The organism is Shewanella sp. SW1 (assembly GCF_025653545.1).
In the GTDB taxonomy this organism is placed as follows: Bacteria; Pseudomonadota; Gammaproteobacteria; order Enterobacterales; family Shewanellaceae; genus Shewanella; species Shewanella oncorhynchi.
In genome coordinates this window covers 57,672-113,040 of record NZ_JAKKSG010000006.1, presented here as the reverse complement: position 1 = coordinate 113,040, position 55,369 = coordinate 57,672, and the positions used below count along the sequence as shown (strand labels likewise).

Here is a 55,369-nt window from a genome sequence, read left to right as displayed (position 1 = left end):
CCGTTAAGGTATTCATCTATTATCCTCTGTCCTCTAAGATGGCAGTGCCTTCCATACGACGAATAGTACAATCTAAGGTCATATCTTGGGCGAGCTGATAGATACTCTGTTCGAGCTTTTCTAGTTCAACTTTTTCAGGAATATTAATGGTTAGCGACACATTTTGTGTTTGTTCACCACCGGGGAGTTCCTCAGAGAATGAACGTACTGCGGCAAGATCTAATGACCTGTCAGCAAGGAACTGGGTAATACGTTTAATGGTGCCGCGTTGGTCTTTACCCGTAAAGCGTACTTCTAGGCGAGAAAGGTAGTTTTGTGGTGTGTGTTTAGAGGTGCGTTTCATCACCGTCAGCAGTTCTAACTCAACGCTGAGACTGGGGAACATACTTTCAATTTTCGTTATTGATGCCCACGAGCCAGACAACATCATAATCAGGGTAAATTCGTTACCAAATAATGCCATACGGCTGTCGACGATATCGCAGTCACAGTCACTGGCAAGTCGAGCTAGTTTACTTACAAGTCCAGGACGGTCGAGACCCATCGCTGTTACGACCAGGAAATTGGTCATGAATTTTCCTCACTTTTTCGATATCATAGAGCGAAAACTCAGGGTTAAAGCTGAGTTTTTGTGCGGGATGTAATGCTACCATAACTAATTCAATTTGAGAGCCCCGTTAATGCTTGTCATTAGTGGTTGGCATCAGTACCATAGCGAATCCTGAAATCTTGGGGAAAGTCAGATGATAAACGGAAGCATCGTAGCCTTAATCACGCCAATGAACAGTGATGGCTCAGTAGATTTTGCAAGTCTTGAAAGGTTAGTCGAATTCCATATTGACCAAGGCACAGATGCCATTGTGGCCGTTGGTACTACTGGCGAGTCAGCGACTCTGCCTATGCCTGAGCATGTAGCGGTCGTTTCACAAACCGTTAAATTTGCTGCGGGACGTGTTCCTGTCATTGGTGGCAATGGCGCCAATGCCACATCTGAAGCCGTTGAGCTCACCAAGTCCTTATCTAAGGTGGGTGTTGCCGCTATGCTTGGTGTAACGCCATATTATAATAAGCCAACGCCTAAGGGATTGATTGCGCATTATAAAGCCGTGGCCGCTAGCACAGATATTCCACAAATTCTTTATAATGTTCCAGGCCGTACTGCCGTTGATATGCTGCCAGAAACTGTTGCCGAGCTTGTTAGCGTAAGCAACATTATTGGTGTAAAAGAGGCGACCGGTGACTTATCCCGTGTAAAAAGTCTGCGCGAACTGTGCGGCGACGATTTCCTCTTGTATAGCGGTGATGATGCCACTGCCAGAGAGTTTTTACTCTTAGGTGGAAATGGCGTAATTTCTGTGGCTAACAACATAGTACCAAAGGCTTTTAAAGCTATGTGTGATGCGGCGCTCGCTGGCAATGCCGAGTTGGCTCAGAGCATAGATACCCCGCTGCGCGGTTTGTATAGCACACTGTTTTGTGAAGCCAACCCTATCCCAGTAAAATGGGCTGCCCATCGTATGGGTTTGATTAAATGTGGCCATATTCGTTTACCTTTGACTGAACTTTCTGAGCAATGTCATGGTCTGTTGATAGAAGCAATGACTCGTGCCCAGATAGAGGTTAAATAATTAATGTTAAAGAAAGTCACTCCACTGATCTTAGTTGCTGCAGTTGCAGCCTGTAGTTCGCCACTTGATCGCCGCCAAGCGAACGGTAACGACGACTATGTTCAGGCCGAGCAAGCGCCTTTGCTTAAGATCCCCGCGGGATTAAAAACGCCACCCTACAATAAAGAATTCGATGTACCAGCACTGGGTTCTAAAGTGAATGCTTCGCTGTATGGCAAAAACTTAGATATCCGTCCGCCACTGCAAGTACTGCCAATGGCGGAAGGTACTCATGTGGAAGAGGGCAGTGACAACATTAAAATCGTAGTTGAATCCATAGACAATGCTGTGGATTTGAAACAAGAAATCTTCACAAACTTAGATGGTTTCTTTGCTCAAAAAGGTATTGCTGTTCGTAGCCGTGATTTTGACAAAGGCAACGTAGAAACCGATTGGATTGAAAGCCGTGAAGTGATTGAATCGAGCATGTGGGGTGCGGATAAAGTTTATCTGTTGCGCCAACGCTATCGTTTTGATGTGGAAACACGTCCACATGGTCGCACTGCCAATATCGTTATTCACTTAGTTGAACACGAAGAGTTCTACGACGATAAAGCGCAACAAGTTTTATTAAGCGGTGAAGATAAGCAAAGATACACTATTGATATGCTGAACAGCGCCATTGCGTATATCAGCGTTAAGCGCGACCAAGCGATCCAATCGAATCGTTTGAAGCAAACCTTAGGTATTAATGTTGATCTCGTGACGCCTGAAGAAGGTAAGGCTTACTGGTCTGCTAAAGCCTCTTACAAGCAAGTGTGGGATCGTCTACGCATAGTGCTACCAGAAATGGGCTTTGAAATTGCCGATATGGATAGTGCTAAAGGATTGTACTTTATCAAGTTTGACGATAACTCTGGTTTCTGGAGTTCATTGTGGGGCGAAGATAAGTTAGCACTGAAAGAAGGTAGCTACCGTTTACTGCTTGAAGATGGTGATACTCCAGAGGAAACGAAAATCTTCCTTCGCGATGGCGAAGATCAGCCATTAAGCGATGAAGTGGTTAGCAATGTGTACCAGTCACTGTCAAACCTGATGAAAGAAGAACGTCAAATACGTTAATTTCAGCAGTTGACTAGAAAAGGGCGAATTATCGCCCTTTTTTATTGGCTGCGATTTGAGTTTTAAGCTGGGAGTTGTCGATTATCTAGGCGATCTGTGTTTCAGGATTTAATTATCTATATACCAATTTTTTTCAAATGGTTTTAGTGATAAATGTTGATTTAGTGGTAATAAGTAAAATTAATCACTTAACAACCTTGTTATCGTACTGCATTCTGGCAACTCAGCCATTGATATCGCCAAAGACACTTAATCATACATATTTTGCGCTATCAGCGTAATTTGTAAGAAAAAGTAAAACGTATTGATGCGATGATGTGAGTGAGTAAACTAGCCGTCATTAATGCGAGTCATTCCTTGGAAGCCCGATGAAAAAAATTATTTTAATAATCGCCATATTGGCCGCGGCATGGTTTGGATACCAAGCCATGCAACCGCAAGAGATTGCTGCAGCACAGATTAAACTCATACCTAATGTAGTGATTGCCACTGCCGCTATGGCGCCCATTCGCGATGAAGTTGAAGCTATTGGTAGCAATAAAGCCGCAGAATCTGTAACGATAACGCCTAAAGTTACCGACATGGTGATAGCGTTTAAATTTGACGACGGCGATATCGTTAAAAAGGGCGAGTTATTAGTCCAACTGCAAAATGCTGAGCAGATCGCTAAGGTTAAAGCCGCGCAAGTCAAAGTCAGTGATAATCAACGTGAATTAGCTCGGATCAGTTCGTTGGTGACTAGCCGCACTGTGGCCGAGTTAGAACGCGATAGATTACAAACCCTTATTGATACCACTCGTGCAGAGCTCGAACAGGCGCAATCATCACTCAATGATCGCAGTATTTTGGCGCCTTTTAATGGCCGTTTAGGCTTACGTCAAATCAGTGTGGGCAGCTTAGTGTCGCCCGGCACTGTAATTACGACATTGGATGATATTTCTACCATTAAGCTCGATTTTTCAGTGCCAGAGCGCTTTATTCAAGATTTAGAGCCAGGTAAAAAGGTGGAAGCCAAAGCGGTCGCTTTCCCTGATGTGACTTTCAAAGGTGTGGTGACATCGATTGATAGCCGCGTGAATCCAACCACACGCACAGTGATCGTTCGCGCCGAAATCCCCAATCCTGAGCTGCGTTTATTACCGGGCATGTTGATGAAGGTCAAACTCATCAAGCGTAGCCGCGAGGCCTTGATGTTGCCTGAATCTGCCATTATCCCGATCCAAAATAGCCATTATGTTTACAGCGTCAATGCTGACAAGGTGATTGAACGTAAACAAGTCACTATTGGGATTCGCACCCGTGGCTGGGTGGAGATCTTAGATGGTTTAGCCTTGGGCGAAAACGTAGTGATCCGCGGCTTACTGAAAGTTCATCCTGGGGATAAAGTGCAAACTGAGTTCGCGGAAAAGTTTAGTTATCTTGCCGATACGAACGCGGAGCCAAGTGTATGATCCTTACTGATCTCTCGGTCAAACGTCCCGTATTTGCCTCAGTGATCAGCTTGTTGCTGGTCGCTTTCGGGCTTGTCTCCTTTGATAAATTACCCCTGCGCGAATACCCGAATATAGATCCGCCAGTGGTATCTATCGACACGAATTACCGCGGTGCCAGTGCTGCCGTGGTGGAAAGCCGCATTACCCAATTGATTGAAGACAGGATCAGTGGCGTCGAAGGCATTCGTCACGTGAGTTCATCGAGCAGTGATGGCCGCTCATCGGTTACCTTAGAGTTTGATATTAGTCGTAATATTGAAGATGCAGCTAACGATGTGCGCGATAGGATCTCAGGTTTACTCGACAATTTACCCGATGAAGCAGATCCCCCTGAAGTACAAAAGGCCAATGGCAGTGATGAAGTGATCATGTGGCTCAATCTCGTGTCGGATCAAATGACGACCCTAGAATTGACCGATTACACCAACCGCTATTTGTCGGACCGCTTTTCGGTGGTCGATGGTGTGGCGCGGATGCGTATTGGTGGTGGTAAGGTTTACGCCATGCGCGTTTGGCTTGACAGACAAGCCTTGGCTTCTCGCAGTTTAACGGTTGCCGATGTTGAGGCCGCGCTCAGAGCTGAGAACGTCGAGTTACCTGCAGGTTCGATAGAGTCGAAGGAGCGGCACTTTACGGTGAGGCTCGAGCGGGGTTATCGCACTGCCGAAGATTTCGCAAACTTAGTGATCACCCAAGGGGAAGACGGTTATTTAGTCAAACTGAGCGATGTCGCACGGGTGGAAATTGGCTCTGATGAAGAGCGGATTATGTTCCGTGGCAACAAAGAGGCAATGATAGGTTTAGGCGTGTCTAAACAATCAACCGCCAATACGTTGGAAGTGGCGCGCGCAGTGAACGCGCTGGTTGACAAGATCAACCCGACCTTGCCAGCGGGGATGTCGATTAAACGCAGCTACGATAGCTCAGTGTTTATCGAAGCCTCGATTAAAGAAGTGTATCAAACCCTGTTCACAGCGATGATTTTAGTGATTATCGTGATTTATCTGTTCCTTGGCAGTGTGCGTGCTATGTTGATCCCCGCGATCACTGTGCCAGTGTCTCTGCTCGGCACTTTTATTGTGCTGTATGCACTAGGTTATACCATTAACCTCTTGACCTTATTGGCAATGATCCTCGCCATTGGTATGGTGGTGGACGATGCGATTGTGATGCTGGAAAACATCCATAGACGTATCGAAGAAGGAGATTCACCACTCAAAGCTGCTTTTCTCGGTGCGCGTGAAGTGGCTTTTGCTGTTATCGCGACCACACTCGTGTTGGTCGCGGTATTTATGCCAATCACTTTCCTTGAGGGTGATTTAGGTAAATTATTTAAAGAGTTTGCCGTGACCATGAGTGCGGCGGTGCTGTTCTCTAGCCTAGTGGCGCTCACACTCACGCCCATGATGTGCTCTAAGTTGCTTAAGCCGAGCTCGCAGGATTCTTGGTTGGTACGTAAGGTCGACGGCATAATGACAAAAGTGTCAAATCGGTATCAATTGTCCTTAAAATCCGCCATGGCCCACCCGATATTGGTGTCGATTCTGGTGTTAGTCGCATTAGGCTCTAGTGTCTATTTAGTCCAAAAAGTACCGCAAGAATTTGCGCCACAGGAAGACCGTGGTTCGTTATTCTTGATGGTCAACGGGCCACAGGGCGCGAGTTACGAATACATAGAATCCTATATGAATGAAGTGGAAAACCGCTTGATGCCATTGGTCGAAACGGGTGATATCAAACGTCTGCTCATTCGTGCCCCCCGTGGCTTTGGCCGCGCGGCGGATTTCTCTAACGGTATGGCAATCATAGTACTGGAAGATTGGGGCAAACGTCGTCCAGTAAAGGAAGTTATCGTCGACATTAATAAGCGTCTTGCCAATCTCGCCGGGGTGCAAGCGTTCCCTGTAATGCGCCAAGCCTTTGGTCGCGGCGTAGGTAAACCTGTGCAATTTGTGATTGGTGGACCTAGCTACGAAGATCTTGCCCGCTGGCGCGATATCATGATGCAAAAGGCGGCACAGAATCCCAAATTATTGGGATTAGATCACGATTATAAAGAGACTAAGCCTCAACTTCGTGTCGTCATCGACAGAGACAGAGCGGCGAGCCTTGGAGTGTCGATTTCAAATATTGGCCGTACGTTGGAATCCATGTTGGGCTCACGCTTAGTGACGACGTTTATGCGTGACGGTGAAGAATACGATGTGATCGTTGAAGGCGAGCGCGATAATCAAAATACGGCGGCGGATCTGCAAAATATCTATGTTCGATCCGAGCGCAGTCAGGAGCTTATTCCGCTGTCTAACTTAGTGACTGTGGAGGAGTTTGCCGACGCCAGTTCGCTGAACCGTTACAACCGTATGCGCGCGATCACCATAGAAGCCAGTTTGGAAGATGGTTATAGTCTAGGTGAAGCCCTTGATTATATGAATCAATTGGCGCGTACCTATTTACCAGCGGAAGCGGTGATTAGCTACAAGGGCCAATCCCTCGATTATCAAGAGTCGGGTAGCTCTATGTACTTCGTATTCATACTCGCACTGGGGATTGTATTCCTCGTGCTCGCGGCGCAGTTTGAGAGTTATATCCACCCTGTGGTGATCATGCTTACTGTGCCGTTGGCTACCGTCGGCGCTTTAATTGGTTTGTGGCTTACGGGGCAGAGTCTTAATATTTACAGTCAGATAGGCATTATTATGCTGGTCGGGTTAGCCGCGAAAAATGGCATCTTGATTGTCGAGTTTGCTAACCAATTGCGGGATAAAGGCGTTGATTTTGATAAGGCCATTATCCAAGCGTCAGCGCAGCGGTTACGACCTATCTTAATGACAGGGATCACCACTGCTGCTGGCGCCGTGCCATTGGTATTGGCTGTAGGCGCGGGTGCTGAAACTCGTTTTGTGATTGGTGTGGTTGTGCTATCGGGGATTTTACTGGCAACCCTATTCACTATCTTCGTGATCCCAGCCGCTTATGGACTCTTTGCCCGCAACAGCGGATCGCCCGAAGCTATCGCCCAACAGTTAGAAAAAGAATTAGCCCAAGACTAACGCCTCGTGCAGGTTGATGTTGAAAGCATACATATAGGCGCTTGGTATTCATCAAGCGCCTTATTTTTCGCCATTCGAACCTCGTTTTAGCCCTTGCCCTTGAAAAGCAAATTTGGAGCCCCATTTAGTAAACACTAAGCGTTACTTTTACCAAATTACGTAACAAATAAAGGAAAATTTCATGTCACAACAAGAAACTCATGGTTTTCAAACAGAAGTCAAACAGCTGTTGCATTTGATGATCCATTCTTTGTATTCCAACAAAGAAATTTTCTTGCGTGAACTGGTCTCCAACGCTGCGGATGCGGCGGACAAGCTGCGTTATCTGGCGTTGACCAATGACGCACTCTATGAAGGCGACGGTGAACTGCGAGTCCGTATCAGTGCCGATAAAGAAAAAGGCACTGTGACCATCGAAGACAACGGCGTGGGTATGACCCGCGACGGCGTGATTGAGCATTTAGGCACAATCGCAAAATCAGGCACCGCTGATTTCTTTAAGAATCTATCGGGCGAATCTTCAAAGGATTCACAGTTAATCGGTCAGTTCGGTGTCGGTTTCTATTCAGCCTTTATCGTGGCGAAGAAAGTCACTGTTCGCACTCGTGCTGCCGGTCATAAGGCCGATGAAGCCGTATTGTGGGAATCAGAAGGCGAGGGTAACTTCACCGTTGATACCATCACTAAGGCGAGCCGTGGTACTGAAATTACGCTGCACCTGCGTGACGAAGAAAAAGAATTTGCCGATGATTGGCGTCTGCGTTCGATCATCACTAAATACTCAGATCATATCTCTGTGCCAGTTGAAATGTGGCAAGAAGGCTCGCCAGAGCGTGATGGTCCTGATGGCGAAAAAATTCCTGCGACCGAAGGTCAATGGAAAGTCATGAACAAAGCCACGGCTTTGTGGATGCGCAATAAAACTGACATCAGTGACGAAGAGTATCAAGAGTTTTACAAACACATTTCCCACGATTACACCGACGCACTACTGTGGAGTCATAATCGGGTAGAAGGTAAGCAAGAATACACTAACCTATTGTATATTCCTGCAAAAGCGCCTTGGGATATGTGGAATCGCGACCGTAAGCACGGCCTAAAACTGTTTGTGCAACGTGTGTTCATCATGGATGACGCTGAGCAATTTATGCCATCTTATCTGCGCTTCGTGCAGGGCTTAATTGACTCAAACGATCTGCCGCTGAACGTATCTCGCGAAATTCTGCAGGATAACCACGTGACCAAAGCGATGCGTACAGGTATCACCAAACGTGTGCTTGGCATGCTGGAAAAACTGGCGAAAGACGATGCGGAAAAATATCAACAGTTCTGGGCTGAATTTGGTCAAGTGCTGAAAGAAGGACCTGCGGAAGATTTCGCCAACCGTGAACGTATCGCGGGCTTATTGCGTTTTGCCTCGACCCACACAGGCAGTGCTGCGCCGACTGTGTCACTCGATGACTACATCAGCCGCATGAAAGAAGGTCAAACTAAGATTTATTACATTGTTGCCGATAGCCATGAAGCCGCCGCTAACAGCCCACATTTAGAGTTGCTACGTAAGAAAGGCATTGAAGTCTTACTGATGTCAGAGCGTATCGACGAGTGGCTAATCAACCACTTAACTGAGTACAAAGAGAAACAACTGCACTCAGTGACCCGTGGTGATTTAGAACTTGGCGAGCTGGAAGATGCATCTGAAAAAGAAGCGCAAGAAAAGCTTGAGCAAGAATCGGTAGCTTTAGTTGAACGCATTAAAGCGGCATTAGGCTCAACCGTTGCTGATGTGAAAGTCACGTCACGCTTAACCGACACTCCTGCCTGTGTGGTGGCGGGTGAAGGCGAAATGTCGACTCAGATGATTAAGCTGATGCAAGCTGCGGGTCAACCTGTGCCAGAAGTGAAGCCGACATTTGAGATCAACCCAGCGCACCCATTAGTATCGCGCTTAAATGATCTTCAAGATGAAGCCGCCTTCGCGGATTGGTCAAATCTGCTGCTGCAACAGGCGCAATTATCTGAAAAAGGTAGCCTTGCGGACCCATCGGCCTTTATCAAGCTGATGAACCAAATGTTACTGGCTAACATGAAGTAAATGACTATCGGGGCCCTTCTTTGAACGGCCCCTATATTGTTTCTAGTGCAGGAAGAGTGGTTTGCGCCTAGCCTGTCACTCAATTCATTAGTGATAACACAAGCTGTTAAGACAACGATTTTAAAATAGCGCGTTGAAACTGAGTGCTAACACTTAGTTTTAAAAGAATAAGGCCTCCTATGATTGAGGCCTTAAACGTTAAGGGAATACTATGGACAATATCCTCAGCCTGACTAAAGACAATATTCAGCAAGTGGTTGACGCCTCGATGCAACAGATCGTGGTGTTAGCATTTTGGGCACAGCCACAGGAACAAAGTGTGGCGATGCTGCATACCTTAGAGCAAATTGCCGCGCAAAATGCGGGTCGATTCGTGCTCGCTAAAGTCGACTGTGAAGCCGAATTAGAAATCGCCAATTACTTTCGCATTCAAAGTCTACCGACCACGTTAGTATTGGATAAAGGTCAGCCTGTCGATGGTTTTGCTGGCCTGCAAGATGCGGCGCAAGTCACAGCTATGCTGGATAAACATTTGCCGCCTATGTGGCAGTTACAGTTAGCACAGGCCAAAGCATTGCTCGCGCTTAGCCAAGTGAGCGCAGAAGATCTTGCTACTGCAGCTGTGTTGCTTAAAGAAGCCCATGTCGGGTCAAATCAAGCGGGTGAGGTGAGTCTAGTGCTTGCCGATGTGTATCTTATGCAGGGCGAATTAGTGCTAGCACAAGCCATGCTTGAGAAAGTAGGGCTTGCCGACCAAGATGGTTATTACCAGAGTTTAAAAGCTAAGCTCGCACTTGCCTTGGATGCGGCGGATACCCCTGAAATTCGCGATTTGCAGCAAAAGTTTGAGCAAAATCCAACAGATTTAGTGTTATTACTCGAGCTGAGTAAGGTATTGCATGCTGCCCACCGCGATGATGAAGCATTAGAACTGTTATTCGGTGTGCTCAGTAAAGATTTAGGTGCTGAAAATGGCACAGTAAAACAAGTATTTATGGAAGTATTAACGGCACTTGGCCAAGGTAATCCCATAGCCAATCAATACCGCCGTAAGCTCTATACTTTGCTCTATTAATGAAAAAAATCGCTTAGTAACCGCAGTTTATTTGCGGTTTCTGAGGCTAAAGTCGAAGCTAAAACCCTTCTCAATGGCGGCCAGATGTGCGAAGATCGCCGCCCTAAGAAGAATATCAATGCGAAAAGAGGACTCTTGAGATGCGCATTATCCTATTGGGCGCCCCAGGTGCCGGTAAAGGTACCCAGGCCCAGTTCATTATGGAACAGTATGGTATCCCACAAATTTCCACTGGTGATATGTTACGTGCCGCGGTAAAAGCGGGTACTCCACTGGGTTTGGAAGCGAAAAAAGTGATGGATGCTGGTCAACTGGTTTCTGATGATCTGATCATCGGTCTGGTTAAAGAGCGTATCGCACAGGAAGACTGTGTTAAAGGTTTCTTGTTAGACGGTTTCCCACGTACTATCCCACAGGCGGATGCGATGGCAGCAAACGGTATTAGCATTGATCACGTGATTGAAATCGACGTGCCAGACGAAGAAATCGTTAAGCGCATGAGCGGTCGCCGTGTTCACCCAGGTTCTGGCCGTGTTTACCATGTGGTTTTTAATCCACCTAAAGTGGAAGGTAAAGACGACGTGACGGGCGAAGATTTAGCTATTCGTCCAGATGATGAAGAAAGCACAGTGCGTAAACGCCTCGCGATCTATCACGAGCAAACTAAGCCGCTTGTTGAATACTACGGTAAAGTGGCTGCCGCTGGCCAAACTCAATACAACAAGTTTGACGGTACTCAATCGGTTGCGGCCGTGAGTGAGCAGTTAGCTAGAGTGTTGAAATAACCGAATAAAGGTTAATTTACGAGAACAAGTTCTCATATTAAGAAAAAGCCTGCCGATGCAGGCTTTTTTTATGGGTATCGCAATGTTAGCCTCCAAGTGAACTTCATTAACCATGAGCCTAACGTTGAATCCTTCCCCTGCTTTTGGTGTGTTATTGGTTAACCTCGGCACGCCTGATCAACCTAGTCCTAAGGCCGTTAAACGCTTTTTAAGGCAGTTTTTAAGTGATCCGCGTGTCGTCGATTTATCGCCGTGGATTTGGCAACCGCTGCTGAACGGCATTATCCTCAACACCCGTCCGACGAAAGTCGCCAAACTCTATCAAAGCGTGTGGACGCCAGAAGGTTCGCCCTTGATGGTGATAAGTGAGCGCCAAGCACAAAAACTGGCGGTGGACTTAAGTGCTACCTTTAACCAGACCATTCCGGTTGAACTGGGCATGAGTTACGGTAATCCCTCCATCGATGCGGGATTTGAACGCCTGAAAGAGCAAGGAGCAGAGCGTATTATTGTGCTGCCTTTGTATCCCCAATATTCCTGCTCGACGGTGGCAAGTGTGTTCGATGCCGTTGCCAATTATCTTAAAACCGTGCGTGACATACCCCAGGTTCGCTTTAATAAAGACTATTTTGACCATGATGCTTATATAGCGGCGCTGGCGCATTCAGTGACGCGCCACTGGAAAACCCATGGGCAGGCCGACAAGTTGCTCTTGTCATTTCATGGTATTCCTCTGCGTTATGTGAAAGAGGGCGATCCATACCGCGAGCAGTGTTTTGTCACGGCTAAACTGTTGGCACAAAAACTTGAGCTGAGCGAGTCGCAATGGCAAGTGTGCTTCCAATCGCGCTTTGGTCGCGAAGAATGGTTAACGCCCTACGCCGATAAATTACTGTCCGAGTTACCTGCGCAAGGGATCAAAAGTGTCGATGTGATTTGCCCTGCGTTTGCGACCGATTGCCTCGAAACCTTAGAAGAAATCTCCATTGGTGCTAAGGAAACCTTTTTACATGCGGGTGGCAGCGACTATCGGTTTATCCCTTGTTTGAACGACGATGAGTTACACATTGAATTATTACGGCAATTAATCCAAGAACAAGCGGTATCTTGGGTATAGGAGCACTGGCTTCGAACTGATTTTGTGATAGAATCTGCGCCCTTCCGGCTAAGGGGTGGTTTTTTTGTCTCGCTAGCCTAGACTCAATATTTTTAGGATGCTGCTTGGCTTGACCGCCTCGGCAGACGCCAATTAGCATGGATGCCAGGAAAAGAGAGCCACTATGAAGTTTCCCGGTCAGCGTAAATCTAAACATTATTTTCCGGTTAAAACCCGAGATCCGCTGCTTGAACAGCTGACTCAACAGCCTCAGCCGTTTGCGACCTATATCAGCGGTATTGATCAAACCTTAGTGGATATCGAAGCGAAAGTGGAAGACGAATTGCTGAGCCGTTATGGCTTGCCCAAAGGCAATTCTACCTTGATCAATGATGAACAGGCCCACAGACTCTACACTGAGTTAAAAATTCATGGTTTGATTAGCGATGAATTTGCTGGTGGCACTATTGGTAACACAGTGCACAACTATTCTATTCTGGCCGATGACCGTTCAGTGCTGTTTGGGGTAATGAGTCAGAATATCGAAGTGGGCAGTTACGCCTACCGCTATTTATGTAATACCTCTTCTAAAGTCGACCTTAACTTTCTACAACCTGTAGATGGTCCTATCGGTCGCTGTTTTACCCTGATTTCTGAGTGCGGCGAGCGAACATTTGCGATCAGCAAAGGCGCTATGGATAAACTCACACCTGAATTTATCGATAAAGACGTAGTTCAGGGCAGTTCAGCCTTAGTGTTGACCGCGTATTTGATGCGCGCCAGTGATGGCGACCGTATTACCGATGCGGCCATGTGCGCTATCGAATATGCAAAAGCCGCCGAAGTTCCCGTGGTATTAACCTTAGGCACGCGTTTCTTGATTGAAGAAGATCCACAATGGTGGCAAAACTTCATCAAAGAACATGTCACCATTTTGGCGATGAATGAAGACGAAGGTGAAGCCTTAACGGGTTCACGGGATCCTCTGCTTGCCAGTGAAAAAGCTTTAGAATGGTGCGACATGGTATTAACCACAGCGGGTCCAATCGGGCTTTATACTGCGGGTTATACCGAGGACTCAGAAAAACGCGAAACGACTCACACGCTGTTGCCGGGTGCTATCCCTGAATTTAATCGTTATGAATTTTCCCGTCCAAAGCTTAAAAGTGACTGTGAAACACCGATTAAAGTGTTTGCCCACATTTCACCTTACATGGGCGGCCCAGAAAAAATCGGTAACACTAATGGTGCTGGCGATGGCGCATTATCGGCGTTATTGCACGATCTGGCGGCCAATACTTTCCACAAGACTAACGTGCCAGGCTCAAGTAAACATAAGCGTGATGGCCTATGTTATTCCTCGTTTTCTCAAGTGTGTAAGTACGCTAACCGTGTCGCCTACGAAGTCTTAGCCCAGCATAGCCCGCGTTTATCCCGCGGTTTACCTGAGCGCGAAGACAGCTTAGAAGAATCCTACTGGGAAAGATAAGTCGGTAGCTGTATTGGTATTAAGCTGACTGATTTACGCTAGGGCAATAACGGCAAACCGTTGTTGCCCTTATTTTTATAGCGTTTATCAATAATCAATTAACTAAGCATTAATTTTAACTACAGGCAGTTGCGAATAAATGTTAACGTTAGTTGGGTTCAGGTAGTCCAAATACAGCGATAATTTAAGGTGGAATTTTCGGTGAAAGCGCAAATCTTAAGAGAAATGAAGGTACTCACGGCCATAGAGCCTGAGTTCGAAGTGCAACGTCGTGTCGCGTTTATTAAAACCAAACTAAAAGAAGCGCGTAGCAAGGCATTGGTATTAGGGATCAGCGGTGGGGTGGATTCTTCTACTGCTGGGCGTTTGTGTCAGTTGGCGGTGGACAGTTTAAACCAAGAAAATGGCCAAGGCGGTTACCAGTTTATCGCTGTGCGATTACCCTATCAGATCCAAAAAGATGAGCATGAGGCGCAATTAGCCTGTCAGTTTATTCAGCCCTCTAAGTTGGTCACTGTGAATGTGCATCAAGGGGTTGATGGTGTGCACAGCGCTACCGTTGCCGCGTTAGTCGAAGCTGGATTGCCTTTGCCCGATGTGGCGAAGGTTGATTTTGTGAAGGGTAACGTCAAAGCCCGTATGCGGATGATAGCGCAATACGAACTCGCCGGACTCGTGGGCGGGCTTGTGGTGGGGACAGATCACAGCGCCGAAAATATCACAGGTTTTTACACTAAATGGGGCGATGGTGCCTGCGATTTAGCGCCATTATTTGGTCTTAACAAACGCCAAGTTCGCCAACTCGCCGCGTATCTTGGTGCGCCAGAATCGTTAGTCTATAAAGCGCCGACCGCGGATTTAGAAGACAATAAACCCTTACTCGAAGATGAAGTCGCGCTTGGTCTAACCTATGCGCAAATCGATGATTTCCTTGAGGGTAAAGACGTCGGCAAGGCGGTTGAAGACAAGTTAATTGGTATTTATAAGGCGACGCAGCATAAACGTCAGCCTATTCCAACCATTTACGACTAACCCTGAATCGTCCTTGAATATGCACTCGTTTGAACTCTGTTCACGAGTGCTTTTTTATGCCTTTGCTATTTGGTGACTAATGCTGTGGTGACAGCCATTACCACAATCATAATGGGATTATTCACTGTGGTGGGGCTCTGGCGTTGCTAAGTGTTGGCGTGTCAGGGCGATCAGTTGGTTTGGGTATTGACGATAATCCAAATAGGGCGTGAGTAAACAATGCTGTCCTGGCGAAGATGGCAGCTTAAGTACGGTTATGGATTTATTTTGGGCAGTTAAATGCTGCGCACCGGAATCGTTCACGGACATGGTGAGCCCTAAAGCATTTGCGGCCACTTGCCCCGCAATGAGATGAATCTTAGCGTTTGCCATCAGCTCTATAGCGCCTATGCAGATCATTTCATTTTGCTTGAGTAACACTTGGTCACGATAGCTGCGCCAATCTTCTCCAACCGCGCTGATTTTTGCCATAATAGTGAAGATCTTACGCCAATGATTGCCATTGAGAGCGATGAGAGCCCCGATAGCATCTGGCTGAGTGTAATGCCAGCTCTCAGGTACCAGCGGCGCTGTAGGAAGATAGTAGGCGAACCTAGCGTGTGGGTTACCGATTATCATCGAGAGCGTATAAGTTTCGTTGGAATAAGACTATTTTCGATCCTAACCCGATTAAGGCCTATGCGGCTAATAAAATTGCGAGATGAGTAAATTGGGTGACTAAATAGGAGTGATTAAATTGTACTGCTTACACTAGTAGATTTTATCGCGGTAAAACGTTTGAAGGATGTTTTTATCTACCCGTATAATCTAGTTGTACATTTTATCTTCATGTAGGAACAGCGATGAAGGCCATCATCATAGGTTCGACAAAACACCTATTTTTAGCTGCAGTGTATGCAAGTACTGGCATAGTGGTGGCGTTACTCGCGACAGGGATCTATTTTCTTAATGCGCGCCCTGAGCTGTCACTTTGGCATACGGTCGAGCTAAAAAATGAGTTCCATTACAATACCAAACTTGCCAATTTTAATGAGTACTTAGCGCTAGAAGACCGCTTATTCGCCGAAGTTGAGCACAAAGTTGTCAAAAAGATTCCCGCCAATGAATTTTCTCCAGTGAACCGCTATGTCAAAAATAGCTTGTCTGATCCTGCCCATTGGCCACAAAACTGGAATCGCAGTTATGAATGGTCTGTGGCTAATGCCGAATTTGGAGTATTACTGCTCCACGGCATGTCAGACTCGCCCTATGCCTTATCCAATGTGGCAGCGCATTTTAAAGATAAAGCCCATGTACTGGGTTTAAGACTGCCAGGACATGGCACGATTCCAAGTGGATTGACTGAGCTTTATTGGCAAGATCTGGCCGCAGCGGTGAATTTAGCCACAGCGCATATGCGGCAAACTCTGAAAGATAAACCATTATTTGTGGTGGCTTTTTCGACGGGTGCCGCCGTCGCGCTGAACCATGAGTTAGAACGTATAAGCCATGATAAAGCCCCTGATTATGATGGAATGATTTTTATCTCTCCCGCGATAGGGCTAGCGCCATCTGCGGCGGCTGCACGCTGGCAGAGTTGGATAGGACGATTGTTGGAGCTGGATAAACTGCAATGGAACAGTATTCAAGTGGAGTACGATCCCTTTAAATACACCTCTTTTGCGGTTAATGCGGGCGATGTAGTTTATCAATTAGCCCTGCGTAACCAAGGTTTATTGGCAGGATTAACGCCGCAGCAACGGGCGCAAGTTCCGTCGATACTCACCTTTCAGTCGGTAGTGGATGCAACCGTTTCAACCGCGGCGGTGGTGAATAATCTGTATCAAACATTGCCTGAAAAAGGCCATGAGCTAGTGTTGTTTGATATGAACCGACTCGATGTAAATGCCAAGATGGTGTCCAATGATCCGCTTGCGGGCTTGTTGGCGAACATTAATAACCCTGAGTTACATTATCGTGGCACTGTGGTGGAAAATATCAGTAATGAAACCACGCAGGTTCAGGCGCGATACTTTGGTTTAGATGAACTGGGTTTAGATGAACAGAATTTAGATACACAGGATATAGACGCACAGGGTAAAGTGCTCACTCAGGTCAGTGAAAACGTGCGGATATTAGATTTATATTGGCCTGCAGGTGTGTATTCCTTATCCCATGTTGCGCTACCTTTTGGCATAGATGATGGGCTTTATGGTGCCGTGATCCAGCCTGATTTACATAGGATCCAAATCGGAGCCTCAGCTTCGCGGGGAGAGCGCGGCTTGTATAGCGTGTCAGCGTCTGAAATGTTACGACAGAAATGGAATCCATTTTTCCCGTATCTACTCGAGCGCATGGATGAGTACCGACTCGCCCATATGCACTCGCATTGAATGATGATTTAGTAAACGGGTGTCATTATGTCTGTTCTGCAGCTAAATCCTGTTTGAGTATGGACGTAATCAGTATCGAGCAATCATTATCGACGAAAATTGTGTCATTCAGAACATAAACTAAGCAGTTGATCAAAGAGATGTAATGAAGCCCTTGCGCAGTTGCGAGGCAATTGCTACAGTTCTGGCTCGCTTAAGATAAACCCCATAAACAGTATCTTAGGTGATAAGTAATTGAGCAAAAGCCGTAAAGATTATCGCTAAACAATATTTAGCTAAGTCAGCACAGGTATGCAATATACTTAAAAATTCGGTATGTAGCGCAGCCCGGTAGCGCACTGTCATGGGGTGTCAGGGGTCGGAGGTTCGAATCCTCTCATACCGACCAAATTCAAATCAAAAAAGCCTGTAGACTTAATAGTTTACAGGCTTTTTTGATGTTTAAAATTCGATAAGGCTTTATGTATCATGGTGAAACTATGGTGTTATCGAGGTGAAACTCAATGAGCTTTTAAAAGCCTTTCACAGTGACTAGCCTTAGTTTTTCTTATGCTAATTTGCCATATCGATTTCAGCGTGTGGTACTTCTGTCCACTCGAGATGGTCACGTACATAGATCTTGGTTGATTTAGCATCTGTGTGTGCCATTCGGCCCTGAGGGTCTATTCCCATGTCTGAAAATAGTCTGGCAGAAAGTGCGCGAATTTCGTGAAAAGTCGGACGCTGAATAAGCTCAAGATGATCATACAAATTAATGCTATCTCGTACGGCTGAAAATGCTCGGCTAAGATAGTTGGGGTCAAGTTGATAACGATGATCTGTTTCCGCGCTTTGTTTATTGTGCCGCTCTGGCACTCTGTGGACGATATAAGGACAAAGTACACCGTCACGGCTTCTATCTATAATTCCTTTTAGTACCAGTCCAATAGGAATTGCCACATGGCTGGCTTCTTTTTCTTCTACTTTTTGTCTGTGAATGAACAGCGTGCCATAAATACCATTTGCAGGTGTGTCTAACCATACACAACCACATTGCCCCTCTTTAGGCTTTTTAATGTTGTATTTAATCCGTGAGATTTCTAACCTAGCTTGCGATGCCTGAAGCGCCAATTCCATTGCTGTTTGTAACCAAAGTGGCGCCGCAGCGTGGATAAGTTTGAAAGCATCCAAACTTAAGCGTTGGCGTTCTTTCCCCTTTTTTTTGCGCTTTTTCATTTTCCGCGCCGCAGGGTTGTCAAGCATGAGTGATTGATCAATTGCGTAGTTTATTAATTTCTCAATGAAACCAAGTTTGCGATTATGCACGTTGGCACTCGCATCTGGATGGTATTGATTCAGGTATCCATTGACATGTTCTAGGCTTATTTCTTGGCAGGGAATACCTTTGAAAAAGGCTTTAATCCTAGCAGCATCGTTGAGCATAGTGTCTGCGAGTTGTTTGCTTGGGGATTCTTCTTTTAGAATAATCTCCATCAATCTATCAACGTGATCTGAAAATGGTAGTAATTGTTCAGTGGTTTCTCTACCTGAGGCTTTAATCAGATCATCGACTACCAAGCCTGTCGCTGGACGCATGATACGGTTATATTCGTTAGCAATTTGTATTGCTTGAATTTTATCTTTTCCCAGTGACTTTCTTACACCATTGGTCAGGGTTAGACGATAAAACCCTGTATCAATGGCATATTGTAGGTATGGTGGTAGATGTTTATTACTGCTCTTTTTAGGACGAACCATGATATTTACACCGATGCAGCGACTAAACTCATTACTGTGTTACTTACAGCCTGCGGTATACCGAAGTGCTGATCTTCATAGACATAGACCTTGCCATCAATAATGGCACCACGAACCTTGCCTCTCAGTATCCAAGTCTTAATGGTTCGGTTTTGCGGCGCAGAACCATCTGCAAACTCTCTGCCTGCCCATTCACTCGCCTTCATCAATTTGGCGTTTCTTTGTTGATTATTTATCACATTCTATCCTTTAGCTATTGGCTTATGCCTGAGGCTATAAATTTCGCCCAATCCAGTTCTTTAATTTGCTCAACAGTAGCTGCGACATTCTCTAAACGCTTTTGAGCGCGGGTAAAGTTTCCCCTGTCTACGCTATGACGAGCGACGGCAACAATATCTTGAACTCCCAATACATAATGGTCTTCAAGTGCTTCACGTATGGCCTTTGAATCTATACGTGTTAGCGATAGCAACAGTGCGATCCGTTTAGACGATTCACCGCCTTGGAGCAGATACTTCATAGTTGTTCTCCGTTATAGACTTCCCAAGAAAACAAGGCCTTCTTCGTTTTTGGATTAACCTTTCCAGTCGGTTTTCGATAACGAATGTGTAGCTCTTTATGTGGCTCCTGCGTTTTTGCGAGCGCGATATATTGCTGGCACAAAGTAGGGGTAGAAAGGGAGTGGCTGAGTTTTTGAGGCTTCATTTTTTCAAAATTAGCTAAGGCTAACTCTTCAAGTTTTTGCTCATACTCAGCCGGCGAAAGTTCCCTACGATTAACGCCATAACCGTCAGTCGTGCTGCATTTTTTTCTTGCCAATTTCTTGGCTATATCCATGGATATTCCGTATACAAAAAACATAATTCACCCCTTTGTTGGCAGTAAACGCAGCTTTGTTTGCTCCCATTGAATTACGAGTCTATTTAGGCAAGTCATTTCTTCTGGGTAGGTAAGTTTCATTTGTTCAAGCTCGGCGATTTGTTTATCGCAATGCTTTATAAATGCTGCAGTATTTGTTTGGTTGGCCACCGCTTTAGGCTCCAACCAAATTTAAGGCTGTTAAATTGTCAGCTGACACTCGGCTCACGAGAGCTTTACCTGAGCGGGGATCGATATAAAGTGAGTAACTATGGCCCAGTTCACCTGTGCGGCCGACAAACTGTTGATGGAATAGTTGGGTGGCATTGTTGTAAAAGAGATGAAGCTCTAAATCTTGCAGGCGTTGCTGTACTCGCTCGCTGTCCATAGGATTAGCGTGCGGGTAGCGAATGGCATGCATCACAGCTGCAAAGCGGATTGAGACCAGTAGACGATGTTCCTGGCATTGTTTGGTGGTGCTTGGTGTATGGGTGAGTATCATTTTCCATCCTCTCAGTATAGGTGATTGAAGAATAATAAACATTAAAGGTGTTATTTGTAAACACATTAAATCTATTTAAATGTGTTTTTTATGTAGAAACCAAAAATTAGACATAAAAAAACCGCCAAAAGGCGGTTTCCATAAAGTAGGATTAGTAGTTAGGCGGGTAAAGCGAAGTCATTTTCGAGTCTAACTGTTTTTCAAAAATTGAAATTGAAGTTAGGATCCCATCGACTTCTTCTCTTTTGGCATCTTCAGATAATTTATCAATATTATAAGAGTTTAGCGTGCAGGCTTTACGTAGGGGAAACACTAGCCGCTGTAACTCATGGATATCAATGCCGCGTCCTTTCAGAGTATCAAGTTTCGCTGAAATCAGTTTAATTTTTGATAGTACCAGCAGGTCGTAGTTTTGCGGAATTGCATTATACTCAGCCTTGAGCCAAAACTCTTCCGATAGCTTTTGTACATCACTGAGCAAAGTAATCAAGCGATTAACTATCGCGTAGGTTTCGCTACGCGAGGCTAGTTTTTTTGCGTTGTTATAAACAACTCTCCAACCAACAAGGACAAATAAAATTGAGATCCCAGTTGGTATTAATGGTGCCAAACTCATTGATATTAATGTTCCGCAGCTTCTTCAATATAAGACCAAATCTCATCGTGATATGAAGGATCTGAGGTTTTGATTACCAACAAGTTTTTGAGGTCTTGCAGCGAAAAATAACGCCTTAGTACAAGGCCTGCAAAACTTTCGTCGAGGAAAGATGAGCCTAAACCAATAGGTACATCATCTAGATATACTTCAAGTTTTTCTTGGCGTTGTTTGCACTCTGTGAGTGCTTTTTTTAATTTTTCCTCTCTAAACCGTTCGCCACTGTTTGGTCCATCTGATGGATAGCGGCCAAATGGATTCGGAGAGAAATCTTTAGCTAAATTAAGCTTCATGTCATCACTCATATGGAATCAACCACTCAATCATGGTGCCGTTAATACTCGCGGGTAAACTTAACTTACGGGTATCCCCACGTTCCCTATTAATATAGTACATACCATTTCCACTATAAACTAGCAACTTAGAGTTGTCTTTGACAGTCGTTACATCTTTGATATCTTCGGATCCTTTACCGCGAGTTGGTTTATCGGTGTAACGAGTTACACCTTTTTGGAATGCAAATTCAATCGCTTCAGCGTCAGTTGTGATGTTTACAGGGAGCTTTCCGGCAATACTTTCAGGGATTGAGATTCCTTTGTCGTAAATTATAAAAGCGACACTTTTGGAGTCATGTTTACAGAAACTGAGTTGCCACCATCGGCTACCAATACCTGAAGATACGTCAGTTTCATGCTCATAAGCATGGTGAATGACATTGAGCATCGCTTCTTGGATACCCCTATGTATGATTCTTGTTTCTGGGTTTGAAAGTTCTAAGCCTTGATTTTTAAGGTTTAAAATAGTCGATATCAAAAATTTGTTCGGATCAGTTCCAGATTGATATGGATGGTCATCATCAAATAAATTAATTAATTTTCTATTTCCACCGGGCATTATTGCTTTATAGAGCCCAAAGCCCCTAAAAAGCTTAAGAACATCAGGTGTTTTAGGCAGAGTGAAGGTAACTACATCGGCAATTTCTGTTACGAGTTGTGCTCGAGTTATTTCAGAAAATAATAATACCGAAGCCGCCGCGGTAAAATTTTGTAAATTGGAAAAGTCAATATGTAGCTTTTCTCTTCTGACAAGGCAGATTTTTGATATGGTAGCGAAAAAATTTAGTGTTTTACGTACCTTTTCTACAGTGTCTGGTCCTATAAGATAAATGCAAAGTTGTTGTGGTGAATCGATTTTTACCCGACCATCAGATTGGTATGTAGGGTTTAGATAATAGGGGATATCAGCTAGTCGTAATGCCAATTAGAATGCCCTACCCGAAAATATCACTACACCGACAATCTCGCAGTTGCCATTAATGGGAATTAATTGCTCTGGCCAATTAGGATTTAACGGTTTTAAAAATTTATGACTACTTTCAATCACTAACTGTTTAAAGGTGGCTTCGTTCTGGTCGTTTAATCGTGCGACCACATAGGCACCATGGCGCCATTCCACATCTGGATCGACAAAGATTAAATCACCATCGCGAAAGGTGGGTTCCATACTAACCCCTTGCACTTTGAGCACAAAGGTATTAGCACTACAACTCACAGGACAAGGAAAACGTTCTGCTTCTAGGGCGTGAATTTCTTCAATGACAGACCAAGCACCTGCTTTTACCCAACTAATTAATGGGAAGAATCCCTTAATTTCTGGGCCTGCAGATATATTGTTCATTTCTGATGGCGGAACGGCTTCTTTGCCAAACAATAGCCAATCTGGTGAACATTTTAACACCCTAGCAATCTCTACTATATTCCGAGGTTGCTTGGTTGTCCCATCTTCAATCTTATGGATTGCATTTTGAGATACACCTATCTCACTAGCCAATTGCGCTTGAGTGATATTTAGTGCTTTTCGACGGCTTTTGATTCGTTCACTAATGGTCATTTATTAAGGTCACAACTTCTAGTTGTTTAAACACCTATTCTTACAACTTTTTCATGTCTTGACAATTCAACTAAAGTTGTTTCAAATACACATTAAATCTATTCAAAGGGGTGTTTATGTTAGCTATTGAAAAAGCGGTAGAGATTATTGGTGGGCAAACAGTATTAGCCAACCAGCTAGGAATCAGACAAGGCCATGTGTGGAATTGGCTCCATCGTCATAAACAAGCCCCTGCCAAATATATCCGTTTTATTTCCACCGCAACTCAAGGTGAGGTCAGTGTGGATGAGTTACTGCACGATCACGAAACTAATCACCAGCTCAAGCATACAGCTTAGGGATTAATCTTCATGAAACACAAATCACGGTTGGATTTATTAATGGTGGCGATTCACCGTTGGCTTGAAATGCCTAAGGTGAGCCGTTCGATTATTGCCTCTGAGATTGTCACAGCGGCTAATGAACTTGGGCTAATGCCTTTGTTGGCAAATGAGGGGATAAGTTTTAACAATACAAGTGACCCGTATAATGATTCGCGGGTCAATGCCCAAAAGATTTTTAGATGGCTTGGGCAGTATCAAGAAACCCATGCCATGCCTGAACGCTTATTCCACGTTGAACAAGCCATTCTGGCGGCAATGCCCCAGCACTTGAAGTTGAATTACCTTAATGCGGTTTACAGCATGGTAGGGGTGACAGTGGTTGCAGACCATGGGTTTACTGGTACTGAAATTAATACTGCAGCATTAGCGATTTCGCTAACTAAGGAAAACTCAGAAGCGCAGGTGGCAGTGATTCAGTTGGGAAGTACACCAAGCCGTGAGGACGTTATAGCGGCTCATCGTGAACTCACTGAGTCGAGAGGCACCACACAAGCTGCTATGGATTTACTTGAGAAACACTTTCCATTTGTCGGCCATAAAACAAGCTTAAAGGCTGTGGAGGGTAACCATGTTTGATGAGGAATGTTTGATCTGTTGTTTTTATGGTGCAGCTAACTGCAGCGCCCATTCACATGATCTAAATAGTCAGTTAAGTGACAAAAATCCGATAGAACTTGAAGCTAAAATTACTTCTCTTAGGGCAAAAATAGCAAAGCTACAAGCAGACGGGGAGGTTGGGACAAAGCGTGAAGTTCTATTGGCGCAGTCTACTTGCGGATCACTTAAGTCTGAAGAAATGAAGAAAGCCTGCGCACGTTTGGCGACAGAATGCAGGCTTAATACCACTAAGGCAAGCTCATGATAAATAAGCAACCGAGTTTAGTCAATTTGACGTTTTTACAGGGGGCTTACGTATGAGTATGGAACTCATGGTGTTGGCGATGAAAACCAAGGTCGGCAATCCATTACGTAAACTCGTTTTAATTAAGCTTGCTGATAATGCGAGTGATAGTGGCGAGTGTTGGCCGAGTTATCAATATATTGCTGAGCAGTGCGAGATTGGCAATAGCACTGTTCGTAAACATATTAAGGATCTGGCTGATGATGGCCTGTTAACGATTAAGGCGAGAAAAGGCCCGAAAGGCAATGATTCGAATGTATATACATTACACCTTCGTGATTGGGTTAAAAAGGCATCTAAACAAGATAATGAAAGTTCGGATTTAGTATCTGAACGTGCAGCAAAACTAGATAATCCAAGGGTGCTACCAGATAGCATAGGTGAGCCACGAGATAGCATAGATATGTCATCAGATAGCATAGGTGTGCTACCTGATAGCAGACCCTATGCTACCAGCGAGCAGACCCTATGCCACCAGATAGCACCGGAATCAGTCATTAAACCTATCATTAAACCAGTCACTAAGAGATCTAATAAAACTACGCAAAAAAATTCACTCGATTTCTCTGCTTGGCCTGCAATGCCAAATGGGCAAACTTTGGCTGATTGGTTGGCAATGCGTAAACGGCTCAAAGCCGACGTTAGCCAGACTGTGATCAACCGTTTAGCCCCGCAATTGCAGATTGCGGTGACGATAGGCTTTAGCGTCGATGATTGTTTGGCTGAATGTGTCACTCGAAATTGGCGTGGTTTTAATGCTGCGTGGTTAGGTAACGCTAGCGTTAACCCAAATCAAGGTCAAAGTGCAACGGATAGTGATTGGACCCGACATGTATTCGACCCTGAGGACCCTTTGATATGAGCACTCATAGCTTACAGGCCTTAATGCATACCCGTACTGTAATTGGTTGCGGCGTTAAAACTAATCATGTGGAACCTACGGCTGCAGACCGAGCGATTGTTGATAGTGTTTTTATAAAGTTACGAATTTTATTCCCTGTTGGTGCACCTAAGGTTGAGGAAGAGGGGATCCATAAATCTGAGTGGCTTAAAACGCTGGCAGTGCAGGGGGTTCGAAGTCGTGAGCAAGTACAACACGGTTTGAATCGAGCAAGGCGTGAGGTTGGTGACCGCAAGTTTTGGCCAACGCCACGACAGTTTTGTGCCTGGTGTATGCCATCGGCAAACGATGCGGGATTACCTGAGCTTGATGTGGCGTATCGTGAAGCGCTTAAACATTACCATCGACCCGAGAAGCATCATTGGAGCCATGACTTAGTGCGTTTAGCGGTGCGTGAAACGGGGAGTTGGTTGTTTGCCCAAGGGATTGAGAAGGAGGTTTTTGAAGTATTTAGCCATAACTACACTCAGCTAGTAAGGCGTTATGTTTCGGGGGAAGCGTTTGATTATGAATTACCGAAAGCATTGCCTAAAGACGTGAGTGTACCTACTGCTCCTTCAAAGGCACGCCAGATACTTGCAGAGTTAAGGGCTAAACACGGGCTCGGCGGGAGGATGGATGCCGCAAACGGTTAAAGTACCCCATATTGGTGTTGAATATGGCAAAGCTAACCCTACGGTATTGAAACGTTGGTTAACAGAGTCAACCTCAAGAGAGTTTAGGGATAAGCAATATCCTTGTGTGAAATTTAGAGCTAATCAGAGCCGAACTAAAGCAAGTTTGTTTTTAGTACTGCACGAAAATGGAAAAAGTCATTGGAAAAAGCAAGGCAGTTGGCCTGCATTGTGTTTAAAAACATTCTTCAACGGTTTACCGCAGTTGTTAGCTAAACGCGTGATTGGTGAGATAAGCAATAGCGCTGAATTAGTCACTATTGAAGATCTATTACTTTGGTACCTCAATCATGTTTCGGGTAATAAAACGTTGAGTCAAAGTTGGCGAGCTAATTGTGCTTCGATGATCCGCAGTCAACTTTTACTCAGAGTCGGTAGCCATAAGATCACTGAATTTGATTTTATTTGCATAGATTCCGCACTCGTTAAAGGAATGCTGAATGAGGAATATGCGCCTCATTACATTCGTCTCTGTGTAAACGTATTGAAAAGAGCGTTTTCAGCGGCCTGTGATTTACGTTTACTTGCTTCTAATCCATTGGCGGGTTATCGAGTGCAGTTTAGCTTGAAGTTTGGACCAGTGGCAGAAACAGCGCTCACAGAGGCCGATCTTGCTGAGTTATTTGGTGCACTACAGGGCGCTAGCCGTCCAGTAAATATGTTGTTTTTGCTGATGCTGATGTTTGGTACTCGGATTAATGAAACTCGATTATGTCGTTGGGAGCATTTTGCTGGTGAGTTTTGGTTGATACCGGCGTCAAATACCAAAACACGTCAATCACATCGCTTGCCCTTAACTCCTGCGGCAAAATCACTTTTATTGAATTATCGTCAGTGGCAATTAAAGCATGTCGGTAAGAGAACACATTTGTTCTGTGGGGATAGCGAGGTGGTATCGATAAGAACCGCGCAGTATTGGAGCCAACAAATTAGATTTAAAGACTTTACCAGCCATGCTTTACGTAAGTTATGCAGAACCATCATTGCTGACATGGGTGTAGATACCATGGTGGGTGAACGCATTTTGAATCATGCTTTGCCGGTCCTGCTGAGAACCTATGTACACAGCACATTAGATAAGGGCGTTATGGCCGCACTTGAGGCTTATCACCTGCACTTGGTTAAGCGCGGATTTGTGGGGGCAAGATGACGACTCGTGGATTTGAAATTTTAAAAACGGGTCGCCGTATACGAGGGTTGACTCAAGCTGAGGTTGCAGAGATTTACGGCGTGAACTCTAAAACTTATCAGCGTTGGGAGCGTGGTCAAACTCCGGTCTCTTATGATGATTTAGCGGCCATTTGTGATCAGGTTTTTCGTATTCCGTTAGTCGAAGTACAGAGGGCTGCAGTTTATGCAAGATGATGTGCAGGAGAGAATAACCGTTAAGCAGCTGCGTAAAGAGTTAGCTGCTTGGGGACGTTACTGGGCTAGCAAAGAATATGGTCAAGGACATGCAAGCCGCAGTGCATGCGATAAACTTGGGGAGGTTCGTTGTTTTGGTGCTGTATTTTCAGAGTCTAGTTCGCCAGCTCATATTGCAGAGTATGACCTTCGTATTGCTCGCTTGAGCCATGATTGTAGACGTGCTTTAAGAGTGCATTACATCTGCGAACGCAACTGGGCCTTAGTTGAATTTGACTCAGAGAAGTCATATCTATATTGGTTGAAAAGAGCTGAAAGGCAGCTGCTTTAGAAGAGGGAAGAGGCCGTGATACAGCGTCATATGTATACTCAACCATAGTGTGGTTGAAGCAATAATATCGGTAGCCTTTGCTTACTTAATCGGTTATTTTTTGATATTAGTTCTTACAACTAACTGTTATGGTGGTTTATGAAAGATGCTCCAAGTGTATGCGCTGGTGATATTTTTCGATTTGGCATTGGTCACCCTCGAAAAAAAGCCGTTGTTTGTAATGTTTACACTGAGACAGAACCTTTAGAGATTGAAGTAGTTTATTTAGATACTAAAAATCGAGCAATCAATGAGGATATGTTCTGGAATGGCGAAGAGTGGAAGTTTAAGATTGATGGCCCCAACGGTGGTTATGCTGATAACTATGAAAGACTTGCAGTGTTTGTATCACAGCTGAGAGCGAAATAAATCAAGATTGTTAATGTTTGATTTTCTGTACTTTGTATATTTTTTATCGTAAACAAACTGGAATTGTGTACGAAATCGACTAGTGTTGTGGTAGAGTGCCGCGCCATTTGAATTAGTCACTGATAAAAAGGAGTTGCGCAAATGACCAAAAAAATTAAAGGCGTGCAGCTAGTGGAGTTAGATGGTAATCAAGTGCGTCTGATGCTAACTGATGAAGACCTCTCTCGAGCCGTAACGTCTGCTCTTAGGGAAGTAAAACTTGTCAATTTGGATTTCCAGCAAGTAGATTCTGGGGCGCAAAGAAACTCCATATCTGATAAGACTTTGCTGCAGCATTTTACACAATCATTTCTTGACGTTGTTCGGGTGCACGGATAACTCTTACACTGATAAATTTCAGTGTTTATGCATTGTTAATGATAAAAGCTCTCAGTTTTCATTGAGGGCTTTTTAGCTATTAAGAATAAGAAAAAACATGGAAAAGTTACTAGTTACTGAAAAAAAATGGGTGTATTCCGAATTAGTCCAACATGATAATGATGTGCTTGGTATTGTCGCATATGCTCTTTATAAAAAAGAAAAACATGAAACTGCTACACAATACCGTAAGCAAGGAAAAAATGAAGATTATATTGCGGAGCAAATTAGTGCATTTCATGATCAGGTTGCGTCAGTAGCGACCAGGCAAGATGGTTATAGAGAACGTGCTAAGCAGGTCTTAAGTGCGACAGTTGGCTTAGCAATTGAAAAAGGCTTAGACCAATTAAATGAACAATATACAAAGTTAGAAGCTGGTATCAATTCTCAACAAAAGGCTTTAGACACTAAGCAGGCAGAATTGAAAAAACGTGAACAGTCTTTTGATTTGACAGTTGAACAAAAAGTTAAAAAAGAAATAACTAAAGTAAGAAAAGAAGAGCAGAGCAAGCTAGCTAGAGCAAGCCAAAATCTTATACAGGTATCTATATTCAGACGAACTGTATTTTGGGTTCTAAATGGTTTTTCTGGGATTGTGGCAACAACAATAACCGGCATTGCTATTTTGACATTTGCTGCTTATACCGCTGATGAAGCTACTCAAAAAAGCCTCTTGCAAGATGTGGCTAAGTATTTTGTTGAGTTAATGTCTGCAGATCCAGTTCCTATCTCAACAGATTCGCTTGAGGCCGCTTCTAAAGAAGTATCTTCCCAATAAAAATTAATTTTCCTACTAATTCCCTATCATAGTGTTTGCATGCAGGCACTATGTCATCTCTTCCTCGATCATCAATAAAAAGTCCTAATTCGTCGTCTGCAGGTTTCTGTGCTGTGTCAAAAATTGCGATCTTTTGAATACCATCTGAGTCTAAAAAAGTACGAGTGATAAGTGTGTTTGTCATGTTGATCTCAGTAGTGATATTGATAGTTTATGAGAACACACTTCTAAAATCGCGCAAGTAAACTAATGCCCGTATACTTACCAAATTTGAAATATTTCCCTTTGATAACAGCTATTTTCGACTAGTGAAATTAATTTCACTAGTCGTTTATTTGCACGTGCTTTAGTTCGTTAAGTGTATTAAAGTACGACTTAAAGTTATTTATACGAACAAAAAGACGTATGGCTAGGAAAACCTTAAAAATTACTCCCGAACAAATTCAATCACTCAGACTTAAAGCTGGGCTCACACAAAAGCAAGCTGCTGAAGTTGTGCATGTTTCAATTAGGCAGTGGCAGAAGTTTGAAGAAGCAGAGACATCAGGAACACATGTTCGCATTGGCGATGCCACCTTAGAGTTATTTTGCTTAAAGACTGGGCTGTCATACCCACCTCAGTTTAGTGATGGGTATCATCATGGAAAGGTGATCAGTTTTGCCGGCGGGGCTGGAGGTATGGCGCGTTCTTCCTTAACTCGTGATATGGCGATTCTATTGGCTAGTGATGGTTATGATGTGTTAGTCATCGTGAGTGAAAAATATAGCCAACTAAAAGCCGCTGAGAAGTTATTTACATACTCAAATCAACCTTATCCAAAAATTCTTTATGAAGAAGATATTAATTGGAATGGACATTCTTACTATAAATCATCTTTTGCAGAGATTATTAAGCATTATGACTTTATCTTTTTTGATCTTGAGACTGGTGTCCGTCATTTAGTGGCGAATCATTTTCCTATTGATCTTGTTATTACTCCTGGTCGTCCCTATGACAGATTTGATGTTTCTGTTGCAAATAGCAGAACGCTTCGCATGCGCCAAAAAGAGGGACTTTTTGAAAAATCTAGCACTAAACTTGCCTTTTTATTGATCGATGTAAAAACGGATTATGTGTTTAATTTCTCGAGCTATGTCGGTGATAATTTTAGTGATGATCTGATAGAAGAGGCTTTGTATTACCCGAATATTTATCGGAAAAGATATTCAGAAGAGTTGGCGACATTGTATGAATTAGAGCAGGAGGGAGTGTATGTTTTTAATGCTTATACTACAGCAACTTATGATTATTATAGTTATTTAACGATCGACAAACATAAAGGCAATGAGGTGGTTATGCATTATCTTGATAATCCAAATACTATCGCAGCACATGACTTACGTTCAATTAAGAAAGAGATGCTGACATTGTTGGGGGTGAATAATGATAAGTAAGATAAGTGATTTTGCTCTTCAATTTAGAGCCGCTCTTGATATGTACAGTAACAGCATAGAATTACCGCACTTTTACAATTTCCCTAGAAACTGCTGTGAAGGGACATCGATTTATTTTGCTTTCTTGGCGATGCAATTGTTTCCCTCTGCAAATGTTGAAGTGGTACATGCTTGGAACTTAGATGATGAACATCATTATTGGGTTGATATTGATGGGTTAGTTTTTGATTTGACTGCGGATCAGTTTGACGAATGTAATGCTCCAATTATTGGTGACGCTCAAAGTCCTTTAAGTCAGATGTTTCCAATATACGAGCGTTCTTTTGCTTCGGTTGCGATATGTGATTATGACGCCATTGATGAAGATAGTAAAAATTTGGTTTATCAGACTATTTTGAAAATGTTAGATGTTTAGCGGGTGAGATGGTACTGAGATCGTCATGCTATTTTAGTAATACGTTAGCCCTGTTGGTGTCAGCATATAAAGTGATGTTATTGCATCAGCCTCAGAGAAGGATGCAATCATTTAGACATTTAGGGCCGTATCGGAGTAAAGGAAACGCCTCTAATGTCAGTTAAGCGACAAATTTGCAGTTAAATCCATAAGGTAGATGCTGCTTTAGTTAGGGTTTAAGCCACTAAAGGGCTAAAAAGGGACATATTTAGGGCTAACTTTGAAGCCGAAAAACTGTACAGTATTGATATGCTCACCGAAGCAACAACTTAAATCTTCCCATTTAAAGCTCAGCTAATCGCTGGGCTTTTTTATTGCCTGAAATCTACTTATGAAATGTGTATTAACAAAAGCCAGTGAATGGAAAGGCCGGCTAATCGCCTACGGTGGTGGAAGTGGGATAAGTGCTTTTTCAAGTGAGGTTGCAGCAAAGGCACAGCAAGCTGCAGATGTAGCAGCACAGATCCCCACTTCGGCCTTAACAATTTCAACTTTAGTTTCTATTGGCGGTTTGACAGTCGTTGCTGGTCGTCTTGTCTTTGACATTTGGAAATATCTCGACTTGCGTAGAAGGCGGAAATTGGAAGATGAGGAATCGTAAGCCAATCAAATAGTCATTACGTGGCCCTGCAATCTAGCGGGGCTTTTTGTATATGGGAATTATCTGTATGAGTAATTTAACCGTTCACTATGGCTTAGTTAGTAAGTCACAAGCCATTGAATATGCGAAGGCTATTTGTAGTGTTTTTAGTAGCAATGAGCATGCAGTCGCTCTCTTAGTTGAAACCGCAGCAGCAGAAACATTGCTAGGGGCTTATCGAGATCCTACGCCATATAACGCTGGTACGGGTGTGACACAAGTTGATGTTGGGACATTTAACTGGTTGAAGGAAAAATATAAAGGGCATTGGCTAGCTAAATCATTACTTGATTCTTTTGGTATTCATTTGGGGAAAGTGAGTTATTCGGAGCTGGAAACATCACCACTACTGAGTTTCATATTCTGTCGTCTTCGATATTACACAGTGCGGATTGCTATACCAGCGACTCGGGCTGAACGTGCTGAATATTGGAAGCGACACTACAACACATCGGCAGGTAAGGGCACTCCAAAAGAGTATTTGGAGCGCTGTGAGCTTGCCGGCGTAAACGAGCTACTTTCACGCAACTAACAGGAGACTGACTATGCGAAAGCTCATTACAACACTAGGACTAATGATGGCCATGGTGTTTATGCCGTTTGCAGCTATGGCGGCTGATGGCATGGCTGAATTACCTATCGTGGTTGATGGTTTGCCAGGATGGGTTGGAATTGTCGTGGCCATTGCTTATGGATTAGCACATGCGGTCGCATTACTGCCAGAAACTGTAACCAATAAGCTGCCTCAATGGGTTAAAAGTCTATTGAAGTATGTCGCGGCCAATTATGGCAAAGCAAAGAACAAAGGCACTTAGATGTCATGGGCTCAATTACTCGCCAAGTTATTGGTCCATTTAATTGAGTTAGCTGTTCAATTAAAGAGGCGTGATGATGAAGAAAAGCGTCAAGAGCGGCTTACTCAGGCTAAGTCTAATCCTGGGGATTACTTGCGCCAGTTTGGTCGGGTGCAGTGCGAATCAAGCACCTCCGTGTCTAGCAACACAGCCGACACTGAAGAACGTAACCGAAACTGACTCAGGCTTTATTGTCACTCATGACGATATGGCTCAGATAACTGTTTACATCGAGCAGCTGCGTCAGTGTGTTGGTATTGAGCGGTAGGGCTGGCTGAGGCTTCAATCAAAGCCAAAAGGGGGAGGCCCCACCCCTTTTGGGTCCTCCCTAGGGGGTTGGAACGTGACGGGGCTTAGACTCGCCGACTTTGCCCCATTTTATAGTTTAAAAATAGGTCCTTTCTTCCTAAGGGGTTGAGAAAGGACTAAATAGAAATAATTATTTAAATCAGATCGTTGATTCAAATTTAAAGTAAGGATTTGATCGCAAAAGTAAGGATGTTAGATCTATTGCGAACCATTCTTTTTATCCTTTCTTCAGGTAAATTTTTTGACTATGGCAAATGTTAATCGCAATGAATTTGCAGACATTATTGGGAAATCACCTAAGTGGGTAGGCAATTTGATTGATGCTGGCTTACCTCATGAGGGAGGTGGCGGTCGTGGAAAGCCTATGGTGATTAACACTGAGTTGGCAATTAACTGGCTGATAGAGCGTGAAGTAAAAAAGCAAATTGGTGATCTCCAAAGTGAAGACGGTGCACCAATTGAAGGAACTAAAGATGGTGAAGAGTTGCTTTTAACAATGGCTAAACGTCGTAAAGCTGATGTTGATGCTGCAAAAGCGGAGCAGTCAGTCATTGATTTAGAGGATATAGGCCAGTTTTTATACTCTATCTCGACACTTTATGGGAGTGAACTAAACAGTCTTGGAGCTCGTTTAGCTTCAGAGGTCGCACAAATAAATGAACCCGCAATGTGCAAACATCGAATTGACAGCGAATGCCGCCGTGTCCGCGCTGCCACGGCTGAACGCCTCCGTGGATTTGTTGCTGAATATCGTGCTCAACAGCGCAATGATGGTGGATGCGAAGCCATTGAGGAATGCGGCGAGTTGGGCGACTGATAATCGTATTATGCCACCAGGCTCTCCAATCCCTGGCCCATTTGATACCACAACAACTCCCTACATGTTGCCTGTATGCCAAGCGTTTGCAGAACCTCAATATATTCGTGTGACGTTTGTTATGGGCACCCAAATGGGGAAGTCCGCAACAATGCAAAATGTGATTGGTTGGAAGTTAGATGATGATCCCGCGCCAATTATTTATGTCGGACCTACAGAGTCAAACATTAATAACGTAGTCGAGCCCAAGATTGTCGAGATGTTCCAAGAGGCCAAGAGCCTATGGGTTAAGTTTGATAAGAAAAGCTCAAAGCATAAGAAGCGAATCGCAGGTGTTTCACTACGTTTTGCTTGGGCAGGCTCAGCGACTGAGCTTGCGTCTGACTCAGCAGTCATCACTTTGGTTGACGAGTTAGACCGTCCAGATGAAAACGCCACTGGTGAAGGCGACTTGGCTGAGATTGCCGAGGCGCGTGGGGATGCATATACCGATTCAAAACTGGGGCTAACCAGTACACCCACCCACGGTATCGTTACTGCATCACCTCACCCAGAAACAGGTCTTATTCATTGGGGAATTTCAGATAAAGGGAAAGTATCAAGCCCTATATGGCGGCAATGGGAAAAAGGTACCCGTCATGAATGGGCCGTTCCTTGCCCTGATTGCGATGAATATTTTATGCCGCGAAGCGAGTTGCTGTGGTGGCCAGGCATCGGCACCGATGATGAATGTACTCCAGCTCAAGCGGCGAAAGAAGCAAGACTGATTTGCCCACATTGCGGCACTCATATTGAAGATAACAATCGTCAGCGTATGAATGCGCGTGGTGTAGCTATTGCTCCTGGTCAGTCTATATCTGCACACGATGATAGGCATGTGAGCATTATGCAAGCAGGTCAGGAGCATGTTGTGCCGTTTCACGGAATGTTAGCCACAACTGATGGTAATGACCATTTCAGTCTTTGGGTTAGCGGCCTGTGCAGTTTTTCTGCAAAGAAAAGCTACGGATTTTTAGCCCGTAAATTGCTGGAAGCGTTAAAAAGTGGCAATCCAAACTCACTCTTAACGGTTTATAACACGGGTTTTGGCGAGATTTATGCCATAGCCGGTGAGGCACCAGAGTGGGAAGAAGTTTATGCACTGCGTTCAACGTATTCATCCGGTCAGGTTCCTGTTGGTTTTGACCAGCTAATTTGTACTGTTGACGTTCAAAAGAACCGACTTTATTACGTTCTCCGCGCTTGGCGTCCTGGCATGTCCAGTCGCTTAGTTGAGTGGGGAGAAGTTTGGGGTGACACCGACAAGCCAGAAGTTTGGAATGAACTTGGTGAGTTTTTAGAACAAGAGTGGGACGGTCACAAAATTCAACTTATGTGCGTTGATGCTGGCTTTAGAACTGATGAAGTATTGGCGTTCGTGCGCCGCTTTAAAGGTCGAGTTCGTGCCCTCATGGGGTTTGAGCGACTGCCTAAGCCGTTTCGTTTAGTTAGGCTTGAGGTAGACAAAAAAGGTAAGACTCGTTTACACGGAGATAAACGCTGGGACTTTGATACTACACTGGCGAAAGCATGGGTGCATAACCGAGTTCGCTGGCCCAAAGGCAAGGAAGGGGACTGGCTTATTCCGGCTGACATAACAGAGGAATACTGCCGCCACATCGTTGCTGAGGAATTTAACGAAGAAACCGGCAAGTGGAATCAAACCGCAAAACGAAACGATTACCTAGATTGTGAGGGGATGCAGTATATGGCCGCACGAATGCTACGAATTGACCGCAAAAAGTCAGTTGTATCAGATGATGAACCAGATGGCCCTGAGCATGATGATACCCAGCCTGATGACAGCGAAGAAACACCTCCTAAAGCCACCAGAAAGCCTGCTAAGCGTAAACGGTCTACGACTCGTAAGCGTTCAAGCGGCAGTGGATTCATAAGCCGGTATAGATAATGAATGAACCAATAAAAATTAGTGCCGGCACTACGGTTAGCTGGTCGTTTAATCATGCCTTGGCAAACAGCGGATGGCAGTTTCGTTATGCGCTGCGAGGCCCAGGTGCGATAGATATCGACGCATCAACCAGTGATGGTGTTGTCATTGTTAAACAGATGGCTGATGTCACTAGTGCATGGATTGCTGGTCAATACGAATGGCGCCTGTATGCAACGCTAGGAGCTGACCGTCAAGTAATAGGTTCTGGCCAGATAACGATTGAGGCTGATTTTAGTCAGTTATCAGCAGGTCACGATCCTCGCAGTCACGCTAAACGCATGCTAGATGCAATCAATACGGTGCTGGAAGGGCGGATTTTATCAGATCATGAAAGTTACACGATAAATGACCGCCGTCTAGACCGCATTCCAATTAAAGAGCTGTACGTCTTACGTCGGTCATACATCCGCAAGATTAGGCAAGAGAACGGAGTCGGATTTCAACTTAAACGTATTCGTTCGAGGTTGCCAGGATGAGTGAAATAGACACTAAAGAGACAGATCATAAAACTCGCCGTGGACCAGTAGGCCATCAGCGCTATGCATTAGCTGCTCAAGGCTTGAAAGGTCCACGTCTTGGTGGGTTGCCACTCAGCATTAACGAAGAACTCCGCCGAGACTTAGCGGCTATTAAGGCTCAAAGCCGCAGAGCGGGTAACGATGATGGCTATATCGTTAAGTTTTTGGCTATGTGCGAGACGCATGTGGTTGGCCCAGAGGGGTTCTCGTTCCAAAGTAAGGCGCAAATTTTCACAGGTAATGCTGATGACACTGCTGCCAACGACTTGATTGAAAAACATTTTAAAGATTGGGGGAAAAAGGGGTGTTGTGATGTAACAGGCCGTTTTAGTTGGCAAGACCTGCAAATGCTGTTTCTCAGAACCGTTGCGGAAGACGGTGAAATTCTGGTGCGGTTAGTTGAAGGGTTTCCGAATAAATACGGTTTTGCGTTGCAGCTGCTAGACAGCGCGCACTTAGATATTAATTACAACCGTGATTTAAAGGATGGCCGCCGCATTCGTATGGGGGTTGAGGTCGATGAATGGGACAGGCCAGTGGCTTATCACATTTTGACTCAACACCCTGGCGACAGGGTTTATTTCTACGGCAATGCCCGTTATGAGCGCATTCCTTCCAGTGAAATGCTGTTGGAGTTTTTACCACTGCGAGTGGGGCAACTGCGTGGTGTTCCATGGGCTCATGCAGCATTACTTGAAATGCATCACTTGCATGGCTACCGAGAAGCGGAATTGACGGGGGCCAGAATCGCAGCATCAAAGATGATTGCTTACGAGCCTGACTCCGATGTTGAGCCAGAAGATTACTCTGATGAGCCAGATTTTATAGAAGAAGTCGAGCCAGGCATGTCAGTTAGAGTCCCTTACGGTTACACGTTAAAAGAACTCAATTTCAACCAGTCTGGCAGTAATTTTACGTCATACATGAAAGAGGGTAAGCGCGGTGCAGCCAGTGGTTTAGATGTGAGTTACAACACGTTAGCAAATGATGGCGAAGGGATTAGCTTTTCCAGTTTGCGCCAGTTTGTTCTCGAAGACCGTGATGGTTGGAAGAAGAAACAGCGCTGGATGCGCCAAGCGTTCTGTGACGTGGTGAAGTCAACTTGGCTGCGAATGTCTTTACTCACCGGCGCCATCAAGGGTTTGCGGTTTAGTGAACTAGAGCGACTTGACAAGCATTGCTTCCAAGGCCGCCGGTGGGATTGGGTTGACCCGTTAAAAGACGAGAAAGCCAATACCGAAGCCATTAACAACATGACGAAATCCCCGTTCCAAATTATCCGAGAACGGGGTGATGACCCTGAAACGGTCATTAAAGAGCTAATTGAGTTTGAGGACCGAATTGCTGAGGTGCGTAAAGCTCGCGCTGCAGCACTGCAACAACAAGGGAACCAAGATGCCAGCAAAGAAAAAGAGCAAAACGCTTAAACTTGGCCGCCAGTTTCGAAACCTTACTTTTGTCCGTGAATCCGTCGATGTAGAAAACCGCACCGTTGAATTGAGTTTCTCTAGCGAGGAGCCCGTTGAGCGTTGGTTTGGCATGGAAATTCTTGGACATGCGCCTGGTGAGTGTGATTTGTCGAGACTGAACAATAGCGGCGCGTTTCTCATGGATCACAACACTCGTGATCAACGTGGAGCGATTGAAAGCGCCGTTATCGACCAAAAGAAAGGAAGGGCCATTATTCGCTTATCCAATAGCGTACGTGGCGAAGAACTATGGCAAGACCTAAAGGACGGTATCCGGCCGCATATCAGCGTTGGGTACAATATTTTAGAGATCATCCACGTTAAGCGAGATGCAAACGGGGTTGATTGGTATCGGGCGACCAAATGGCAGCCCTATGAAATTTCATCTGTATCTGTGCCAGCTGACACTTCAGTGGGGTTAGGCCGAAGTGATGATAACAACGACACAACTGATTTTAACATTGAACTAAGAGAGTTAGGTATGGACCCAGAAGATGATGTTTTAGAGCAAGAACAAGAACAAACCCGCGTTCAAAAGCCTGCCGGTAAGCCCCGCCAAAAAGCGCCAGCTGTGGCAGTAGATGAAGCAGCAGTGCGTAAGTTAGAAACTGAACGTTGCCAAGAAATCATGGCTATGGGTTCACAATTCGGTATGGGCCGCGAAGCTCAAGAAGCCATAGCCAATAGCGACTCAGTTGATAAGTTCCGTCAATTGGTTCTTGATAGTGTGCGTGATAAGAAAGTTAAACCCACTGGCACAGAAATGAATCTAGGGTTAGACGATAAAGACGTTCGCCGTTACAGCTTGATTAATGCGGTTCGCGCCAGTATCACAGGCAACTGGAAAAGTGCAGGTTTTGAGCGTGAAGTGTCCGTGGCTTTGGCCGATAAGATGGGCAAAGATGCGCGTGGTTTTTACGTCAACTATGAAATATTGGCACAACTAGGGCGTGCGGCGCCACAGTCAACTGGTGCAGGCATGGGGGGAGAGTTGGTTGCCACAGACCTGTGGAGCAGCCAGTTTATCGATCTACTGCGCCCTAATTCAATCGCTGCCGGCTTGGGTGTGCGTTTTGCGACAGGTCTGGTCGGTAACGTCGATATTCCTAAGATGACCAGCGGCGCGTCTTTCTACTGGATCGACGAAGACGAAGACGGTACCGAGTCTAATGTAGGATTAGGCATTGTTAAAATGTCACCTAAGACCATTGCCGGCGCAGTACCTATCACTCGTCGCTTGATGCAGCAATCCACGCCAGACATCGATTTACTGGTACGTGATGAATTGCTACGCGGTATCGGTCTGGGTATTGATAAGGCGGTATTCCTTGGAACGGGCCTCAATAACCAGCCACTGGGCATCAAAAACCAGACAGGTGTCCATGCGATTCCAATCCCTGCCGGTGGTTGGGATTGGAAGACTATTGTGGCGTTTGAAACCGCCGTGGCCGAGTCTAACGCCCTTGAGGCTAACATGGCCTACGTCATGCGTCCCACCCTGCGTGGCATCCTAAAAACCACAGAAAAGGCGGCTGGCACAGCCAAGTTCCTATGGGATGACAACCAAGTGAACGGTTATGCTGGTGTGGTATCTACTCAGTTTGAACCTGATGCCATGTTACATGGTGACTTTAGCCAGGCACTTGTTGGTATGTGGGGTGCTCTTGACCTTACCGTTGATAAGTCAACCAAGGCAGCTAGTGGTGGTACTGTGCTGCGCGTGTTCCAGGATGCAGACGTTGCTATCCGCCATAGTGCTGCCTTTGGCTACGGCAAGAAAGTGTAATAACCCTTAAGTTACGGCGCCCATGAGGCGCCTTTTTTATATCTGGAGTGAACTCATGAAAGTTCAAATTATTTCTGGCGTGATGATCCGTGGTACCGCTGTATTTCCAAAGACAGGCGAAGGTAAGAGCGAGGTGGATTCTGTCGTAGAAGTCAGCAAAGCAGAAGCTCGTGATTTAGTACGTGCCGGTCAAGCTAAAGTGGTTAAGGACTCAATCAAGGTAACCGTTGAAATCAAAGACCCAGAAGGCGAAGCTGATGCACTGGATGACTTCTTTGGTGACGACGCAGACGAGCAAGAGTAATGATAGGGGCCAATGATTTTGGGGTTTTCTTTAACCCTAATGAATTTGGCTCACCGGCTATTTTGCATCTACCAGGTGTTGATAAGCCGGTGACGGTCATTTTTAAAGATCCCAATAAAACCGCTAAGTTAAAGCATGGCGGCTTTATTGACAACAAATCGGCCTCAATCTTATTACCCTCTGCCGATGCCATTGGTGTCTGCATTCGTTCACTGGTCACCGTTGCTGGTCAGCAGTGGATTGTTGAGCGACCACCCGCGCCAGATGGCAATGGTATGACTCAAATTTACTTGGGAGTCATAGATGCAAATCAATCAGCAAAGCCTGCTATTCAATATTGACCCAAGTGAGCTAGAAGGCGTCCAGTTAATGCTGGGCGCCACTGAAAAAGAAATGATGGCCGCTTATAACCGCGCTATTGCGAGAACGTCGGTAACGATGAAATCGCAGGGTGCGCGGTTGATACGCGAAGGTATGGATGCCAAAAGTTTAAAAGAAATTCGTAAGCGTATGCAGGCATATAAGTACGCTTTCAGGCTTGGGCAAACAGGCCAGTCACTTGACGAATTAAAGCTGTGGTTTGGCCTAAACGATATGTCTGTAGGTCGCTTAAAAGGTCGGATTAGCAGATTGGGCACAAAACGAGCCCCTTCTGGTGCCGCTTTCAATTCCAGCAAGTTAGGTAAAACTGAATTTAAAGATGGCTTTGTGACTAAGTTGCGAAGTAAGCGGTCGATTTTTTCCCGCAAAGGAGCCGCAAGGTTCCCTGTTCGTGAGGCTCAAGTCGCTGTGGCCGACCCTGTGCAAATCAAATTGGAAGATGAAATCTTTGCCAGTTTACCAGAGGTGTTCATGCAGCATTACACCACGGATATGAAAGGCAGAGTCGCGGGGCGTGATTCAATAGCTGGCCGTCAACGGAAATGGAATAAATTTGCATGAGTAAAGGCATCCACTTAACTGAATACCATGAAGCTATCCAGCGCTGGCTTAAATCTAATGCGCCTTGGCTTAAAAGTGTTGAGTATTATCCAGAACTCACCTCGCCACTAGACACGCCTTGCGCGTTCTTTTCTGTTAGTGGTTGGGAGCCAGTTGAAAATCAGCCTGGCAATGGCCAGCTTGAAGTATTGATCCACTGTGAAGTTCTTGCCGTTATTGGCATTAAAGAGATCACACATCAACTCGATGCACGAAATGCTGCAATGTTTTTGAGTGTGATCCTCCAGAACACTAATTTTGATTTAAAAGTGAAGCCGGCACAGGTCATTAGTGCTGATGCTGATGCCACTGAACCGGATTTAGACGCCTACTCTGTTTGGTCGGTAAAGTTCGTGCAAAAAGCTAATATTGGCATGCCAATACTTGAAGTCGACGAGGAACGGGGCATTCGCGTAGCCATTAATCCTACTGATATAAATGACCCTGCCGAGTATGACTCGTTGGAGAGTTTCAATGAGACAACTACTTGAGCAAGTTGTGAGCGAAATGCTGAACCCTTACCTTGAGCGAATGGAAGAATTAAGCGCTGAGGTTGAAGAATTACGCCGCCGGCAACAGTTGATGATTCGCTTGGGAAAAGTGAGTCAAATAGGCAAAGGCAATCAAACTATCAAAGTGGCTCACGGCGACCTAACGACACCATTTATTAAGTGGTTCTCTCAGTCAGCTGGACGAGTTTCTAGCTATCGCTGCCCCACAGTTGGCGAGCAAGCGTTGATTTTAAATTTTGGTGGCGGCAACACCGGCGCACAAAGCATTGCGTTGGTCGGTATCGACTCTAGCCAGTTCCCTTTTCCCTCAGATAAACCAGAACAGGTGGTAACCATGTTCGGTGACCAGTGCGCTCAAATGTGGGATATGGACGAGGGGACATTAACGCTGAAAGCTGCACAAAAGATCATATTGGATACAAAGCTAGTTCAGGCGACTAAAGATGTCGAAGCAGCTGGTGATGTGAGCGACCACACGCGCAGTATGCAAGGAGATCGAGATATATATAACGGTCATCAACACCCTAACGGCAATCCAAAAACACAGGCTCCGGAGCAAAAACAATGATAGGCATTGACCGGCACTCAGGCCGTAAAATCGACGGAATGGAGCAGCTGGTTAGCCGCATTATTCAAGTCATGACAACGCCGCTTTCTGGTCGAGCCAAACGCCCAAAGTTTGGTAGCAGAGTTCGCGAAACATTGGGTGTCAATATGTCAGATAGCATGCTGATACAGACTCAAAGTTTTGCGATTGAGGCTTTTTATAATCCAGCCAATGGACTCAAGGATTTTGTTCCTAGCCGTTGTATTGCGAGACGCCATGACACAGGACTTCATTTATATTTTGAAGGAAAGTGGAATGGGCGCTCTGTTCAATTTGAGGTGCCAGTCAATGTTTCCGCATGAAAATCCATTACCCAAACCGGACATCATTACTACGCCAGTTTTTGAGACGTTACTGGCCAATGTTAAAGCTGAGGTATTGGCTTATATTGAGCAGAACGCGCCAGGGACCGTGGATGCCGTCAGAGAAACACTCAGTAATGAGGCTGAGGTTTTAACAAAAATAGTAGAAGCATTTGCTGTTATATTGCAAAACGTTACTCGCCGCATAAATGCTCAGGCATTGCAAATGTTTGGCATGTATGCGACTGAAAATGCCATGGTTGATTTGATAGCCAGCCAATTAGGTGTCACTCGTTTAACCATATCAGCTGGTGACGCTAACGCATTCCCACCAGTCGAGCCGGTTATGGAGAGCAACGCCGCATTATTGACACGGTATTATCTCGCGGCCTACGCATTGGCAAGCACCGGCACAAGGTCTGGGTACCGTTTTCATGCAATGACCTTGGGTGGCCGTCCAACTGTTCATGTCGAAAGCCCTACAAAGAATAAAGTGATTGTCACTTATGAGTTTACAGAGCATGAAGATGCTGGAAAAACCAAAGATGCTCAAGCTAGAAAAGTTGCGCCTGGCGAGGTTGATTGCTACATCTTATCTCATGATGCAGAAGGCATTCCGGAGCAATCTCTGATTGATGCCACACAGCAATATTTGCAGCGTGATGATATAGGACAAGAAACTGATTTAATCGTTGTAAAGCAGCCAACAATCCCTAAATGGTCATGTAATGCAGTGTTATACATGCGCTCAGGATTTGACGAAAATATCGTTAAATTAGCTGCAGAAAAAGCTGTGCGTAAATATGGATTAGAGCAACATCGTCTTGGCGGTCAGATTGAACCATCTATGTTGTATAACGTGTTGCTGTTATCTACTAGCGCCAGTCGAGCCGATTTAATACAACCGACACAGCCATTGCGCTGTGAATTTAGTGAGGCGCCTTATCTTGAGTCAGTCAACATTACCGTCCTCGCTGATAACGTATAGCGTTTTACCTGACAACCGCAGTCCTTTAGAGCGTTCTATTGAATTATCACTTAGTGAGCAATTATATAATATCAAAAATCCATATCCTGAGTTATTGAATGCGTACAAAACATCAATAGATGTACTGCCATATTTAGCAGCTGAAAAACAAGTTGCCGATTGGTCATCATCGGATAGTGAAATAGAAAAACGTTCAACGGTTGCAAATCAGTATCAGGTATTCAAACAGGCAGGGACGATTGCAGGTATTCGTCTAGCATTATCCAGTTTAAACAGTGAGACAGAAATACAGCGCTGGTATGAGTATGGTGGCGAACCTTATCACATGCGTATACGAGTTTGGATAACAGCTGCACCAGACGAGGATCGTTTATATCGTCTTAGTCAGCGAATTACCCACGCAAAATCTGAACGTGATGTATTTAGTCTTGGCGTAGGAATTAAGCAAAAAGGCAGCATTTACATCGGTGGCGCCGTTTATTTAGCCCCACGGATGATTTTTGGCCCATGGATACCTCCAGTCATTTCAGCAAAGGGCGCAATTTTTAGCGGTGGCGCCATCGTTTCGGCATTTAAGGTAATAGCAAAATGAATCAAGATCTAATTAATCAGGGTGTGATTATTACCGCTTTGGGTGAATCGCTGATAGAGAACGCCGCCATCTCAGGCGTAAGTTTGAAACTAAAACAGTTTTCAATCGGTGATGGTGGTAGTGATAATTTCAATCCTACGTATGAAACGCTTAAAGCCCTAACGGCCATACCTGGCGAGTGGGATAAGCGGAATTTGATTGATGTATATAACAACCCAGACGGTGCTGGTTATATCGCTGAAGGTTTGGTACCTCATGATGTCGGTGAGGGAAAGTATTGCCGAATTGCAGGGTATTGGACGATTGATAATAAGCTATTCGCTGTCCATTTAATTCCAGCATGGCAGAAGCCAGCTAATAGCGGGAACTTGCTCATTGAGCTGCCACTGAAAGCATATTTTGTTACCAGTGACCAAGTTCAAATCACACTGCATATTGATCCCAGTTTAGTTGCAGCAACGCGGGAGTATGTTGATAAGAAAACGGTTCGTTTCCCTCATAAGTTAACACGAAATCCTGTTGGGCATATCTGCAGCGGTTTATCTCAAAGAGAAGTCGTTATTTTTGACCAAGGTCAGTCAGCCTCTATTACGTTAAATGCCGCAAAATTACAGATAGGCGATGTAATTGAAGTCAGAAAACGCAAAAAATCTGGGCGAATAGATATATTGGGAACAGTCAACATCGATGTCCCTGACGGCGTAGCAGAGCTAAATCATTGGCTACCAGACGGTAAGGCTGGAACGCTAATTTTTGAGTGCGTTGGCGTTAATCAGTTGCAATATGTAGGGGGGTATTAGTATGAATTTGGCACCATTTATAGACGGTACATCACTTATCAAATTAGATAGTTCTGTTACTTGGTCTGTATCAGATTCTAGTGCTGCATGTGTTTTTACTCCTATATCTGTTTCTGAGGTAGATGCCTCAGCCACAAATTTAAAGGATATTATGCGAATAGATATCCCTATGGGTAAAGTTGGCATTTTAAAAAGGGCGAGTATTGGATTTAACTCTACAGGGGGAACGGTAGGCGGCAGTTATCAGACAGCTGCACAGTTAGAGATTGATGGTGTTATTCGTTCCCAATACCCAGCCAGAAGCACTACTGCATCATCATTGCTATTAGCAGGTGGTGATGGTGATTATAATAATATTCAAGAATCAATTATCTCAAATAATATTCTGGTAGAGAGCTATCTTGTTATTCGTGGATATAAAGCAACAGCAAATAGAACATCAGCAAATGTGACGTTAATATTGGTAGATAAATAATGCAAACAATCATAACGCAAGGCGTAAAAGTCACGATACCAACAGAAGGAATATTAGGTTCTGGTATTGCCGAAGTTAATCCATATGCTGGCAATATGTCAGTTGAAAATGAACGAATTATTGGCACAGTAAATACTCCTATTCCTTTTAAAGTTCAATGCTCGCTGCCAATAAATGACTCGTTTGCTGTTCCATTAGAAGGACTGTTTGGCGCAATTGGTCGCACAGTGTCACTAACATTTATCGACGGTGTTGCAGAACGCGATGTTTTATTTGATGTGAGCGGTGAGTGGCGTATCACTGAATCACAAATCAATGCCCATTTGCCGTTTGGCAGTCAATTTAGATTTTCAGGTCTTGCAATTAGCATTACTGAATAACCCTCTCCAAAGGAGCTTAGGCTCCAATTTCGTGAAATTGCCCATCCTAGTGATGGGCATTTTTTTTACTTTTTTATAGGAGGCCGCATGGCTATCCAGAATAAAACGGTTAGCCAGCGCCAGAAATATGCGGTGCTGATTGCTTACCAATGCCCAAATCTAAAGTGCTGGCATCAAATCGGTGAGTCTGTAGAGCTCTTACCGATTGAGGCTCAATTCTTAATCCTGTCAGGCCATTTGTCCCCAGTAAATACTGAGTTAGCAGTGGTCTCTGATAAAGCAAAAAAGGGAGCTAACTAATGCCAGAGAATGCATCGTTTGTTCATAACGGGATCAGCATTGAACGCCATCCCGCGCCGCCGCCAATGGGGCCATTGGGTAGTGTCGTTTTAGGTTTAGTGGGTACGGCGCCAGGTGCAGATCCATTGTTGCCGAAAAACAGCCCCATTCGCGTCACTTATGGTGACATGGGTAAGTTAGATTTAGCCGGCACAGAAATCGGCACCTTGTGGCGCAGCTGCTATGAAATTTTGCGTCTGGTGTCAGTCCCTATCTACGTAGTCATTGTTGATGAAGGAGCTGATGCAGCTGAAACGGTCAATAATGTGATTGGTAAGAAAGATGCGGTTACAGGTCAGCGCACCGGCATTGAGGCTTTGGCTGATTGCCAAGAGAAGCCTACGCATATTGCTGCACCAGGATTTAATACAAAACCAGTTGCTGATGCTCTTGCGGCAATGGGTATGCGTTTGTTTGCGATCCCTGTTGGTGATGGTCCAAATACCAATGACAAGGCAGCAGTTGAATACTCAGCCGGCCTTGGCGGCGCTGGTACTGGATACGAGTCTTTCTATTTAGTCGATCCTCAAGTCTCGGTTTATAGCCAAGCCGCAAAAGGCAATGTGTACTTTTCCGCTGCTGCAATTGCGTTATCGTGTTTTGCCCGAGTTAAAGCGTGGGAAAGCCCTGCAAAGGGTGGCATGGGCGCCCTTATCGAAGGGACTGCCCGTGTTATTGATTACAACATCATGGACAAATCAACAAATGGTGATTTGTTGAACCGGAACGGTATTTCTTACTTTGCCAGAACGTCTATGGGCGGCTTCTCACTGATAGGTAACCGTTGTGTGATGGGGCGTTTCGTTTCTCAGGTCGGACTGGAATACGCCATTGTGCGTAAACTGGCTGCAACAGCGCAAAGAGCTATGGGGCGCAATCTCAGCAAGAGCTTTATGGAGCAAGAGATCACTAAGCTCAATTACTGGCTCAAGACGCTGCAGGCGGACGAAACCATTATGGGCGCGCAGGTTTATTTGCATCCCACGCTTAACACTGTTGATAACTATCGCAATGGCGAATGGCATATTGCGATCAAATACCACGGCTTCGCACCAAACGAGCACATGGTTTACCACTTAATTGAGGATGTTGGCATTGTCAAATCCTTTTTAGAAGGAATGCTGTAATGTCAGGACAACGCTCACGCATTACCCGCGCAGGGATGATTAATGGCCAACCATTAGTCAAGGAACTCGACGAGTTCACGCCGCCAGAAATCAAGAAAACCATGCAAGACACTCGTGGCGGTACTTTTGTTCCTGGACAAATCATGGTCGGTCTAGAAAAAATGAGCGCCAAGTTTAAGGTCAAAGGCGCTAACCAAGAGCTGCTATCAGCGTTTGGTTTATCAGCAGGCGAGATGTGCCAAGTCGATGTAAAAGAATCGCATCAAGACGAAGACGGTATCAAGTTCGCCATCGTTTACAGTCTTACCGGTGAAGTGATTAGTGTTACAGAGTCAGCCAGTAAAATGGGTGAACTCCCTGACCAAGATTTAGAAATGGCCATCAACGCTTATAAGAAAACCGAGAACGGCAAGATCATCTATGAAATTGATCGCAATGCGCAGATTGTGAATTTAGGCAATGGTGATTTGATGGTAGAACACCGCCGCAACATCGGTATGGCATAACACTTTTTAGTGCCGTTACAGCAAGGCCCCTCCTTTGGAGTGGGCCTTTTTTATTTTGGAGCAAGAAATGTTTGAACCTAAAACACATTTGTTAGTTTGGCCGATTAAAGATGACAAAGGGCAGGAATTAACCACGGTCACCATTAGCTTATTAACCATGGGCATGCACCGCCACCTAAGCAAAACCTATAAAGACACAGATCTATTGCGTAACTGTATTGGCGCAAGCACAGGATTAAGCACTAAAGCGCTTAAAAGTCTCGTCACACCAGATTACAACTCTATTCGTGACTTAGTGCTGGAGTTAATGCATGCCAGTGCGGCCACATTCATTGATGGTTTTGACTCGTCAGCAGATCCTGTTTTGCTTAACTCATTCCAAGGTGACGATGGTCAAGATAAAACATCGTATGTTCTGCGCCCACCGACCGTGGCCACGACAGACCTGATGGAAACTCACAAAGATGAATGGGAGCGAACTTTGTTTATCAGTGCGAGTTGTTCAGGTTTTTCTCATACCGAACTTGAACGTTTGAGCCTGCCAGATTGGAACTTATTGCAAGAGCGCTTGATTGATTTTTTGGAAGAATCGGCGGACTTCTTTCGCCAAAAGACGTTGAAGTCTTAACGGATGTGATCCCGCTGGTTTATCACGTATCCCCATCTGAAGTGTTGGGATGGCGCATTGATGAAGCTATGCGCCGTTATCACTTGGCGGCCGCAAAGTTAGGCATAAAAAAGGGGTAGGCCGTGGCAGATAATCAAACTAAAACGTCCATTATTTTATCGGCAGTCAATCAATTTAGTGGCCCCACGGACGATGCCACTAAGAGCGTCGGAAAACTCAGAAGCGCTGCAGTAGAAACAAGCACTCAATTAAAATCTTTGGGTGAAAAACAAAAGTTAGTTGATCGCTTTAAAGCCCTCTCTGCAACGCTTGACGACACCAGTCTAAAACTGGCGGCAGCTAAAGAGCAGACGAAGATTTTACAGAGCACCGAAGTTATTGGTGCCGCTGCGACTAAAAAGCATGCCGCAGAGCTTAAAGCGGCAGAACGGACAACAGCACAGCTAACCACTGCTTACGGAAAACAATCTCAAGAGCTAGGTGGATTGCGCCGAGACTTGGGTAATGCCGGTCTAAAAGTTAATGCGTTAGGTGCTGAAGAACTGCGTTTAGCAAAGCAAACTAACCAGGCTAACAAGGCCCTCGAAAGACAAACAGCGAACTTAAAGCAGGTTCAGACGTTACAAGGCCGCATCGATGCGAGGAATGCCCAAAAGCGTGAGTTAATCGGTGAAACGGCGGGTGTAGCAGCAATGGCTGCACCCATGGTTCTCGCTGGCAAGCGCTCTGTTGAGTACGAAAGCAAATTTGCCGATGTAAAGAAAGTTGTCAACTTTTCAAATGACAAGGAAGAAGCTGATTACCGCCGCCAGATGATGAAGATGGCTGGCACTTTAGGCGTAAAACAAGATGGCATTGCTGACATTGTTACCGCCGCAGGTCAATCAGGTATTGAAAAGGATCAATTATTACAGTTTGCCTCCGACGCCACAAAAATGAGTGTGGCATGGGATGTTTCGGCAGAAGAAGCCGGTTCGACATTAGCGACCTGGCGCGCTGCAATGGGGCTTACCCAGAAAAACGCCCTCGACCTTGCTGACGCAACCAACTACCTCAGCAATAACATGAACGCTAAGGCGAAAGATATTGCCGCTGTGATGGTTCGCCAAGGCTCTACAGCCATGGGTGCGGGTTTTAATTACAACGAGACAGCGGCGCTCTCAGCGAGTTTAATTGCCGGTGGCGCAACAGAAGAAACGGCATCTACAGCCCTTAAAAATATATCGGGCGCGTTAACGGCTGGATATTCGGCAACAGGTGGCCAGAAGCAAGCTCTGGATAAATTAGGGTTTGATCCAGAAGAACTTGCTACGGCCATGCAAGACGATGCTAAAGGGACTTTGCTAGGCGTTTTACGTGAACTGCAAGACGTATCAGCTGATGAACGTGGCGCGGTTATATCACAGCTGTTTGGCTCTGAAATCAAAGGCGCGGTATCTAAACTGGTCACCACTATGGATGACGACAAAAACGGTTTAGTTGCTGCTTTTGGTCGAGTGGCTAAACAGGCTGACCGCGCCGGCAGCGTTAACGATGAATTTACCAACAGATCTAAAACTCGCGAGCATTTACTCTCGCAATTGGGCGCTAAGTTTGACCGTATGACGATCACGTTAGGTGATCGTCTTCTGCCAGTTCTCGATGCAGTCGTTCCGCCACTGATGACAGTGGTTGATGCTGTTTCTGATTTTGCAGAGGCTAACCCAAAACTAACCAGCGGTTTACTTGGCGTTGCTGCTGCTATTGCAGTAGTGAAAGCCGGCGCCATTGCATTCAAGTTAGCGAAACTGACCATGGGAAACGGCCTAGACCGTTTTAAAATGGGCAGGCTTTCTAACTCCACGGATGCAACAACGGTTAGCGCTAATCGCGCGTCAAAAGCCCTTGATAGATTAAATCGCAAGTTAGGCGGCTTAGGAGGCAGTGGTGCAGGCGGTTATGGTCGAGACGGTAGAACGAGCCGCCGTGGTCGTGTCGCTCGACCTAGGGGCCGTCTAGGTCGTTTTGGCTCAGGTGCGAGCCGTTTATTTGGCACTGTTGGAGATTTTGCCAGTGGATTAATGCCCGACTTTGCTATGGCGGGTGCTAGTGACTCAGGAACTCGCCCAAAAAGGCGTGGCCGTTTTGGTGGTCGAGCCGGTCGCATGGCTGGACTGTTTGGCGGTGGTGCAGCGTTGTCTATGGTTTCAGGTGCTGCGTCCGCCGGTGATTTAGCTATGGCGGGTGCGGATATTGCCGGCGCAGCGGGTAGCGTGATGGATATGCTACCCGCCGGTGGCAGTGCATTACTCAAAGGTGCAGGTAAATTGTTCAAACCTGCTGACATCTTGCTTCAAGGCGCAGGATTAGCCTCTGCAGTTGCGGGCGGTGACTCTAAAAAAATAGGGGGTACTGCAGGTGACATGGTTGGTGGGTTAGGTGGTGCAGCAGCTGGTGCTATGGCGGGTGCGGCATTGGGATCAGTTGTTCCAATTATCGGCACTGCAGTGGGTGGCCTCATTGGTTCAATCGTAGGAGGTTTTGGTGGCGGCGCTGTGGGTGAGTGGGCCGGCACTAAAATTGGCGGATGGTTCAGTGAAGATAAGACTGACCAGCCACCGCCAACCGCTATTGCACAACAGACCAAGCAGCTTGAGCAAGTTAATCGCAACATAACCTTTTCACCCGTCATTCAGATCACACCTTCTGGCAATCCAGCCTATGACCAAAATGTTGGCAATGATCTTATGGCCAGAATGAAAGCAGAGCTTAGTCCTATGTTGCTAGGCAATAACGATGTAGCAACCAGGGCAGATAGCAGCTTATCTGATAGGAGTGATTCATGAGGCAAATGCTGGCATTAGGTGGTTTTGTGTTTTCGCTAAGCAAGGGAACGCCTTACGAGGGACTGCAGCGCACCAGCGATGGCGGTTGGGTAACAGTCCCTCGTTATGGTCAAAAACCTATCAGCCAAAATACGGGGCAAGCGTTAGAAAATATCAGCGTGAACGGAACCTGGTTCCGTGGTGATGGTATGGATAACATGGATAAGTTGCGGTCATTACAAGCCAGGCGCGTGCCGTTGGTATTGTCTGACGGTTATGGTCGCAACTTAGGGCTGTGGACTATTAAGCGGTTACAAGAGAAGCAAGAAAAGATTATTGATGACGGCACCGCATTTGTAGTCGGGTTTTCTATTGAGTTGGAGGAATACGCCGGTGATTACAATACGCAGTCGTGATGGTGATTCAGTTGCGCTGATTTTGTGGCAGCAAATGCAAAGGGATGATGATGAAGCCGAAGAAGCACTTTATCGGCTTAATCCTGGTCTTGAGAAATACGGTCCTATTTTACCTGCAGGTATTGTGATCACATTGCCAGAGTTAACAGATAAGGCGCCAGCCAAGGTGGTAAATGTATGGGATTAGGTTTTATTCCTCAAGTCAAAGTGAGTGGTCCAGGAGCGGCAATTATTAATAGCCGGCTAATCTCATGGGTACGAGTAGATGCATCGGGTATTCAATCAGATCAAATTACGTTAACAGTGGATACGGCTGGCCAGACGGGGCTACCGAAAGAGGGTGCCACGCTGCAGTGGTTTGAGGGTTATGACGGTAATTTAGTTGATAAAGGGGCCTATAAGATCACTCGTATTAGGCCAAAACTATATCCGCCGAGCATGACTATTATTGCGACTGCTGCGCCGTTTCAAATTGAAGATAAGACGAGATTTAAAGAACGTCGAACCCGCTCATTTGAAAACATCACGCTTGCCGAGCTGTTTAGGCAAGTGGTTAGTGCTCATGGGTTTAGTCCAAGAGTCGCAGCAGAGTTCGAAAGCGTTACCCTGGCACACATTGACCAAATAGACGAAACGGATAGCGCTTTTTTAACTCGTTTAGCTAAAGAGCGAGATGCAGTGGCCAAGCCGGTGAATGACCTCTATGTTTTGGCTAAGCGTGGGCAAGTTAAAACTATCACCGGCCAGACAATACCGCCGATCGTGATAGGCGTCCCAGGTAATAACGATCCTGCTGATACTGGACAATTTATTAATTGTGAATTAGACAAACCTAGCCGGCCAAACTTCAGTGGAGTTAAGGCAAAATGGACTGATAGCACGACAGGGCAAGAGCATGAAGTGCTTGATGGCCAAGAGCCATTTAAGAAGCTAAGACAAGCCTACGAAAGCGCAGACATAGCGCAACAAGCCTGCCGCGCTGAGTTAGATAAAGTCCATCGTCAGGGCTCTAGTGTCCGATTGGATTTGCCAGGTGATCCTTACTTGGTGGCCGAAGGGATTATGACGCTTAATGATTCGTTCCCTGCCGAAATGGCTGGCGCGTGGTCTATTGATAAAGTCACAGCCAGAGGTGACAGCAAAGGCGGTTACCGATGTTCGGTAATGGCCACACAACCTTCCAAATAAAGTTATTATTCTTGGTATCGGAGATTTATGTTCTATTAAATTGTATTCAGCTATCACTGTGTTATCAAAAATAGTATCCCTAAATTTGGTTGAAATTCATGGTTAAACTAACTGTAACCTATTGATTGCACAAAGCGCACGTTTTGTATTTAATGAAAATTAGGCAAAATTTTCACAGTAATAAATAAGTAATTAATTGAAATATACCTGTTTATTTACAACGTGTTACTGTAAACTCAGTTTGAGTCATGGGGTGTCAGGGGTCGGAGGTTCGAATCCTCTCATACCGACCAAATTCCTCTTTTTATAAGAGTTAAAAAGCCTGCAAACTTAATCGTTTGCAGGCTTTTTTATTTTAGTGCGATTTTTAAATTCATTTTAGTCATACCAAAAGACTGAGGTATATGTATGGTAAAGTGTCTCCAGTTTGAATCATGAAAAAACATAACAAATATGGGCAGGCTGCGCGTAGCTGCGACTTTATCACAGTGTTGAATCACCCCGAGGTTTGATTGATAGGGGGGATGTATAAGTTGTATTGTTAAATAGAAATTTTCTGAAAGCTTTGGGTAGTGCTTTGAAGATTCAGAAGTGGCATTTATTGGGAGCAAAAAATTAGTTGGACACACTTTTGTTCCCATCTTATGGTTGAATAAACTGCATTAAAAAACCCAAATACCACGCCAACAAAGACGCCCAAGTATAACCCCAAACTGCCATCAATAAAGCAGCGGAAGCCAGCCTTGGGTGAAAAGCGCTGGCGATAACTGGTGCAGAAGCCGCACCACCAATATTACACTGACTCGCGATCGCGAAGTACATGATAGGTAATCGAAAAAATACAGTAAAAATAAATAAGATAATAATGTGTATAGAGAACCAAATAAGAGCGATACAAACGTAATAGGGCGCGGCGCTCAATGCGCTAATATCAAAGTTCAACCCCATCAACATTATCATGATATAGATAAAAAAAAGAGCTGCCTGCTGAGTTTCCTTGACTAACACATGTCTTGCATTTGTTAATGAAAATAATAATCCTAAAAAAGTTGCAATTAATACTGACCAAAAAAATTCAGAAGTAAGATTGTATTTAAATAAGTGTGGGAAACTATTAGCGATTCTTGTTGCAAGGAAGGATGATAATTTTTCACTGAAGAAAATTACAATGAAAAAAGTCAAGCTCAATATCAGAATCCAATAATAGCTTGTTTGTTTTCCTATCACTTTACGTTTGATGTCAGTGCAAAATATCGGTCTATAGCTTTTATCAGCTTTCAAGAAATCATCGATTTTATCTTGGCGTTCTGCAATGAAAAGTAATATAACCATCCATATACCGGAAAAAAGAATATTAATAGCCATCATTACCGCAAATACGGCATCACCGACACTGTGGATTTCTTTTACAGCCAATTGATTGGCGGTTCCGCCAAGCCAGTTTGCCATCAGTGTTGACATGCCTTTCCAGGCAGCATTATCTCCCTGCCAGACGAGTTCGTTCGGAAAAAATATAGAGCCTAACCATAGGCTTAATGGACCGCCAATACAGATGCTCACAGCACCTAGCACGTACATACCGAGAAGTTTTTTTCCCACTAAACTGAGAGCAAAGAAATCGGTACCTAAAATCAGCAAAAATAAACAACCGGGCATTAAGTGTGTTTTTGCCATTTCGCTAAGTTGATTATGACTTGCATCAATAATATTTAGCGAGCTAAAGATGGCAGGTAAGGTGTAGCACATTAGCATCAGTGGAAAAATACGATAAAATTGCTTAAAAAGTGTAATAGAGGATGTGTGTGTATAAAATAAACCACATAGTAAAAAGACTAAAAAAAATCCTATTCCAAGATCTGATGATATCAATTAAATTCACCTAGTAAGAATAGCTGGTATACATTATTTTACAGTAGCTTACTAAAGGCTAGGAAACTCATGCTTAATGCAGATAATTCTTCTCCTTCACGCTGAATTGACCAATAAGTTCGTTTATAATCCCACCCATCCACAGGTAATAAAATAAGGTCTTTTCTTGCTAATTCAGCGTCAATCGCTAATAGGGGTAATACACTCAAACCTATACCTGTTCCAATTGCCCTTTTAATAGAGCCAATGGTTGACATGCAGATTTCATCACGAACGTGGATATTTAAGCTTTTTAATAACTGAATTGCACGAATTCGAGAGAACGATGATTCATGGTCGAATATCCACAATTGTTCACTAAGCCAAGATTTTGTATTTAAACCATTTGCAGCAGGATGAGTTACGCCACTCACAATGCAAAGATTATCTTGTAACCAATGCTCACAAATGAGATTTTTACTCGCGGGTTTAGCATCAATAAAGCCTAAGTCTAGTTCTTTTTCTGAAACCATTTTTTCAATAACTAAACTATTATCAATGACTAGTTTTATTTTTACATCGGGATATTGGTTCTTAAATAATGGAATTTTTTTAGATAATACATAGTTACCAGCAGTCTTACTGCTCCCAATGGTTAACGTCCCCTTAATGCCATGTTCAGGGAATGAAAATATATTTTCTAACTCTTTTCCCTTGGATAGCATTTCATTAGCATAAGGTAATATTATTTCTCCATGCGCATTTACAACCAAACCTCCCGCCACTCGCTCAAATAATCTGCAGCCTAAAGAACTTTCTAATTCTTTAAGTGCCATACTTACAGCAGGCGTTGACATATGAAGTACTTTTGCCGCTTTTGAGATCTGCCTCTCAGAATGTATGGCTTTAAAGATCATCAATTGTCTTAATGTTATCCGCATCAAATGCTCCGCGAGGGGGAAATCAGTTATACTAACAGTATAATAGTTTAAAACGATAAATAATTAACATGATAAATATCTGATTTTTATAAAGCGGCTATTTAGCCGCTTTATCTATAGAGGTTAAAATAGATATCTTGTAGATACAAAAATGAGAGTGTCATCAAACTCAGTATGTCCTTTGACGTCAGTATAGTCACCATCAAAATAGGAAATACCTACCCCAAAAGTCAAATCCTTTTGAGCCTTAAAATCAACGCCTACTGAATATTGACTTGCATCACTCTCTCTTAGTGTTTTTAGATCTGCTCCGGCATTTTTTGTCACTTTACCCAGCCCAGCAT

At 44.7% G+C, this 55,369-nt stretch carries 67 protein-coding genes and 1 tRNA gene (2 of these 68 only partly in view); 53 read left to right on the top strand and 15 right to left on the bottom strand.

Going from position 1 to position 55,369, the window contains the following annotated elements; translation table 11 throughout:
• Positions 1 to 16: the beginning of a thioredoxin-dependent thiol peroxidase gene (gene bcp / locus L5M71_RS07310; protein WP_113940881.1), read on the bottom strand. It extends 452 nt beyond the left edge of the window; only the first 16 of its 468 coding nucleotides appear in the window; the start codon lies at positions 14 to 16; the stop codon falls past the left edge of the window.
• A 3-nt stretch (positions 17 to 19) separates the two neighbouring features.
• On the bottom strand, positions 20 to 571 hold the full coding sequence (locus tag L5M71_RS07305) for a glycine cleavage system protein R (protein ID WP_028759648.1): 552 nt from the start codon (positions 569 to 571) through the stop codon (positions 20 to 22).
• 172 nt (positions 572 to 743) lie between these two features.
• Here L5M71_RS07305 and dapA point away from each other — a divergent pair, with 172 nt between their 5' ends.
• The 10 genes from dapA (at position 744) to nadE (ending at position 14,844) form a co-directional block, all read left to right on the top strand.
• The gene (gene dapA / locus L5M71_RS07300) at positions 744 to 1,628 is read left to right on the top strand and encodes a 4-hydroxy-tetrahydrodipicolinate synthase (RefSeq protein WP_263208022.1); all 885 of its coding nucleotides are present in this window, start codon (positions 744 to 746) and stop codon (positions 1,626 to 1,628) included.
• Positions 1,629 to 1,631: 3 nt separating this feature from the next.
• Entirely contained in the window at positions 1,632 to 2,729 is a 1,098-nt protein-coding gene (bamC, locus tag L5M71_RS07295) for an outer membrane protein assembly factor BamC (RefSeq protein WP_131523287.1), read from the top strand.
• A gap of 368 nt (positions 2,730 to 3,097) precedes the next feature.
• On the top strand, positions 3,098 to 4,180 hold the full coding sequence (locus L5M71_RS07290; protein WP_263208019.1) for an efflux RND transporter periplasmic adaptor subunit: 1,083 nt from the start codon (positions 3,098 to 3,100) through the stop codon (positions 4,178 to 4,180).
• Positions 4,177 to 7,272 carry an efflux RND transporter permease subunit gene (locus L5M71_RS07285; RefSeq protein WP_263203091.1) on the top strand — a complete coding sequence of 1,032 codons (3,096 nt, stop codon included), beginning with the start codon at positions 4,177 to 4,179 and terminating at the stop codon, positions 7,270 to 7,272. Before L5M71_RS07290 ends, L5M71_RS07285 begins: the two co-directional genes overlap by 4 nt.
• A gap of 181 nt (positions 7,273 to 7,453) precedes the next feature.
• Positions 7,454 to 9,367, top strand: coding sequence for a molecular chaperone HtpG (gene htpG / locus L5M71_RS07280; protein ID WP_263208017.1), 1,914 nt, complete (start codon positions 7,454 to 7,456; stop codon positions 9,365 to 9,367).
• A gap of 211 nt (positions 9,368 to 9,578) precedes the next feature.
• Positions 9,579 to 10,442: a co-chaperone YbbN gene (locus tag L5M71_RS07275; protein ID WP_263208014.1), complete on the top strand. Its 864-nt coding sequence runs from the start codon at positions 9,579 to 9,581 to the stop codon at positions 10,440 to 10,442.
• A gap of 140 nt (positions 10,443 to 10,582) precedes the next feature.
• Positions 10,583 to 11,227: an adenylate kinase gene (gene adk, locus L5M71_RS07270; protein WP_028759655.1), complete on the top strand. Its 645-nt coding sequence runs from the start codon at positions 10,583 to 10,585 to the stop codon at positions 11,225 to 11,227.
• A gap of 112 nt (positions 11,228 to 11,339) precedes the next feature.
• Positions 11,340 to 12,344, top strand: a complete 1,005-nt coding sequence (hemH, locus tag L5M71_RS07265) for a ferrochelatase (RefSeq protein ID WP_263208012.1) — start codon at positions 11,340 to 11,342, stop codon at positions 12,342 to 12,344.
• 163 nt (positions 12,345 to 12,507) lie between these two features.
• The gene (locus tag L5M71_RS07260; protein ID WP_028759658.1) at positions 12,508 to 13,812 is read left to right on the top strand and encodes an inosine/guanosine kinase; all 1,305 of its coding nucleotides are present in this window, start codon (positions 12,508 to 12,510) and stop codon (positions 13,810 to 13,812) included.
• A 201-nt stretch (positions 13,813 to 14,013) separates the two neighbouring features.
• Positions 14,014 to 14,844 (top strand): ammonia-dependent NAD(+) synthetase, encoded by an 831-nt coding sequence (gene nadE / locus L5M71_RS07255; RefSeq protein ID WP_168825281.1) that lies wholly within the window; start codon positions 14,014 to 14,016, stop codon positions 14,842 to 14,844.
• Positions 14,845 to 14,961: 117 nt separating this feature from the next.
• Here nadE and L5M71_RS07250 read toward each other — a convergent pair whose 3' ends face one another.
• Positions 14,962 to 15,462: a DUF6942 family protein gene (locus L5M71_RS07250; RefSeq protein ID WP_263208009.1), complete on the bottom strand. Its 501-nt coding sequence runs from the start codon at positions 15,460 to 15,462 to the stop codon at positions 14,962 to 14,964.
• A 224-nt stretch (positions 15,463 to 15,686) separates the two neighbouring features.
• Here L5M71_RS07250 and L5M71_RS07245 point away from each other — a divergent pair, with 224 nt between their 5' ends.
• The gene (locus tag L5M71_RS07245) at positions 15,687 to 17,216 is read left to right on the top strand and encodes an alpha/beta hydrolase (RefSeq protein ID WP_263208007.1); all 1,530 of its coding nucleotides are present in this window, start codon (positions 15,687 to 15,689) and stop codon (positions 17,214 to 17,216) included.
• 311 nt (positions 17,217 to 17,527) lie between these two features.
• Positions 17,528 to 17,604: transfer RNA gene (locus L5M71_RS07240), tRNA-Pro, on the top strand.
• Positions 17,605 to 17,768: 164 nt separating this feature from the next.
• Here the strand turns inward: L5M71_RS07240 and L5M71_RS07235 are convergent.
• From L5M71_RS07235 to L5M71_RS07195, 9 genes are all read right to left on the bottom strand, one after another.
• The gene (locus L5M71_RS07235; protein WP_263208005.1) at positions 17,769 to 18,953 is read right to left on the bottom strand and encodes a recombinase; all 1,185 of its coding nucleotides are present in this window, start codon (positions 18,951 to 18,953) and stop codon (positions 17,769 to 17,771) included.
• Positions 18,954 to 18,958: 5 nt separating this feature from the next.
• Entirely contained in the window at positions 18,959 to 19,192 is a 234-nt protein-coding gene (locus tag L5M71_RS07230; RefSeq protein WP_263208001.1) for a hypothetical protein, read from the bottom strand.
• 14 nt (positions 19,193 to 19,206) lie between these two features.
• Positions 19,207 to 19,473 carry an adhesin biosynthesis transcription regulatory family protein gene (locus L5M71_RS07225; RefSeq protein ID WP_263207999.1) on the bottom strand — a complete coding sequence of 89 codons (267 nt, stop codon included), beginning with the start codon at positions 19,471 to 19,473 and terminating at the stop codon, positions 19,207 to 19,209.
• Positions 19,470 to 19,790 carry a hypothetical protein gene (locus L5M71_RS07220; protein WP_259516021.1) on the bottom strand — a complete coding sequence of 107 codons (321 nt, stop codon included), beginning with the start codon at positions 19,788 to 19,790 and terminating at the stop codon, positions 19,470 to 19,472. Before L5M71_RS07220 ends, L5M71_RS07225 begins: the two co-directional genes overlap by 4 nt.
• Before the next feature lie 196 nt (positions 19,791 to 19,986).
• Complete coding sequence (locus tag L5M71_RS07215; protein WP_263207996.1) at positions 19,987 to 20,313, bottom strand: hypothetical protein; 327 nt, start codon at positions 20,311 to 20,313, stop codon at positions 19,987 to 19,989.
• Positions 20,314 to 20,464: 151 nt separating this feature from the next.
• Positions 20,465 to 20,929, bottom strand: a complete 465-nt coding sequence (locus L5M71_RS07210) for a hypothetical protein (protein ID WP_263207993.1) — start codon at positions 20,927 to 20,929, stop codon at positions 20,465 to 20,467.
• Positions 20,930 to 20,934: 5 nt separating this feature from the next.
• Positions 20,935 to 21,261 (bottom strand): STAS-like domain-containing protein, encoded by a 327-nt coding sequence (locus L5M71_RS07205; RefSeq protein ID WP_263207991.1) that lies wholly within the window; start codon positions 21,259 to 21,261, stop codon positions 20,935 to 20,937.
• Between the two features lie 4 nt (positions 21,262 to 21,265).
• Entirely contained in the window at positions 21,266 to 22,228 is a 963-nt protein-coding gene (locus L5M71_RS07200) for a hypothetical protein (protein ID WP_263207988.1), read from the bottom strand.
• Positions 22,229 to 22,858, bottom strand: a complete 630-nt coding sequence (locus tag L5M71_RS07195; protein WP_263207985.1) for a LexA family protein — start codon at positions 22,856 to 22,858, stop codon at positions 22,229 to 22,231.
• A 116-nt stretch (positions 22,859 to 22,974) separates the two neighbouring features.
• On the opposite strand from L5M71_RS07195, the gene L5M71_RS07190 reads away from it, so the two are divergent.
• The 41 genes from L5M71_RS07190 (at position 22,975) to L5M71_RS06990 (ending at position 52,236) form a co-directional block, all read left to right on the top strand.
• Complete coding sequence (locus tag L5M71_RS07190; RefSeq protein ID WP_263207983.1) at positions 22,975 to 23,196, top strand: helix-turn-helix domain-containing protein; 222 nt, start codon at positions 22,975 to 22,977, stop codon at positions 23,194 to 23,196.
• 12 nt (positions 23,197 to 23,208) lie between these two features.
• Positions 23,209 to 23,817: a hypothetical protein gene (locus L5M71_RS07185; protein WP_263207981.1), complete on the top strand. Its 609-nt coding sequence runs from the start codon at positions 23,209 to 23,211 to the stop codon at positions 23,815 to 23,817.
• A complete protein-coding gene (locus L5M71_RS07180; protein WP_263207978.1) occupies positions 23,810 to 24,103 on the top strand; it encodes a hypothetical protein in 294 nt (97 codons plus the stop codon). Before L5M71_RS07185 ends, L5M71_RS07180 begins: the two co-directional genes overlap by 8 nt.
• Positions 24,104 to 24,155: 52 nt before the next feature.
• Complete coding sequence (locus L5M71_RS07175) at positions 24,156 to 25,004, top strand: helix-turn-helix domain-containing protein (RefSeq protein WP_263207976.1); 849 nt, start codon at positions 24,156 to 24,158, stop codon at positions 25,002 to 25,004.
• A complete protein-coding gene (locus L5M71_RS07170) occupies positions 25,001 to 25,678 on the top strand; it encodes a replication protein P (RefSeq protein ID WP_263207974.1) in 678 nt (225 codons plus the stop codon). The genes L5M71_RS07175 and L5M71_RS07170 overlap by 4 nt, the downstream gene beginning before the upstream one ends.
• Positions 25,662 to 26,867 (top strand): tyrosine-type recombinase/integrase, encoded by a 1,206-nt coding sequence (locus tag L5M71_RS07165; RefSeq protein WP_263207972.1) that lies wholly within the window; start codon positions 25,662 to 25,664, stop codon positions 26,865 to 26,867. Before L5M71_RS07170 ends, L5M71_RS07165 begins: the two co-directional genes overlap by 17 nt.
• The gene (locus L5M71_RS07160; protein ID WP_259516034.1) at positions 26,864 to 27,082 is read left to right on the top strand and encodes a helix-turn-helix domain-containing protein; all 219 of its coding nucleotides are present in this window, start codon (positions 26,864 to 26,866) and stop codon (positions 27,080 to 27,082) included. Before L5M71_RS07165 ends, L5M71_RS07160 begins: the two co-directional genes overlap by 4 nt.
• Complete coding sequence (locus tag L5M71_RS07155; protein ID WP_263207968.1) at positions 27,072 to 27,413, top strand: hypothetical protein; 342 nt, start codon at positions 27,072 to 27,074, stop codon at positions 27,411 to 27,413. The genes L5M71_RS07160 and L5M71_RS07155 overlap by 11 nt, the downstream gene beginning before the upstream one ends.
• A gap of 138 nt (positions 27,414 to 27,551) precedes the next feature.
• Entirely contained in the window at positions 27,552 to 27,821 is a 270-nt protein-coding gene (locus L5M71_RS07150) for a hypothetical protein (protein WP_263207966.1), read from the top strand.
• Between the two features lie 141 nt (positions 27,822 to 27,962).
• Positions 27,963 to 28,199 carry a hypothetical protein gene (locus L5M71_RS07145; protein ID WP_263207963.1) on the top strand — a complete coding sequence of 79 codons (237 nt, stop codon included), beginning with the start codon at positions 27,963 to 27,965 and terminating at the stop codon, positions 28,197 to 28,199.
• Between the two features lie 97 nt (positions 28,200 to 28,296).
• Positions 28,297 to 29,016, top strand: coding sequence for a hypothetical protein (locus L5M71_RS07140; RefSeq protein WP_263207961.1), 720 nt, complete (start codon positions 28,297 to 28,299; stop codon positions 29,014 to 29,016).
• A gap of 405 nt (positions 29,017 to 29,421) precedes the next feature.
• A complete protein-coding gene (locus L5M71_RS07135) occupies positions 29,422 to 30,450 on the top strand; it encodes a hypothetical protein (protein WP_263207958.1) in 1,029 nt (342 codons plus the stop codon).
• Positions 30,440 to 30,865: a hypothetical protein gene (locus L5M71_RS07130; RefSeq protein ID WP_263207956.1), complete on the top strand. Its 426-nt coding sequence runs from the start codon at positions 30,440 to 30,442 to the stop codon at positions 30,863 to 30,865. The genes L5M71_RS07135 and L5M71_RS07130 overlap by 11 nt, the downstream gene beginning before the upstream one ends.
• A 370-nt stretch (positions 30,866 to 31,235) precedes the next feature.
• The gene (locus L5M71_RS07125; RefSeq protein ID WP_259516045.1) at positions 31,236 to 31,505 is read left to right on the top strand and encodes a hypothetical protein; all 270 of its coding nucleotides are present in this window, start codon (positions 31,236 to 31,238) and stop codon (positions 31,503 to 31,505) included.
• 67 nt (positions 31,506 to 31,572) lie between these two features.
• Positions 31,573 to 32,076 carry a hypothetical protein gene (locus L5M71_RS07120; protein WP_263207952.1) on the top strand — a complete coding sequence of 168 codons (504 nt, stop codon included), beginning with the start codon at positions 31,573 to 31,575 and terminating at the stop codon, positions 32,074 to 32,076.
• A gap of 13 nt (positions 32,077 to 32,089) precedes the next feature.
• A complete protein-coding gene (locus L5M71_RS07115) occupies positions 32,090 to 32,359 on the top strand; it encodes a hypothetical protein (RefSeq protein WP_259516049.1) in 270 nt (89 codons plus the stop codon).
• Positions 32,360 to 32,578: a hypothetical protein gene (locus tag L5M71_RS07110; RefSeq protein WP_259516051.1), complete on the top strand. Its 219-nt coding sequence runs from the start codon at positions 32,360 to 32,362 to the stop codon at positions 32,576 to 32,578.
• A 376-nt stretch (positions 32,579 to 32,954) separates the two neighbouring features.
• A complete protein-coding gene (locus L5M71_RS07105) occupies positions 32,955 to 33,524 on the top strand; it encodes a terminase small subunit (protein WP_263207947.1) in 570 nt (189 codons plus the stop codon).
• Positions 33,439 to 35,472: a phage terminase large subunit family protein gene (locus L5M71_RS07100; RefSeq protein ID WP_263207946.1), complete on the top strand. Its 2,034-nt coding sequence runs from the start codon at positions 33,439 to 33,441 to the stop codon at positions 35,470 to 35,472. The genes L5M71_RS07105 and L5M71_RS07100 overlap by 86 nt, the downstream gene beginning before the upstream one ends.
• Positions 35,472 to 35,990, top strand: coding sequence for a hypothetical protein (locus tag L5M71_RS07095; protein WP_263207944.1), 519 nt, complete (start codon positions 35,472 to 35,474; stop codon positions 35,988 to 35,990). The genes L5M71_RS07100 and L5M71_RS07095 overlap by 1 nt, the downstream gene beginning before the upstream one ends.
• The gene (locus L5M71_RS07090; protein WP_263207942.1) at positions 35,987 to 37,459 is read left to right on the top strand and encodes a phage portal protein; all 1,473 of its coding nucleotides are present in this window, start codon (positions 35,987 to 35,989) and stop codon (positions 37,457 to 37,459) included. Before L5M71_RS07095 ends, L5M71_RS07090 begins: the two co-directional genes overlap by 4 nt.
• Positions 37,428 to 39,287: a phage major capsid protein gene (locus L5M71_RS07085; RefSeq protein WP_263207940.1), complete on the top strand. Its 1,860-nt coding sequence runs from the start codon at positions 37,428 to 37,430 to the stop codon at positions 39,285 to 39,287. Before L5M71_RS07090 ends, L5M71_RS07085 begins: the two co-directional genes overlap by 32 nt.
• 55 nt (positions 39,288 to 39,342) lie before the next feature.
• Positions 39,343 to 39,591, top strand: a complete 249-nt coding sequence (locus L5M71_RS07080) for a hypothetical protein (RefSeq protein ID WP_263207938.1) — start codon at positions 39,343 to 39,345, stop codon at positions 39,589 to 39,591.
• Positions 39,591 to 39,932 carry a hypothetical protein gene (locus L5M71_RS07075; RefSeq protein WP_263207935.1) on the top strand — a complete coding sequence of 114 codons (342 nt, stop codon included), beginning with the start codon at positions 39,591 to 39,593 and terminating at the stop codon, positions 39,930 to 39,932. The genes L5M71_RS07080 and L5M71_RS07075 overlap by 1 nt, the downstream gene beginning before the upstream one ends.
• Positions 39,895 to 40,533 carry a hypothetical protein gene (locus tag L5M71_RS07070; RefSeq protein ID WP_263207932.1) on the top strand — a complete coding sequence of 213 codons (639 nt, stop codon included), beginning with the start codon at positions 39,895 to 39,897 and terminating at the stop codon, positions 40,531 to 40,533. Before L5M71_RS07075 ends, L5M71_RS07070 begins: the two co-directional genes overlap by 38 nt.
• A complete protein-coding gene (locus L5M71_RS07065) occupies positions 40,530 to 41,063 on the top strand; it encodes a hypothetical protein (protein ID WP_263207930.1) in 534 nt (177 codons plus the stop codon). Before L5M71_RS07070 ends, L5M71_RS07065 begins: the two co-directional genes overlap by 4 nt.
• On the top strand, positions 41,047 to 41,652 hold the full coding sequence (locus tag L5M71_RS07060; RefSeq protein ID WP_263207927.1) for a phage baseplate assembly protein V: 606 nt from the start codon (positions 41,047 to 41,049) through the stop codon (positions 41,650 to 41,652). The genes L5M71_RS07065 and L5M71_RS07060 overlap by 17 nt, the downstream gene beginning before the upstream one ends.
• Entirely contained in the window at positions 41,649 to 41,993 is a 345-nt protein-coding gene (locus L5M71_RS07055) for a phage baseplate protein (RefSeq protein WP_263207925.1), read from the top strand. Before L5M71_RS07060 ends, L5M71_RS07055 begins: the two co-directional genes overlap by 4 nt.
• The gene (locus L5M71_RS07050) at positions 41,980 to 42,981 is read left to right on the top strand and encodes a baseplate J/gp47 family protein (protein ID WP_263207923.1); all 1,002 of its coding nucleotides are present in this window, start codon (positions 41,980 to 41,982) and stop codon (positions 42,979 to 42,981) included. The genes L5M71_RS07055 and L5M71_RS07050 overlap by 14 nt, the downstream gene beginning before the upstream one ends.
• Positions 42,941 to 43,573, top strand: a complete 633-nt coding sequence (locus L5M71_RS07045) for a phage tail protein I (protein WP_263207921.1) — start codon at positions 42,941 to 42,943, stop codon at positions 43,571 to 43,573. Before L5M71_RS07050 ends, L5M71_RS07045 begins: the two co-directional genes overlap by 41 nt.
• Complete coding sequence (locus tag L5M71_RS07040; protein ID WP_263207919.1) at positions 43,570 to 44,373, top strand: phage tail protein; 804 nt, start codon at positions 43,570 to 43,572, stop codon at positions 44,371 to 44,373. The genes L5M71_RS07045 and L5M71_RS07040 overlap by 4 nt, the downstream gene beginning before the upstream one ends.
• A gap of 1 nt (position 44,374) precedes the next feature.
• Positions 44,375 to 44,848 carry a hypothetical protein gene (locus tag L5M71_RS07035; RefSeq protein WP_263207917.1) on the top strand — a complete coding sequence of 158 codons (474 nt, stop codon included), beginning with the start codon at positions 44,375 to 44,377 and terminating at the stop codon, positions 44,846 to 44,848.
• The gene (locus tag L5M71_RS07030; protein ID WP_263207913.1) at positions 44,848 to 45,228 is read left to right on the top strand and encodes a hypothetical protein; all 381 of its coding nucleotides are present in this window, start codon (positions 44,848 to 44,850) and stop codon (positions 45,226 to 45,228) included. The genes L5M71_RS07035 and L5M71_RS07030 overlap by 1 nt, the downstream gene beginning before the upstream one ends.
• Positions 45,229 to 45,315: 87 nt before the next feature.
• Positions 45,316 to 45,528, top strand: coding sequence for a hypothetical protein (locus L5M71_RS07025; RefSeq protein ID WP_263207911.1), 213 nt, complete (start codon positions 45,316 to 45,318; stop codon positions 45,526 to 45,528).
• Positions 45,528 to 46,694 carry a phage tail protein gene (locus tag L5M71_RS07020; RefSeq protein ID WP_263207909.1) on the top strand — a complete coding sequence of 389 codons (1,167 nt, stop codon included), beginning with the start codon at positions 45,528 to 45,530 and terminating at the stop codon, positions 46,692 to 46,694. The genes L5M71_RS07025 and L5M71_RS07020 overlap by 1 nt, the downstream gene beginning before the upstream one ends.
• Positions 46,694 to 47,200, top strand: coding sequence for a phage major tail tube protein (locus L5M71_RS07015; RefSeq protein ID WP_263207907.1), 507 nt, complete (start codon positions 46,694 to 46,696; stop codon positions 47,198 to 47,200). Before L5M71_RS07020 ends, L5M71_RS07015 begins: the two co-directional genes overlap by 1 nt.
• A gap of 67 nt (positions 47,201 to 47,267) precedes the next feature.
• A complete protein-coding gene (locus L5M71_RS07010) occupies positions 47,268 to 47,828 on the top strand; it encodes a phage tail assembly protein (protein ID WP_263207904.1) in 561 nt (186 codons plus the stop codon).
• A gap of 122 nt (positions 47,829 to 47,950) precedes the next feature.
• Positions 47,951 to 50,653 carry a phage tail tape measure protein gene (locus L5M71_RS07005; protein WP_263220660.1) on the top strand — a complete coding sequence of 901 codons (2,703 nt, stop codon included), beginning with the start codon at positions 47,951 to 47,953 and terminating at the stop codon, positions 50,651 to 50,653.
• Positions 50,650 to 51,048, top strand: a complete 399-nt coding sequence (locus L5M71_RS07000; protein ID WP_263207896.1) for a phage tail protein — start codon at positions 50,650 to 50,652, stop codon at positions 51,046 to 51,048. The genes L5M71_RS07005 and L5M71_RS07000 overlap by 4 nt, the downstream gene beginning before the upstream one ends.
• Positions 51,026 to 51,235 carry a tail protein X gene (locus tag L5M71_RS06995; RefSeq protein WP_263207894.1) on the top strand — a complete coding sequence of 70 codons (210 nt, stop codon included), beginning with the start codon at positions 51,026 to 51,028 and terminating at the stop codon, positions 51,233 to 51,235. The genes L5M71_RS07000 and L5M71_RS06995 overlap by 23 nt, the downstream gene beginning before the upstream one ends.
• On the top strand, positions 51,226 to 52,236 hold the full coding sequence (locus L5M71_RS06990; protein ID WP_263207892.1) for a contractile injection system protein, VgrG/Pvc8 family: 1,011 nt from the start codon (positions 51,226 to 51,228) through the stop codon (positions 52,234 to 52,236). Before L5M71_RS06995 ends, L5M71_RS06990 begins: the two co-directional genes overlap by 10 nt.
• A gap of 642 nt (positions 52,237 to 52,878) precedes the next feature.
• Here L5M71_RS06990 and L5M71_RS06985 read toward each other — a convergent pair.
• From L5M71_RS06985 to L5M71_RS06975, 3 genes are all read right to left on the bottom strand, one after another.
• Positions 52,879 to 54,105, bottom strand: coding sequence for a DUF819 domain-containing protein (locus L5M71_RS06985; RefSeq protein WP_263207888.1), 1,227 nt, complete (start codon positions 54,103 to 54,105; stop codon positions 52,879 to 52,881).
• A gap of 38 nt (positions 54,106 to 54,143) precedes the next feature.
• Positions 54,144 to 55,025, bottom strand: a complete 882-nt coding sequence (locus L5M71_RS06980; protein WP_028759678.1) for a LysR family transcriptional regulator — start codon at positions 55,023 to 55,025, stop codon at positions 54,144 to 54,146.
• Between the two features lie 123 nt (positions 55,026 to 55,148).
• A protein-coding gene (locus L5M71_RS06975) for a porin (RefSeq protein ID WP_263207886.1) crosses the window boundary here: on the bottom strand, positions 55,149 to 55,369 show its 3' portion. The gene runs 808 nt beyond the window's last position; the window shows 221 of its 1,029 coding nt (coding positions 809-1,029); its start codon lies off the right edge, out of view; the stop codon is at positions 55,149 to 55,151.

What these genes read in the sequence shown, in the direction of transcription:
- L5M71_RS07030 (WP_263207913.1), top strand. Translation starts at nt 44,848, where the DNA reads ATGCAAACAATCATAACGCAAGGCGTAAAAGTCACGATACCAACAGAA.
- L5M71_RS07225 (WP_263207999.1), bottom strand. Translation starts at nt 19,473, where the DNA reads ATGAAGTATCTGCTCCAAGGCGGTGAATCGTCTAAACGGATCGCACTG.
- L5M71_RS07070 (WP_263207932.1), top strand. Translation starts at nt 39,895, where the DNA reads ATGCAAATCAATCAGCAAAGCCTGCTATTCAATATTGACCCAAGTGAG.
- dapA (WP_263208022.1), top strand. Translation starts at nt 744, where the DNA reads ATGATAAACGGAAGCATCGTAGCCTTAATCACGCCAATGAACAGTGAT.
- L5M71_RS07095 (WP_263207944.1), top strand. Translation starts at nt 35,472, where the DNA reads ATGAATGAACCAATAAAAATTAGTGCCGGCACTACGGTTAGCTGGTCG.
- L5M71_RS07190 (WP_263207983.1), top strand. Translation starts at nt 22,975, where the DNA reads ATGTTAGCTATTGAAAAAGCGGTAGAGATTATTGGTGGGCAAACAGTA.
- L5M71_RS07305 (WP_028759648.1), bottom strand. Translation starts at nt 571, where the DNA reads ATGACCAATTTCCTGGTCGTAACAGCGATGGGTCTCGACCGTCCTGGA.
- L5M71_RS07145 (WP_263207963.1), top strand. Translation starts at nt 27,963, where the DNA reads ATGACCAAAAAAATTAAAGGCGTGCAGCTAGTGGAGTTAGATGGTAAT.
- L5M71_RS07165 (WP_263207972.1), top strand. Translation starts at nt 25,662, where the DNA reads ATGCCGCAAACGGTTAAAGTACCCCATATTGGTGTTGAATATGGCAAA.
- L5M71_RS07175 (WP_263207976.1), top strand. Translation starts at nt 24,156, where the DNA reads ATGAGTATGGAACTCATGGTGTTGGCGATGAAAACCAAGGTCGGCAAT.
- hemH (WP_263208012.1), top strand. Translation starts at nt 11,340, where the DNA reads ATGAGCCTAACGTTGAATCCTTCCCCTGCTTTTGGTGTGTTATTGGTT.
- L5M71_RS07050 (WP_263207923.1), top strand. Translation starts at nt 41,980, where the DNA reads ATGTTTCCGCATGAAAATCCATTACCCAAACCGGACATCATTACTACG.
- L5M71_RS07040 (WP_263207919.1), top strand. Translation starts at nt 43,570, where the DNA reads ATGAATCAAGATCTAATTAATCAGGGTGTGATTATTACCGCTTTGGGT.
- L5M71_RS07060 (WP_263207927.1), top strand. Translation starts at nt 41,047, where the DNA reads ATGAGACAACTACTTGAGCAAGTTGTGAGCGAAATGCTGAACCCTTAC.
- L5M71_RS07150 (WP_263207966.1), top strand. Translation starts at nt 27,552, where the DNA reads ATGAAAGATGCTCCAAGTGTATGCGCTGGTGATATTTTTCGATTTGGC.
- L5M71_RS07140 (WP_263207961.1), top strand. Translation starts at nt 28,297, where the DNA reads ATGGAAAAGTTACTAGTTACTGAAAAAAAATGGGTGTATTCCGAATTA.
- L5M71_RS07185 (WP_263207981.1), top strand. Translation starts at nt 23,209, where the DNA reads ATGAAACACAAATCACGGTTGGATTTATTAATGGTGGCGATTCACCGT.
- L5M71_RS07020 (WP_263207909.1), top strand. Translation starts at nt 45,528, where the DNA reads ATGCCAGAGAATGCATCGTTTGTTCATAACGGGATCAGCATTGAACGC.
- L5M71_RS07135 (WP_263207958.1), top strand. Translation starts at nt 29,422, where the DNA reads ATGGCTAGGAAAACCTTAAAAATTACTCCCGAACAAATTCAATCACTC.
- L5M71_RS07235 (WP_263208005.1), bottom strand. Translation starts at nt 18,953, where the DNA reads ATGGTTCGTCCTAAAAAGAGCAGTAATAAACATCTACCACCATACCTA.
- L5M71_RS07250 (WP_263208009.1), bottom strand. Translation starts at nt 15,462, where the DNA reads ATGATAATCGGTAACCCACACGCTAGGTTCGCCTACTATCTTCCTACA.
- L5M71_RS07160 (WP_259516034.1), top strand. Translation starts at nt 26,864, where the DNA reads ATGACGACTCGTGGATTTGAAATTTTAAAAACGGGTCGCCGTATACGA.
- L5M71_RS07130 (WP_263207956.1), top strand. Translation starts at nt 30,440, where the DNA reads ATGATAAGTAAGATAAGTGATTTTGCTCTTCAATTTAGAGCCGCTCTT.
- L5M71_RS07275 (WP_263208014.1), top strand. Translation starts at nt 9,579, where the DNA reads ATGGACAATATCCTCAGCCTGACTAAAGACAATATTCAGCAAGTGGTT.
- L5M71_RS07120 (WP_263207952.1), top strand. Translation starts at nt 31,573, where the DNA reads ATGAGTAATTTAACCGTTCACTATGGCTTAGTTAGTAAGTCACAAGCC.
- L5M71_RS07000 (WP_263207896.1), top strand. Translation starts at nt 50,650, where the DNA reads ATGAGGCAAATGCTGGCATTAGGTGGTTTTGTGTTTTCGCTAAGCAAG.
- L5M71_RS07010 (WP_263207904.1), top strand. Translation starts at nt 47,268, where the DNA reads ATGTTTGAACCTAAAACACATTTGTTAGTTTGGCCGATTAAAGATGAC.
- L5M71_RS07195 (WP_263207985.1), bottom strand. Translation starts at nt 22,858, where the DNA reads ATGACCATTAGTGAACGAATCAAAAGCCGTCGAAAAGCACTAAATATC.
- L5M71_RS07090 (WP_263207942.1), top strand. Translation starts at nt 35,987, where the DNA reads ATGAGTGAAATAGACACTAAAGAGACAGATCATAAAACTCGCCGTGGA.
- L5M71_RS07110 (WP_259516051.1), top strand. Translation starts at nt 32,360, where the DNA reads ATGTCATGGGCTCAATTACTCGCCAAGTTATTGGTCCATTTAATTGAG.
- L5M71_RS07205 (WP_263207991.1), bottom strand. Translation starts at nt 21,261, where the DNA reads ATGAAGCTTAATTTAGCTAAAGATTTCTCTCCGAATCCATTTGGCCGC.
- L5M71_RS06990 (WP_263207892.1), top strand. Translation starts at nt 51,226, where the DNA reads ATGGGATTAGGTTTTATTCCTCAAGTCAAAGTGAGTGGTCCAGGAGCG.
- L5M71_RS07220 (WP_259516021.1), bottom strand. Translation starts at nt 19,790, where the DNA reads ATGGATATAGCCAAGAAATTGGCAAGAAAAAAATGCAGCACGACTGAC.
- htpG (WP_263208017.1), top strand. Translation starts at nt 7,454, where the DNA reads ATGTCACAACAAGAAACTCATGGTTTTCAAACAGAAGTCAAACAGCTG.
- L5M71_RS07170 (WP_263207974.1), top strand. Translation starts at nt 25,001, where the DNA reads ATGAGCACTCATAGCTTACAGGCCTTAATGCATACCCGTACTGTAATT.
- L5M71_RS07285 (WP_263203091.1), top strand. Translation starts at nt 4,177, where the DNA reads ATGATCCTTACTGATCTCTCGGTCAAACGTCCCGTATTTGCCTCAGTG.
- L5M71_RS07080 (WP_263207938.1), top strand. Translation starts at nt 39,343, where the DNA reads ATGAAAGTTCAAATTATTTCTGGCGTGATGATCCGTGGTACCGCTGTA.
- L5M71_RS07065 (WP_263207930.1), top strand. Translation starts at nt 40,530, where the DNA reads ATGAGTAAAGGCATCCACTTAACTGAATACCATGAAGCTATCCAGCGC.
- L5M71_RS07035 (WP_263207917.1), top strand. Translation starts at nt 44,375, where the DNA reads ATGAATTTGGCACCATTTATAGACGGTACATCACTTATCAAATTAGAT.
- L5M71_RS07085 (WP_263207940.1), top strand. Translation starts at nt 37,428, where the DNA reads ATGCCAGCAAAGAAAAAGAGCAAAACGCTTAAACTTGGCCGCCAGTTT.
- adk (WP_028759655.1), top strand. Translation starts at nt 10,583, where the DNA reads ATGCGCATTATCCTATTGGGCGCCCCAGGTGCCGGTAAAGGTACCCAG.
- L5M71_RS07260 (WP_028759658.1), top strand. Translation starts at nt 12,508, where the DNA reads ATGAAGTTTCCCGGTCAGCGTAAATCTAAACATTATTTTCCGGTTAAA.
- L5M71_RS07180 (WP_263207978.1), top strand. Translation starts at nt 23,810, where the DNA reads ATGTTTGATGAGGAATGTTTGATCTGTTGTTTTTATGGTGCAGCTAAC.
- L5M71_RS07055 (WP_263207925.1), top strand. Translation starts at nt 41,649, where the DNA reads ATGATAGGCATTGACCGGCACTCAGGCCGTAAAATCGACGGAATGGAG.
- L5M71_RS07105 (WP_263207947.1), top strand. Translation starts at nt 32,955, where the DNA reads ATGGCAAATGTTAATCGCAATGAATTTGCAGACATTATTGGGAAATCA.
- L5M71_RS06980 (WP_028759678.1), bottom strand. Translation starts at nt 55,025, where the DNA reads ATGCGGATAACATTAAGACAATTGATGATCTTTAAAGCCATACATTCT.
- L5M71_RS07210 (WP_263207993.1), bottom strand. Translation starts at nt 20,929, where the DNA reads ATGAGTTTGGCACCATTAATACCAACTGGGATCTCAATTTTATTTGTC.
- bamC (WP_131523287.1), top strand. Translation starts at nt 1,632, where the DNA reads ATGTTAAAGAAAGTCACTCCACTGATCTTAGTTGCTGCAGTTGCAGCC.
- L5M71_RS07025 (WP_263207911.1), top strand. Translation starts at nt 45,316, where the DNA reads ATGGCTATCCAGAATAAAACGGTTAGCCAGCGCCAGAAATATGCGGTG.
- L5M71_RS07215 (WP_263207996.1), bottom strand. Translation starts at nt 20,313, where the DNA reads ATGATACTCACCCATACACCAAGCACCACCAAACAATGCCAGGAACAT.
- L5M71_RS07015 (WP_263207907.1), top strand. Translation starts at nt 46,694, where the DNA reads ATGTCAGGACAACGCTCACGCATTACCCGCGCAGGGATGATTAATGGC.
- L5M71_RS07155 (WP_263207968.1), top strand. Translation starts at nt 27,072, where the DNA reads ATGCAAGATGATGTGCAGGAGAGAATAACCGTTAAGCAGCTGCGTAAA.
- L5M71_RS07125 (WP_259516045.1), top strand. Translation starts at nt 31,236, where the DNA reads ATGAAATGTGTATTAACAAAAGCCAGTGAATGGAAAGGCCGGCTAATC.
- L5M71_RS07115 (WP_259516049.1), top strand. Translation starts at nt 32,090, where the DNA reads ATGCGAAAGCTCATTACAACACTAGGACTAATGATGGCCATGGTGTTT.
- L5M71_RS07075 (WP_263207935.1), top strand. Translation starts at nt 39,591, where the DNA reads ATGATAGGGGCCAATGATTTTGGGGTTTTCTTTAACCCTAATGAATTT.
- L5M71_RS07290 (WP_263208019.1), top strand. Translation starts at nt 3,098, where the DNA reads ATGAAAAAAATTATTTTAATAATCGCCATATTGGCCGCGGCATGGTTT.
- L5M71_RS07245 (WP_263208007.1), top strand. Translation starts at nt 15,687, where the DNA reads ATGAAGGCCATCATCATAGGTTCGACAAAACACCTATTTTTAGCTGCA.